45 protein-coding genes (2 of these 45 only partly in view) are annotated in these 57,671 nt (G+C 41.9%); 16 read left to right on the forward strand and 29 right to left on the reverse strand.

What is annotated here, in order from left to right:
- From QEP08_RS14740 to QEP08_RS14800, 13 genes are all read right to left on the reverse strand, one after another.
- Positions 1-42, reverse strand: partial view of an ORF6N domain-containing protein gene (locus tag QEP08_RS14740; protein WP_431844614.1) — the 5' portion only. It extends 372 nt beyond the left edge of the window; the window shows 42 of its 414 coding nt (coding positions 1-42); the start codon lies at positions 40-42; the stop codon falls past the left edge of the window.
- A gap of 122 nt (positions 43-164) precedes the next feature.
- Positions 165-416 (reverse strand): hypothetical protein, encoded by a 252-nt coding sequence (locus tag QEP08_RS14745; RefSeq protein WP_285059149.1) that lies wholly within the window; start codon positions 414-416, stop codon positions 165-167.
- 107 nt (positions 417-523) lie between these two features.
- Positions 524-886: a hypothetical protein gene (locus tag QEP08_RS14750; RefSeq protein WP_285059150.1), complete on the reverse strand. Its 363-nt coding sequence runs from the start codon at positions 884-886 to the stop codon at positions 524-526.
- 258 nt (positions 887-1,144) lie between these two features.
- The gene (locus tag QEP08_RS14755; protein ID WP_285059151.1) at positions 1,145-1,504 is read right to left on the reverse strand and encodes a hypothetical protein; all 360 of its coding nucleotides are present in this window, start codon (positions 1,502-1,504) and stop codon (positions 1,145-1,147) included.
- A 165-nt stretch (positions 1,505-1,669) separates the two neighbouring features.
- A complete protein-coding gene (locus QEP08_RS14760; RefSeq protein ID WP_285059152.1) occupies positions 1,670-2,818 on the reverse strand; it encodes a S1 family peptidase in 1,149 nt (382 codons plus the stop codon).
- A 342-nt stretch (positions 2,819-3,160) separates the two neighbouring features.
- Complete coding sequence (locus tag QEP08_RS14765) at positions 3,161-3,568, reverse strand: hypothetical protein (RefSeq protein WP_285059154.1); 408 nt, start codon at positions 3,566-3,568, stop codon at positions 3,161-3,163.
- A 114-nt stretch (positions 3,569-3,682) separates the two neighbouring features.
- On the reverse strand, positions 3,683-3,820 hold the full coding sequence (locus QEP08_RS14770) for a hypothetical protein (protein WP_285059155.1): 138 nt from the start codon (positions 3,818-3,820) through the stop codon (positions 3,683-3,685).
- Positions 3,821-3,827: 7 nt separating this feature from the next.
- Positions 3,828-5,063, reverse strand: a complete 1,236-nt coding sequence (locus tag QEP08_RS14775) for a TlpA disulfide reductase family protein (protein WP_285059157.1) — start codon at positions 5,061-5,063, stop codon at positions 3,828-3,830.
- 5 nt (positions 5,064-5,068) lie between these two features.
- A complete protein-coding gene (locus tag QEP08_RS14780; RefSeq protein WP_285059158.1) occupies positions 5,069-6,382 on the reverse strand; it encodes a TlpA family protein disulfide reductase in 1,314 nt (437 codons plus the stop codon).
- 23 nt (positions 6,383-6,405) lie between these two features.
- Positions 6,406-7,821 (reverse strand): RagB/SusD family nutrient uptake outer membrane protein, encoded by a 1,416-nt coding sequence (locus QEP08_RS14785; RefSeq protein ID WP_285059159.1) that lies wholly within the window; start codon positions 7,819-7,821, stop codon positions 6,406-6,408.
- A 10-nt stretch (positions 7,822-7,831) separates the two neighbouring features.
- Entirely contained in the window at positions 7,832-11,392 is a 3,561-nt protein-coding gene (locus QEP08_RS14790) for a SusC/RagA family TonB-linked outer membrane protein (RefSeq protein ID WP_285059161.1), read from the reverse strand.
- A 215-nt stretch (positions 11,393-11,607) separates the two neighbouring features.
- On the reverse strand, positions 11,608-12,792 hold the full coding sequence (locus QEP08_RS14795) for a FecR family protein (protein WP_285059162.1): 1,185 nt from the start codon (positions 12,790-12,792) through the stop codon (positions 11,608-11,610).
- A 645-nt stretch (positions 12,793-13,437) separates the two neighbouring features.
- Positions 13,438-14,007 (reverse strand): RNA polymerase sigma-70 factor, encoded by a 570-nt coding sequence (locus QEP08_RS14800; RefSeq protein ID WP_285059163.1) that lies wholly within the window; start codon positions 14,005-14,007, stop codon positions 13,438-13,440.
- A gap of 659 nt (positions 14,008-14,666) precedes the next feature.
- On the opposite strand from QEP08_RS14800, the gene QEP08_RS14805 reads away from it, so the two are divergent.
- Entirely contained in the window at positions 14,667-16,700 is a 2,034-nt protein-coding gene (locus QEP08_RS14805; RefSeq protein WP_285059165.1) for an AAA family ATPase, read from the forward strand.
- Positions 16,701-16,709: 9 nt separating this feature from the next.
- Here QEP08_RS14805 and QEP08_RS14810 read toward each other — a convergent pair whose 3' ends face one another.
- Positions 16,710-17,687 carry a lysozyme inhibitor LprI family protein gene (locus QEP08_RS14810; RefSeq protein ID WP_285059167.1) on the reverse strand — a complete coding sequence of 326 codons (978 nt, stop codon included), beginning with the start codon at positions 17,685-17,687 and terminating at the stop codon, positions 16,710-16,712.
- Between the two features lie 174 nt (positions 17,688-17,861).
- On the opposite strand from QEP08_RS14810, the gene QEP08_RS14815 reads away from it, so the two are divergent.
- Complete coding sequence (locus tag QEP08_RS14815) at positions 17,862-18,491, forward strand: hypothetical protein (RefSeq protein ID WP_285059169.1); 630 nt, start codon at positions 17,862-17,864, stop codon at positions 18,489-18,491.
- Between the two features lie 244 nt (positions 18,492-18,735).
- Here QEP08_RS14815 and QEP08_RS14820 read toward each other — a convergent pair whose 3' ends face one another.
- Both QEP08_RS14820 and QEP08_RS14825 read right to left on the reverse strand, forming a co-directional pair.
- Entirely contained in the window at positions 18,736-19,890 is a 1,155-nt protein-coding gene (locus tag QEP08_RS14820) for an AbiH family protein (protein ID WP_285059172.1), read from the reverse strand.
- Between the two features lie 12 nt (positions 19,891-19,902).
- Positions 19,903-21,819, reverse strand: a complete 1,917-nt coding sequence (locus tag QEP08_RS14825; RefSeq protein WP_285059174.1) for a hypothetical protein — start codon at positions 21,817-21,819, stop codon at positions 19,903-19,905.
- Positions 21,820-22,203: 384 nt separating this feature from the next.
- Here QEP08_RS14825 and QEP08_RS14830 point away from each other — a divergent pair, with 384 nt between their 5' ends.
- From QEP08_RS14830 to QEP08_RS14845, 4 genes are all read left to right on the forward strand, one after another.
- On the forward strand, positions 22,204-24,120 hold the full coding sequence (locus tag QEP08_RS14830) for an ATP-dependent nuclease (RefSeq protein ID WP_285059176.1): 1,917 nt from the start codon (positions 22,204-22,206) through the stop codon (positions 24,118-24,120).
- Entirely contained in the window at positions 24,117-26,018 is a 1,902-nt protein-coding gene (locus QEP08_RS14835; protein ID WP_285059177.1) for an ATP-dependent helicase, read from the forward strand. Before QEP08_RS14830 ends, QEP08_RS14835 begins: the two co-directional genes overlap by 4 nt.
- A gap of 890 nt (positions 26,019-26,908) precedes the next feature.
- Positions 26,909-28,102: a hypothetical protein gene (locus QEP08_RS14840; RefSeq protein WP_285059179.1), complete on the forward strand. Its 1,194-nt coding sequence runs from the start codon at positions 26,909-26,911 to the stop codon at positions 28,100-28,102.
- 37 nt (positions 28,103-28,139) lie between these two features.
- Positions 28,140-28,325: a DUF1016 N-terminal domain-containing protein gene (locus tag QEP08_RS14845; protein WP_285059871.1), complete on the forward strand. Its 186-nt coding sequence runs from the start codon at positions 28,140-28,142 to the stop codon at positions 28,323-28,325.
- Positions 28,326-28,509: 184 nt separating this feature from the next.
- On the opposite strand, the gene QEP08_RS14850 is transcribed toward QEP08_RS14845, so the two are convergent.
- The 5 genes from QEP08_RS14850 to QEP08_RS14870 form a co-directional block, all read right to left on the reverse strand.
- The gene (locus tag QEP08_RS14850; RefSeq protein WP_285059181.1) at positions 28,510-29,553 is read right to left on the reverse strand and encodes a PDDEXK nuclease domain-containing protein; all 1,044 of its coding nucleotides are present in this window, start codon (positions 29,551-29,553) and stop codon (positions 28,510-28,512) included.
- A 352-nt stretch (positions 29,554-29,905) separates the two neighbouring features.
- Positions 29,906-30,832 carry an Rpn family recombination-promoting nuclease/putative transposase gene (locus tag QEP08_RS14855; protein WP_285059183.1) on the reverse strand — a complete coding sequence of 309 codons (927 nt, stop codon included), beginning with the start codon at positions 30,830-30,832 and terminating at the stop codon, positions 29,906-29,908.
- A gap of 498 nt (positions 30,833-31,330) precedes the next feature.
- A complete protein-coding gene (locus tag QEP08_RS14860; protein WP_285059185.1) occupies positions 31,331-31,579 on the reverse strand; it encodes a hypothetical protein in 249 nt (82 codons plus the stop codon).
- Between the two features lie 23 nt (positions 31,580-31,602).
- Positions 31,603-31,848, reverse strand: a complete 246-nt coding sequence (locus tag QEP08_RS14865) for a hypothetical protein (protein ID WP_285059187.1) — start codon at positions 31,846-31,848, stop codon at positions 31,603-31,605.
- A 554-nt stretch (positions 31,849-32,402) separates the two neighbouring features.
- Positions 32,403-33,365 carry an Abi family protein gene (locus QEP08_RS14870; protein ID WP_285059188.1) on the reverse strand — a complete coding sequence of 321 codons (963 nt, stop codon included), beginning with the start codon at positions 33,363-33,365 and terminating at the stop codon, positions 32,403-32,405.
- Between the two features lie 718 nt (positions 33,366-34,083).
- Between QEP08_RS14870 and ribH the strand changes: the two genes are divergently transcribed.
- The 4 genes from ribH to QEP08_RS14890 all read left to right on the forward strand — a co-directional run bounded on the left by ribH (position 34,084) and on the right by QEP08_RS14890 (position 37,117).
- Positions 34,084-34,575: a 6,7-dimethyl-8-ribityllumazine synthase gene (gene ribH / locus QEP08_RS14875; RefSeq protein WP_285059189.1), complete on the forward strand. Its 492-nt coding sequence runs from the start codon at positions 34,084-34,086 to the stop codon at positions 34,573-34,575.
- A gap of 214 nt (positions 34,576-34,789) precedes the next feature.
- Entirely contained in the window at positions 34,790-35,128 is a 339-nt protein-coding gene (gene ytxJ / locus QEP08_RS14880; protein ID WP_285059191.1) for a bacillithiol system redox-active protein YtxJ, read from the forward strand.
- Positions 35,129-35,158: 30 nt separating this feature from the next.
- Positions 35,159-35,344: a YtxH domain-containing protein gene (locus QEP08_RS14885; protein ID WP_285059193.1), complete on the forward strand. Its 186-nt coding sequence runs from the start codon at positions 35,159-35,161 to the stop codon at positions 35,342-35,344.
- A 75-nt stretch (positions 35,345-35,419) separates the two neighbouring features.
- Positions 35,420-37,117 carry a GH39 family glycosyl hydrolase gene (locus QEP08_RS14890; protein ID WP_285059194.1) on the forward strand — a complete coding sequence of 566 codons (1,698 nt, stop codon included), beginning with the start codon at positions 35,420-35,422 and terminating at the stop codon, positions 37,115-37,117.
- Positions 37,118-37,154: 37 nt separating this feature from the next.
- Here the strand turns inward: QEP08_RS14890 and QEP08_RS14895 are convergent, their stop codons facing one another.
- From QEP08_RS14895 to QEP08_RS14905, 3 genes are read right to left on the reverse strand one after another with little or no spacing between them, the layout of a single operon-like run.
- Complete coding sequence (locus tag QEP08_RS14895; protein ID WP_285059195.1) at positions 37,155-38,216, reverse strand: IPT/TIG domain-containing protein; 1,062 nt, start codon at positions 38,214-38,216, stop codon at positions 37,155-37,157.
- Between the two features lie 2 nt (positions 38,217-38,218).
- A complete protein-coding gene (locus tag QEP08_RS14900) occupies positions 38,219-39,820 on the reverse strand; it encodes a RagB/SusD family nutrient uptake outer membrane protein (protein ID WP_285059196.1) in 1,602 nt (533 codons plus the stop codon).
- Positions 39,821-39,838: 18 nt separating this feature from the next.
- Entirely contained in the window at positions 39,839-43,021 is a 3,183-nt protein-coding gene (locus QEP08_RS14905; RefSeq protein WP_285059197.1) for a SusC/RagA family TonB-linked outer membrane protein, read from the reverse strand.
- A 228-nt stretch (positions 43,022-43,249) separates the two neighbouring features.
- Here QEP08_RS14905 and modA point away from each other — a divergent pair, with 228 nt between their 5' ends.
- Genes modA through QEP08_RS14920 form a run of 3 tightly spaced genes read left to right on the forward strand, consistent with a single transcriptional unit; the run spans position 43,250 to position 45,293 of the window.
- Positions 43,250-43,996: a molybdate ABC transporter substrate-binding protein gene (gene modA, locus QEP08_RS14910; protein WP_285059198.1), complete on the forward strand. Its 747-nt coding sequence runs from the start codon at positions 43,250-43,252 to the stop codon at positions 43,994-43,996.
- A gap of 11 nt (positions 43,997-44,007) precedes the next feature.
- Positions 44,008-44,679: a molybdate ABC transporter permease subunit gene (gene modB / locus QEP08_RS14915; protein WP_285059199.1), complete on the forward strand. Its 672-nt coding sequence runs from the start codon at positions 44,008-44,010 to the stop codon at positions 44,677-44,679.
- Entirely contained in the window at positions 44,676-45,293 is a 618-nt protein-coding gene (locus tag QEP08_RS14920) for an ATP-binding cassette domain-containing protein (RefSeq protein WP_285059201.1), read from the forward strand. The genes modB and QEP08_RS14920 overlap by 4 nt, the downstream gene beginning before the upstream one ends.
- Positions 45,294-45,305: 12 nt before the next feature.
- Here the strand turns inward: QEP08_RS14920 and QEP08_RS14925 are convergent, their stop codons facing one another.
- Genes QEP08_RS14925 through QEP08_RS14935 form a run of 3 tightly spaced genes read right to left on the reverse strand, consistent with a single transcriptional unit; the run spans position 45,306 to position 51,884 of the window.
- Positions 45,306-46,520: a carboxypeptidase-like regulatory domain-containing protein gene (locus tag QEP08_RS14925; protein WP_285059203.1), complete on the reverse strand. Its 1,215-nt coding sequence runs from the start codon at positions 46,518-46,520 to the stop codon at positions 45,306-45,308.
- Between the two features lie 47 nt (positions 46,521-46,567).
- Positions 46,568-50,719 (reverse strand): hybrid sensor histidine kinase/response regulator transcription factor, encoded by a 4,152-nt coding sequence (locus tag QEP08_RS14930; protein WP_285059204.1) that lies wholly within the window; start codon positions 50,717-50,719, stop codon positions 46,568-46,570.
- Positions 50,720-50,768: 49 nt separating this feature from the next.
- A complete protein-coding gene (locus tag QEP08_RS14935) occupies positions 50,769-51,884 on the reverse strand; it encodes a glycoside hydrolase family 26 protein (protein WP_285059205.1) in 1,116 nt (371 codons plus the stop codon).
- A gap of 202 nt (positions 51,885-52,086) precedes the next feature.
- Here QEP08_RS14935 and lipA point away from each other — a divergent pair, with 202 nt between their 5' ends.
- The 3 genes from lipA (at position 52,087) to QEP08_RS14950 (ending at position 54,496) form a co-directional block, all read left to right on the forward strand.
- Positions 52,087-52,965, forward strand: coding sequence for a lipoyl synthase (gene lipA, locus QEP08_RS14940; protein ID WP_285059206.1), 879 nt, complete (start codon positions 52,087-52,089; stop codon positions 52,963-52,965).
- Positions 52,966-53,064: 99 nt separating this feature from the next.
- Positions 53,065-53,616: an RNA polymerase sigma factor gene (locus QEP08_RS14945; RefSeq protein WP_285059208.1), complete on the forward strand. Its 552-nt coding sequence runs from the start codon at positions 53,065-53,067 to the stop codon at positions 53,614-53,616.
- A 1-nt stretch (position 53,617) separates the two neighbouring features.
- A complete protein-coding gene (locus QEP08_RS14950; protein ID WP_285059210.1) occupies positions 53,618-54,496 on the forward strand; it encodes an anti-sigma factor in 879 nt (292 codons plus the stop codon).
- Here QEP08_RS14950 and QEP08_RS14955 read toward each other — a convergent pair.
- Entirely contained in the window at positions 54,493-55,416 is a 924-nt protein-coding gene (locus QEP08_RS14955; protein ID WP_285059211.1) for an NAD(P)H-hydrate dehydratase, read from the reverse strand. The genes QEP08_RS14950 and QEP08_RS14955 overlap by 4 nt on opposite strands.
- 21 nt (positions 55,417-55,437) lie before the next feature.
- Positions 55,438-57,671 carry the 3' portion of an excinuclease ABC subunit UvrA gene (gene uvrA, locus QEP08_RS14960; protein WP_285059213.1) on the reverse strand. 610 nt of this gene lie beyond the right edge of the window, so 2,234 of the gene's 2,844 nt are visible here — the last part of the coding sequence; the start codon falls outside the window, past its right edge — the gene reads right to left on this strand; it ends in the stop codon at positions 55,438-55,440.

Consider the following 57,671-nt stretch of genomic DNA (forward strand, 5'->3'; position numbering starts at 1 on the left):
CTTTGGAAACCTATCTAAATTTCGACGAACTTGTTCATTCATCCTTTTCGTTTCAATACCATAAAGTTCAGCAAGATCACTATCAACATTGCCGAAGGTAACGTCTTGAAGAATTTTTTGTTATATCGACTCGCTCCCATTTACATTTATATTTGCAAACATTTTCAAATAACTGACCTCTTCAAATAATACCATTCCCTGCCGTTCCTTTTCCTGACCCAGTTACACTCCGCCAACCGGCGATAAAAAGTACTTTCCGTAATACACAGCAGATCCATCACCGCATCCTTATTCAGCCATACATCAGGCACTGCCGGGGCCAATTTCTGTCGCGTACCGGCACTACTGTGCATACTGCCCATTTCTTCCAATACCGCAACAAGCAGCTTTTCAATCCTTAACAAGATTGCTTTCATAAAAATAAAAATTTAAATGTGAATACCGCTGAGAGGCGGACATCAGGCCCGATAAGAACAGGCAAGCAAAACATCCCTCAGAGAGGAGGAAGATGTTTAGATAAAAATCAGCGGACCATTTTAAGCAGGTTCGCCACCGCTTTTTGAAAAGTTGTTACTGTGCCGCTCCAGGAAAATACTGGCTTCTTAGCGTCAGGATCAATCGCTTTGTTCCAAAGCCGGACAGTGCCCTCCATATCGGTAAAACTACAGACCATCGCCCAGTCACCCGACCGTTTGTCACAAAGATCCAGGCAGTGGACATAATATAAACCTTTGCCGATCTTTGTACAGACCAGTTCCAGCTGATCGACAAACTCAGGGAAATTCCACATGTGGTTGATCCGGTAAAGCTGCCTGTCATTTTTCATCACCAGGCACGCCGTCCTGTTGTGCTTTGGGTAGAGCAAGAGAATTAATTTTTCATTCATCTAATAAGTTTTTAATTAATTGTAATTCATATTTATGTTGCAGGGAAAACTGATTTACTTAAGGCGCTCTTACTTTCATATCTGGTTTAATTTACAGGACAAAATTATGTAAAAAATAGCCTAAAACACTAAATAATTTCCAATATTTTAAAATATAATTTATTCATTATCAAATAGTTAACCATAAAAAAGACCATAGCAAATCCGCTACAGTCCTAAGGATGTATCCAGTAAATTTAAACCGGTTTTAAAGCCTTTTTACAGTTCCTTCATCGTCAGGTCACCATAGTCCTTAAAAAACACGAACAGGTCTTCCAGCACATGGGTCATCGTCATGATCACCATATTTTTCATTACCCTTTTGCCATATTCCTTACTGTCCTGTGTTTTTATCCGCAACGAAGTACCGTACAACCGCAGCAGCAGCTCAAGGCAGCTCTTCTTCAGGTCATTCTGTTCATTCAGTACCGTGTCAGGATCGACGATCAAACGCATCTTGATGCTGCTTTTGATCGCCTCCATGTCGGCCCGCATGTGCTCACATTCCAGTCCCGGATCATAAAACTGGTCCTGCTCCACTATGTTGAGCAACATATTATAATATTCTAGTTCCTGCATTTTATATTGTTTTATTTCTATTATTCGTTATTGAGAGTTCCTCTTGTCATCCACAGCGAATGACGAGGATGCAAATGAAGCCAGGGGAGAAAAAGTACAAACTCCCCCGGTCTTCGACATTTGCAATTCATCACCGGATTACAGCGCTAATATTTTTTAATCTCTTTATTCAATCAACTTCCTTAGTTCGCTAACCGGTATCCCCATTTTCATTCCATTACCATCATTCCTTCTGCTTACAGTTCCTACCACATTGCCATACCCATCTACAATAGGCCCACCGCTGCTCCCCACATTAAACTCCGCGGTAATGTTCATCAGCTTACAGGGCCTGCCAAAAAGGGTACTACTGTAGTTTTCTGTAACCTGCCCCGTGGTAAACTGGTAAAAGTCCTGCTTCGGGTGTCCCAGTACATATACCGGCCTCATTTTCTCAGCTTCTTCGCCCAATGGCAAAGCGATAAACCGCTCACCACGGGTATCCACTTTAAACACAGCAAGGTCATCACTTTCTGAGCAGCTCAGCAGTTCAGTAACAGGGTAAACCTTGCCCTTAGGGTCGGTTACCGATAAGGAAGTATAGATCCCCTTCCTGCTATACTCGCGCATCACATGGTAGTTGGTCACGCAAATACCCGAAGCAGCAATTACATAAGCCGTAGCTGTATTTACTTTCAGCGTATTGTCTTTCTGGTAGGCCATGTTTACGATCAATACCGAAGGCTTTATCTTGTTCATCAATGCACTGTCGGTATCAAAGAACGTAGAGGCAGGGCCAAGCGGGTTGACCGCTATGCGTTTCCCTATTTTTTCTTTCAGTTGTTCCGCTACCGCATTACCCGAAATTCCCTTTAAAACACTGGCATCGTTAAGCTGTTTTTTAATCCTGTTCAGCCAGTTTAGTGAAGCGAGTTTGGCGGCATAAGCCCTGCCCTCCGCATTGTTTCTCAGTTCAGGGGCCAGTGAATTAAACAACCGTTCCAGGTCAACCAGTTGAACGGGGGAGCTGTCCCCACCTTCACCCAGCATGGTCAATGCAGCGATACAAAATGGAGAAGCCGGGTTTTTGACAACAAAATCTTGTGGCACCTGGAAACAAGCGTATACGGTTTCCTTTCTCTTGCCTTGCAAGGCAATGGTGTCTGCACTGTTACTGGCTTTGGCCAGTTTCAATGCTTCGCCTAGTTTTCCGATCTCCGCGTTATAATCCATAACCACTTTGATTACGTGCTGTTCAAAATAGCTTTGATCAGACTGTTGTGCCCTTGCATAAAGGACGTTAAAAAGCACGATAAGTACCAATATTTTTTTCATGATGCTTAATATTTGATCGCCTCCAAGTCAGCCCGCGTATGCCCGCATTCCGTATTGTCACGAGTTTTACTATATACATAATGTCTAGTTTAGGTAGGTTAGGGATTGGTTTTAATTATCAGTTTTTTCTCAACCATGAACTCCTCCAAAAGTTCCTGAGGTACTCTTCTGAAACCGGTTGGTACAGGCGGATTACTGTTTCGTTGCGACTTTCTATAACCATTGTTGGATGTTCTGTTTCGTGGTCATAGCTTGTTTTTTAATTAGCGAAGGGTATTGGCTCCCTTCGCTCGTTTTATGGATGATGAGAGTGTTAATTCTTTAACCCAATCTATTTTAATTTTATAACCCTTTTAAAATAACCGTATTAGTAGCTGGAATACCGCTAATAAAAAAATTATATAGGCCCCAGTACGCACTTCCATAACCAGAATTATATTGAAAATCTGGTTTCCACTCAAATCCATTCCAAAATCGTTCGACCAATACCATGCAAACTTCATCCAATCCAGATTCACACTGTTCATAGGGACTTTGACCACCGGGTAATAATACATAGTTGTCGGCGTCAGTATACTCACTAAAGTCACTCACAGGAGATGGGCCTATATAAATAAAATAGTAAGAAAATACAGGGTCAACTACTTTTGTGTTTTTTACTGTATTAAACTCATCGGGCAATGTAAATGCCATTGCAGTAAATATGACTGCAAAAAGAAAAATGGGCAATAGGAATCTTTTAAACTTCATAGTTTTAGCCTCCTTTTTCAGAAAAAGGAGAAAATTTAAATGAATAATATAGATTAGTTAGATTGGGTTCTATTTCAATGCGATATTAAATTCAACTTCCTCTGGCGGCAGACATTATGTTACATAGCAGACCATGAAACTTACTTTGCCTTTTAATTTTCTCGCCCCTTTCCATTTTACGGATTTTACGATCTGGGCTTGCACCACCATGCCAAGCAGCACAAAACCCATTAGAGTTAATAATCTTTTCATTATTTACCTATTTTCCTCTTCCCAAAATTTCTTCAACTTTCCTATACAAATCATTGCCATGTAGTTTTCCCCCTGCTGATAAATTACTAGACGCAGGTAAGTCTATTGCGACGATCTTTCCCTTTTCATCGATTAACAAATAAGCCGGTACAGCATTCAGGTCATAAATCACATAAGCATCTTCATTTCTCCCTTTTAATTGTGAAACTTGATACCATGGCATTTGCTCTTCTTCGAGGGCCTTTTTCCATGCCCCGGCAGAATATTCTGCTGCAACACCAAGAATGTTAAATCCTTTGTCATGAAATTCGTTATAAACCTTTTTGATGTTAGGTATTGCTGCACGACACGGCTTACACCAGCTTCCCCAAAAATCTACCAATGTCAGTTTACTTTCTGCAATAACTTCTTTTAAAGACAGAGATTTGCCTTCAGGAGTTATAGAAACAAAATCGGGTGCAGACATGCCAACCGATATATTTTTAGCTCTTTTTTTATTTTCAAAAGATTTCTTCAGCTTTACTCCATAAAAGCTAGCTTTGACCCTTTCAGTTAATTTATCATACGACTCCTGCCGTTCTTTTAAGGTTGTTAAGAAGTCTCCTCCCTTTAAAATGGAGTAGGCTGTATATAATGAATTTGGATTTGCGTTAATAAAATCAATCCATTTATTTTTGTAATGCTGAACCACTAATTTCATTTCCATATCTAAATTATTAAGTTTAGATATGTCGTTTGCAGTATCGCTATTCCTATTTAATGTTTTGCTGTGTAGGTCTGTTTTTAGCCTATTATACATTTTTTCTAATGAATCTATTTTTTTCGATATAGGGCGTAGTGTTTGCGTCAGTTGGTTATATTGCTGGGTTGCATCTGAGCCCTTTATCGTAACATCATTTGGCCATTTTTTCTCAGAAGCTAATAAAGACATTTTGGAGTTATCCATAAAAATGGGGCCGGATGATTTCTTTGATCCAATTGAATCAATGGTAATAAAGTAATAATCACCCACTAATTTTAGATTACCTTTAAATTGGAATCTTTCATTTTTTGCTTCTGTAATTGCTAATGTATCGATTCCTCCTCCCGTCTCTGCATTTCGTTTTAGAAATACTTTAGTCCCATCCTTTATACCGATAACTTTGCCGTTGATTTCATACCCCTTTTCATTTTGGGCCTTCGCCAGTGGATGGCAAAGTAAAATGCATAGAGAACTAAATATTATATAATTTAAATTTTTCATAAGATTTATTTTAATAACTTTTTGACTATTTGTTCTAAATCAGAGTGTAACGTACCGTTATATGCCACCAGCTTTCCTTCTTTATCTAATAGAAATAATTGTGGCACAGACTGAAAATTATAGGTATTCCAAATTTTATAACCTAGGCTTTCCTTATCCTTCCAGGATTCCCCTCCTATTAAGAACGTAGGCCATTTTGCACCAATTTTATTATGTATTTTTTCAACATCTTTTTTGTCTCCTTTTGGATTAATAGAAATAGAAAAAACCTCAAATCCGTCATCCTTGTATTTTTCATAAACTTCCTTCAATCGTGGCATTGCTTTTATGCAAGCTCCACAGGATGTAGACCAAAAATCCAATAAAATGACCTTGCCTTTTCCTTCACTTAAACTATATGATTCTCCATTCATGGATACTGCTTGAAAGTCAAAAAACTTATTTTTCAAACTTAATAGTTTGGTTTTTTCACTTGCCCAATTTTGGATATGAGGATTAGATGAGTCAAGAAAAGGTTTGAGAAAGTATATGATCTCCTTCGTAGTCAAGCCATAAATTTCATATTTTGAAATTAATGTACCATCGATGATTCTAAAGGGGTCACTGATGCCACCGGCATTTTCAAAGTTTATATTCCTTGATCTTCCAGTCACAATTTCAAAACCATCTCCATAAAACATTTCAGCAACCGATTTAAATATTCGTTGTACATGTTTTAAATCGAGTTTAGCAGAGGCTTGATAAGAGGGATTAATTCTATGATATAGATAAGAATACAGTTGTATTGATTTAATGGTGTTTTTTTTCTTAATAGAAATATCGGAAACCATAAATTCCTTTAAAAGCTTAGGATATATTAATTCCCACCTTCTTATTGCATTGTGATTTACAGGAATTATCTGTCCATAATACCATGCTTTTTCACTTGACAATGTTGCACCTGTTTCTATATTGCTCCAGTACTTTGGGCCTGCAGAATCTGATGGAAAACCCGACGTAAAGTAAAACCAATCATACCTCCTGGGGTCATTAGGATATTTGTACCAAAATTCTAATCCTTTATTTCTATATTCCAATCCAAGACTTTCATCTAGGTAGAGTTTCTGCTTCCCTGATTTGTTTGCGGGCTTTAATAATTCTTCCAAGACTTTCCAATCGCGGTCAGCATTTGAGTATTGCATTTGATAATTGACTGTGTCATTAGCGTTCGAATAATGTCCAAATATTATTAGGGAAATTATTAATAAGCATTTCATTTTCATATGTGCGTTTTTGTTCAATAGAATGATAATAGGTAGCAGAGTAGCTCTTTTCTCCATGTTACTCTAGTTGATTTAGTTGGTTAATTATTCCACCCGGGATTTTGAGACATATTGCTCATTTCTATGACATCAATTGGAAGTGGGAATACATATCTGAAGCTATTTGGTTCAAGTGTATATATTTTCCCTTGAACCGTTCGGGATAAACTTACAGCAAATCGCGGATCTTTATTCAATCTACGCATATCACTCCACCTTAGTCCTCTTAGCAACAATTCTTTCTTCCGCTCTTGTAAAACGATCTCCAATGCTTGACTTTGATTTGTTGCACTTTGATCCACGTATGTACTTATTCCTCCTACTTTCTTCCAACGATTTTTCAACAATGTGTTTACATCTGCCATGGCTTCATTGAAACTTCCTGCACGTGCCCTACTCTCAGCTCTAATCAAATACATTTCATCATTTGCCAATCCATTAAAGCACTGTCTTGAGCCTGTATAACTACCTTTAAAGGAGTATTGCCCAGCAGAAAGCGAGAAAAAGACAGGAATTCTCAAATCGTTGGATTGATAAAGACTAATTAATTGAGGGTCAATACGCAACCCAGTTCCATTTTCGCCATAATTGACCAGGGAAGAATGGAATATAACTTCAGTGTTTAACTGCTTTACAGGAAAAGGATCAGATATTATAAGTGTATTATAATCTAAAAGAACACTATTAATTTCCAATGCCCCATTAGCACAAATACCCGCATTTGTATAATCTTCCATACTTAAATAAACTCTTGCTAATAAAGCAAATGCCCCTGGCTTAGAGGCTCGAGTTTTATAACTAGGTGTAATAGGTAAGAGCTCTTGGGCCAATTTTAAGTCATTTATGACCAATTCATAAGTTTCTTTTACTGTTGATCTAACAGATAAAATATTTATATCACTTGTTAAACGTAATGGAATGCAAAGGCTATTATTTTCGCTGTTTAATTGATAAGGTGGAGCATATAATTGGGCTAATTCATAAAACGAACGGGCCCTTTGAAATAAAGCTTGGCCTTTGATATTATTCCACAAGGATTGATTTAAATTATTTAATGTTATTTTTTCTAATGTTTCTAAGATAAGATTACAAGTAAAAATTCTTGTATAGGATCCCAGATTCGGTTGACTAATCCAATCAGAAACATTTCTGTAAGGCAACTCGTTCGACCAAGTATATGCATTTCGTGAGTTATCGGCCATCGTTAAAATTCTGGATTCAATTACAAAATGGCCGTCTGAAGCAATCTCCCCAAGACCAGGACTATCTCCATTAAAGAGAGTATTGTAATCTAATAGTGCCTGACAATCCTGTAAGGAAGCAGGTATTGTTGTCTTAATATCTGGCTTTTTATCAAGCCATTCCTTTGTACATGAAGTCAGATTCAAGATCACAATACAGCAGAACAAAAAACAGAATTGAAAAATATTCTTATAATATTTATATCTAGTTTTCATCAGAATTCAATTAAAAGTTAACATTTAAACCAATTGATAGTGAACGTGAGGAGGGGATTACTGAATCTCCGTACTCTGGATCTATACCTAGGTCATTCGCACTCCACAAAATTCCAAGGTTATTTGCATAAATAAATAATGAGACATTTTGAATAGGTAGCCTTCCGAGCTTCTTCTTTGAAAAGGTATAATCCAATCGTATATCTTGTAAGCGAATGTGATCTCCCTTTTCGACTAAAATATTTGATTGGGAGTATATAAAATCTCTACCTCCCGCGACAGAAGCGGACATAGAAGGAACATTAGTTACTAATTCGTCTCCTGGTTTCTTCCAACGTTTAGAAAAATCACTATGTCCTGAAAGCCCTTCTATTCCTCCATATTGAATTGAGTTCCTTTTAAAGAAATAATCAAATTTGTAAAGTATGTTAAATGACAAAGATAAATTCCGATAGGTAAGTGTATTTCTTAAAGAGCCAAAATATCTGGGAACTGCAGTACCATTATAAACCAAATCTTCTGGTTTAGCGTTAGTATTTACAAGATTAAATGAAGCTATAGTATCACTCAAATAAGCTCTTGGATTTCCATTCTTAGGATCTAATCCAGCCCACCTATAACTCCATATCGAATATAAAGGCTTTCCTATATAAGGTTGGCCTGTAACGAAACTACTAGCCGTTTGCGATTTGGATTCATAGGAGACTACCCGGTCAGTATTAAAACTCAGCAAAAAGTTGCTTCTCCATGAAACCGTTCCGGTTGTATTGAGTGTGTTAAGTACCACATCGATCCCATAACCTTTTATTGAGGCCCTATTTCCTGTTAATTCTGAAAATCCTGTCGTTGGGTCTAATTGGATAGGACCAATTAAATCAAATCCTTTTTTATTATAATACTCTATTGACCCGCCAATTCTGCTGTTTGACGTTGCAAAATCAACTGCTATGTTAATCATTCTTACACGTTCCCAACGTAATTCAGGATTTCCAGAGCTTGTAACCCTTGCATAAGTATTTTGCGAAATAAAATTAGTACTACCGCTACTATAAAGTATCGTAGGATAGGCCGTTACAGAATTAAATAAGTTGGCGTTATATCCATAGGTAGCTCGAATTTTCAAGACAGATAACAAATTTGTTTTGTAGAAATTCTCTTTCGTTACGTCCCATAAACCCCCAACAGACCATAAAGGTGTTATTCTTTGATTTGCTTTAATGCCAAAGAAATTTGAACCATCCATTCGCCCGCTGACTGAAAGAGTGTAGCGGTTTTTATACGTATAAGCAGCATTTCCAAAATAGCTGATATACCTGTTTATTGTTCCTCCAATACTACTAGCACTAGGAATGGCACTCATGTTTCCTTCAGGACGTACAGGATACCGGTTCAAAAAATCAATATTACTAGAAAAAACTCCATTTATAGGATCATATCCGTATTTTCTGTCACTAAAGCTAGTTGAAGTGACTTCACGTCCATCAACGCCTAAGATTGCATCTAGTGCATGATTAACACCTAAAACTTTATTGTAATTTAGCTGTCCCCTTACATTATTTGATACTAATTCGACGATGCTTTGTTGCAAAATATCTCCATTTGGAATTAGGTAATTAATAGTCCCGTTGGATAAACGCTGCATATATTGGTTAACCAAGTTCCGCACAAAGTAGCTTTCTTTTGAATAATTATTTATTGTACTAGAAGTGCTTTTCTGATATTGATATTTTAACTCAGCATGCAATCCGGGGAAAAACTGATACTTTCCACCAAAGCCGAAGCGATTATCTACTTGTTTAGTTTGGTTGTCGTTGAATGTCAGTTCATCCAAAGGGCGGTATCTCCATTCTAATAAAGCTGGATAACTAGCTGTATCGATATAAGCTTTTCTTAATGGTCCGAATGGTATTGATAGAGAATTACCATTTTCATCTGTCAGCTTCGAGTACGGTTCGCCAAAGACAGCCCCAATGCCATTATTAATATTCTTGTTTTGAACATAGTTGATGTATCCGTTTAATTCTAGGTCTTTCGTCAATTTGTAACTGTTTTCATACCTAATAGTTAATCGACTAAGCTTATCACCTACATTTGTGCTTCTGTTTCTATCGTATCCAATAGATCCATAATAATTAAAATTATTACTCCCCCCAGATAAATTTAAGGCGTACTGTTGGTTGACACTTTCCTGTCGAAGATATTTGTCTATATCGTCTCTTACATCAATTTTCTCGAGTTCGGCTAATTTCAATTCAAGTTGATCTTTGCTTATTTTTCCTTTCCTCGCTGCAAGTAATAACTCAATACCGGAACTAACACTTGGAAAATATTTAATTGATGGATAAGAATCATCGTAAATATTATATATACTATCGGCAAATTTTATCCTGTTTATTTCGACAGCTTCAGCAGACGAAATCCTTTTAACATAAAATAGGTTAGGTTTATTTCCAATTGTAAAATTACTATTAAATGAAGCTCTAGATTTCTGTCCATACTTACCCTTTTTTGTTGTAATAACAATAACACCATTACCTGATCGTGCTCCCCATATAGAAGCTGCAGCCGCATCCTTCAAAATTGTAACTGACTCGATGTCATTAGGATTGATATTATTAATTACATTACTCAATACAATTGATTCGTCATAAGGAAATCCGTCTATGACAACTAACGGATTTGAGTTGGCTTGGATCGTGCTATTACCACGAATAGATATATTACTCCTATTATTTTGTCCAGCACCACTTTTTGGATTCGGCTCAAAATTTAAACCACTTGAAACACCAATAATTCTGTCTAATATATTTGTTGAAACTGAACGGTTGATTAGGTTATTATCTATTTGAACAAATGACCCAGTCGCTCGTTCCTTATTCAGGGTTTGATATCCTGTAGAATAGGTTACCTTCACCTCCTCCAATTCACCAGTTGCCACATTTAGCTTAATTTCCAAAGGCATGACCGCATCTTTCAAAGGCAGTTCCAGTGTCCTAAATCCAACATAACTCACCAACAACACCGCATCATCTGCTACATTCTTAATCTCAAATTCGCCCTCAGCATTAGTATTCGTAACAACACTTTTCCCTTTTACCCGGATACTTGCGTTTGGGAGTGGTTTCCCATCCTGGTCTACCACACGGCCTTTAACATTAAGATCTCTCACCATGTTCGAGATGACGGTGGAGAGTTTGTCCAGTAGAGAAGGGGCTTTTTTAGAGATAACAATGGTATTGTCGCTCAGTTCATAGGATAAAGACTGGTTCTCCAGCAGCTTATCCAGAACCTCTTTTAAGGGAGCATTAGATAGTTTAATATTTACCTTTTTCGCCTGATCAAAAATATCATCCGAAAAAAGGATGTTCATTTTGCTCTGGGCTTTGATCTTATTTAAAACTTGTTCAAGGGGCGCGTTATTTTCAGACAAAGTAATCCTTTGTGCTAGCGTACTAGCACTAACCTGCATTAAACAGGTAAATAATATGACTACGATTAATTTCATAATCAGCAGTATTTTTGGCGGCAGCCACATGCGCGGCATACCCAGGTTAGAAATGTATATTTTCATTACCTTTGCTTTGGTTTGAGTTGATACTAAATGGTTCTAACAAATTGTTTATTCCGATCTTGCATCGGAAAAGGTTAACTCAAGCTTTGCCGGATAGTGGTTCCAACACTATTCGGCTTTCTTTCAAAGCTCACCTAAGCAGCTTAATTATTCCGTTCGTAAATATCTGTTCATGGTTTTTCTGGTTTGGTTTAATTGGTTAGTTGATGATATGGTTAATTAACGGAACGATTCGGGTTAGTTATAATAATGCTGTTGCCTACGATATCGAAGTGTATTTTCTTGGTTTTTTCAAGCAAACGGAGTAGTGTGGATGCCTTATCAAATCTGGAAACCGTTCCCGAGAAAGTAACAGGCTTCATATCGCCCTTATAAATTACTTTTACGTTATACCAACGTTCTACTCTTTTCATGATCTGTTGCAATGGTTCCTTCCGGAACACAAATTCTCCGTTTTTCCAGTCGATGGCATCAGCGGCGTTTATTTCTTTTACGGTTATAGGTTGGTTTACGGTAACAAGGGCTTGCTGGTTGGGTTTGAGGGTCACGGCATTGCCGTCATCTCGAACCACAGGGAGAGATCCCTTGTTTGTGCTATTCAAGAGATCTCTCGTCGATGCGCTTCCCTCGAGATGACGAACACGCACAGATCCCTCTACCAAAGTTGTTTTAATCCCTGTATCATCGCTATACGCATTAATATTAAAATGTGTACCCAATACCGTCACCTCTTGTTTATCCGTTTGTACGATAAAAGGCTTTGCTTTGTTTTTAGACACTTCAAAATACCCTTCTCCTTCTAACAATACTTTGCGTTGTTTTCCAGAAAACTGAGAGGGAAAACTAATTTTTGAGTCGGCGTTCAACCAGACCTTCGTTCCGTCAGGAAGAGTAAACTGGTACGTCTGGCCTTTAGCCGTGCTAGCGGTGATCTGTTGTTTACCCTCCCCGTCATTGCGAGGTATCGAAGCAATCTCATCATGCAGTGGAGATTGCTTCGTCGTTCCTCCTCGCAATGACGGGTAATAGGCTAATTTGCCACCTCCTACTACCACCCCGCTCTTCGCATCGCTCAACGCTATCACCTTACCATTTGCCAGTGTTATCGTCGCACCATTCTTGCCTGGAGCTATATCTTGAGGTCCTGAAACAAGTTCAGGATGACGAGGTGTGTTAGCATGACGGTTAGCATTAAAGAAATAAACGCCGAAAACAACCGCTGCTACCGCAGCGGCAGCGACCGCGATCCTCGGCCATAATTTTATTACAGGTTTTTCTATTGACTGTATGTTACCATATATTTGATTCCAGGATTTTTGCTCCAGAACCACAGGGTCCAGTTGGATCTGCGCCCAGGTTTCTTCATCTTTTTGAAAAGTGTTAAAGGATTCGTTATACAAAGCTATCTCTGCATCTGTTGCTGATCCATCAACAATCTTTCCAACTAATAGGATATATTCTTCTCTGGTCATTTATTGGGTCGTATATAGGTAAGTAACGCAAGCCCCTACCCATCCCCTAGTTCAGATCAAAATATTTTTATTTTATTTGTGATTTACATCTTTTGATGGCGGGGTTTCACATCGTTTAATGGCGGGCTTCTATCTTATTGTCTTTTCAGAAAAACGAAATATAGATCAAATAGAATGAAAATATAGCTCAACTTTTAAACTTATTGAGCTATATTTTCATTCTATTTGATCTATAACCAATATTATGAAAGAAGATATTTCGACATTAATCATAGATTACCTTAAAAGTTATCCGGCAGCATCTTCCTCCACTATATAAACGGACAGCCAGAATTATCAGTAATTCAATACTTATTGCACATCAATATTGCCCTATATCATTTCGTACGGTAGATTCCGTCTACTATAAAAAAGCGATGCTGATTTTTTACGAGCAAAATAACATAGACGCCTTTAAACAGATTTTTATCAACCAATTTGAATTTGCTGTTAAAACATACTTTTAATGCCAAGTGGGCGACCGCCATTAAACAATGTAAATTCCCGCCATCAAAAGATGTTACTTACATTATTTTACATCAGAAAGAAAAACCAACTGCTGGCATTACCTAAATGTGCCCGCAATCTCTTTAAAGCGGTGGTAATCTGTACTTCTACTGTTTTTTCTGAAATCCCCATCCTCGATGCAATTTCTTTATTGGTCAGGTGTTCCTGTCTGCTCAACCGGAAAACTTCAGCACAGCGATCAGGTAATTGCCCCGTAAATTTTTCTATAATGGCTTTCAATTCTTTGACTTCAAGGGTATCATCCTCAAAAGACTCACTCAGTTTCAAAGCAGCCATCCGTTCAAAGAAAGACGCCCTTACTTTTCCGCTCCGGATATAATTGGCCACCTGATATTTTATGGCCATCAGGAGGTATCCTTTAATACTGTTCATACTATGCCGGTCACGATGCTCCCAAAACCAGACAAAAACCTCCTGCACAATATCCATACAGGCATCTTCATCTTTAAGTACATTATGAGCCGCCTTAAATAAAACTTTAAATAACCGCTTATGAACTTCATTGAACGCGACATGATCACCCGCCCTTATTAAAGACAGCAATTCCTGATCGGTATATGCGGCGTAATCAGCCATTTTTATGAATTTTATCCCTCAGATTAAAGTTAACTATAAGTTGTGGTAAGTTTATATAAATTTTTCTTACCAAGTTTATATAAATTTTCTTACCAACTTTATATAATTTTTTTCTTACCCAACGTGAATCACCAAATAAAAAGGGGTTGAACTAGCACAACCCCTTCCGCATTTTAAAAAACCAAAGAGGTTGAACTACCTCCAGGCAAAGCTATAGAACTTTTGCCCTTCAACTAAACCTGTAAGGGAAATAAGTGTTTTCAACGTTAATCAGCAGAAAAAAACACTACCGGATTATATACGAATCCATCCAGTTATCAATTAAATAAGCACCATGCTCCTCTCTCCCTACGGGAGAGATGTCGGAACGACAGAGAGGGGAGGAAAATTATCAAAGTAAATTTTTCAAGCGGTCTCTTCCCGCAAGGGCGATTCTCCCTTTGGGATATCCCTTGCTTTTACGGAACGTCAGCGGCTATTTGGATAACGCCGACTTTCATTTTCCATAACTATACGATAGCAATCGGCGCCAGTATAAAATAAGTACCCTTAAGTTAAGGCAAACTTTATATCTCAAGATTATTGAAATATAGTTTAGGCAGATTAATAAAAAGGCTATATCATAATAAATATATAAATTCGTCACCTAGCCAAATCTAATGAAAATTAAATCTCTTCAAATCTCCAACGTCCTTAGCTTCAAGCACTATCCGAACATCGATGACGCCCCCGTCATAAAGTTTGATCCTAACCTTAATATCCTTATCGGTCAGAACGGCTCCGGAAAGTCCACTGCCTTGGAAGTAATCAACTTTATTTTCAAGAAAGTGTTATTCATACGATTTCTAACCAATCAAGACCTATATCCCAGAAGGGCTACTTTAAACGAAACGGACAAACGAAGTATTATTACTGTAAATAATCAAAATGTTTATTCTGAATTCAGGTTAGACCCCAATTGGACATTTGAGAATGACGCTCAAAAAATAAAAATTAACATTGAACTGGACGACATAGACAAAAAAAATATCAGGCTTCTTAAAAAGGAGGAGGTTAAAATTCAGGCGATAGCGACTGCTTATTCAAATAGCATCACGGTTCTTGATTTCAACGTGACGAACTATTCCTTTAGCATTGAGGTGACCCTCGATAAAAATGGCAAAGTCTTTACCACCACTTCGACTCCAGGAGACACTGACCCTGGAATGCTTTATTTGATAAACTATAACTACTATAAAGCACTGATAAATTTCCATAACGCGGAACAACCAGGCGATTTATTACCAAATCTCTACGAGTCTTTTTCCCTGATTAGCAGTTTCCGCAACTACAATACCTTTATCCAAAATGTCTCGCTTCAGGATTCACTCGCATCTTCCCAAATTGATAACCTCAAAATCCAGGAATATACTAAAAGCTTAAACACAGCAGACCAGTCCGAGCCTGCTATCTTCAACTTGGTCAGGCTGCGTATCGCGGAAAAGCACTTTGAACTATTCGGCTCTTTAAGTAATGTTGATGCCGAAACACAAGCAAACGACCAGAAATTTCTTCTATCGATTAATAAAAAGCTGAAATTGCTTGACTTGAAAGTAGAAATCAAGTTAACGGAGCAACGAACCTGGTTCTATTCCTTTGAATTTTGGGATATCAAAAGAAAAAGGCCAATTGCCAATATCAACAGCCTTAGCGCCGGGCAAAAATCAATTGTGCATTTGGTATTTGAGGCGTTCGGCAGGGGTGATTTGCACGGTGGGCTTGTCATCATCGACGAGCCTGAAATCCACCTGCATCATCAGTATCAGGACGAATATATGCGAATAATTACGGAGATAAACAAGGAACAGAAATGCCAGTATATTCTAGTAACGCATTCCGAGTCATTGATAAATTCCGATACCATAGACAAGGTTCAACGATTCTCGCTTGACCCTGACAACTTCACTCTTACTAAGTCCCCTACCATTAGGGCGCCTTATAAAACTCTCATAAAAATACTGGACAATACAAGGGCTGTCTACGCCTTTTTTGCTTCAAAAATCATATTCGTCGAGGGTGACACAGATAGGTATTTTTTTAAAGCAGCGCTCCAAGAGCTGAAGCCTGAGTTAAATCAATCGGTTGCGGTCTTGTACATGGGCGGAAAAGGCAACTACAAAAACTGGAAAAGGTTTTTCGAGGACTTTGGTCTTCAAGTGTATTTCATCGGAGACTTTGACAATGTTTTTTCAAATACATTTTCCGGTGCGACATTAGTAAGCAAGGCAGACAGGGTGAAATTTGAAGACGAATTAAAGCAGGCAAAATTATCAAGCCTAAGTACTGTCCAGAAAGGAACACTTGCAAAGCTTCATAAAGCAATGACTTCCAAACCGGACTTTCTGAAAAAACCTGATCGGAAGGCCTGGAAGCCTCTATTAGATTATTTTATCCAGCTTGTTCAAACTGATAATCAGGAGTTTGTACTGAAGACCAAGTCCGCATATCCAACCATTGATGCCCAAATAGAAAGCAAATATCCAGAAAAGACATATTTCTTAAAACGTGGAGCTGTTGAAGCCTATACTGGCACACCCCATGGCAACATCGACGCGATGGTTAAATTTTGTAATACGGACTTAAGCACATGGCTAAAAGGCGGCACTGTTGAAGCCACAGAAATAATCAATATCGTCGAAGAGATTGCTAGATAAAAGCAGTCATTAACTCGCGAAAAGGCTTAAGATTTCATCGAGCTCTAACGTTCTTTCTCTTACTTTACCCATAAAACTAGACGCTATGGCAAGGAGCCCGCCTGTGCCAACCTTCATACGCAGGTCGTCAAAAGATTGAATGAATTCCCTTTCAAGTCGAAGTTGTTCAGTCCAGTGCTCTTGGCTTTCAATCAACTTTTCCAAATGAGGGGACTTTAGTTTCTTAAGCAACGCCAAATAAATATTTGCAAGTTCAATCTCCCATAATGCGGTGTGCTCATTAATATTGCCTATCATTTCCTTCGTTGTACTGCCGCCACGGTTAGCATACGAAATGTCTATCCAATGTTGCCTTTCGTCTGACTTACCCACAGAAAAACGCCCTCCTCTGTCCTCTAACTTATTGTCCAAACTCTCCAAAATGGCCGGTCCAGTTTTTATTATCCAATCGACATTTCTTATATCAAATTCAATTCCGTGTGCCGCCTGATTGAGAGCACCCACCATGTCCCGCAAGGCTGAATCTTCCTCAGCATTTATAATCCCGTTTACGGATAAATTTTGCATTAGACTCGAGATTGAATACCCTTTTATTTCCAAACCGAATTTTTCAGCAAGCCTTCTTAATCGCTTTTCAATCTCTATTCTCAATCCAGTCAAAGCAAGTGCTGGATTGTCAATTGCGAGGTCAATGAATGAATAGGCTTTTGTTAAAGCTTCAAGATTGGGTTGTTCTATCTCATCTTCGATAATAAGGCCTGCCTTAATGGCCTTGTCAGTGGCTTTTTCCAAATCCTGAAATTCCATCTTTACGCCGCCAGGCAATTCGATAGATTTAAAAAGGGTTTCTAGCCAGGGAACAATAGCTATAGCTATCAAAGTAATAGTTATCGCATCTATGCTCAATTTTGGGAACAAAATATGAGTTAACCCGACGAGAACGCTTCCTACAGATACTAGAATCTTGACAACTACTTTATTGGACATTTTCATTGCAGTAAATATAGCTCAAATCATTTGTTAAGCAAGCTATGAGACTTAAGGATCGTGCTTATGAGAATACTGTTCCTTACTGTTGTCTTTCTTTACGAATCTCAATTTATAGATTCATGATAAACTAACTTCCAGAATGTATTTCTGATTTTTTTGTTAATTTAAAGAATGGAAGATTTACAACCTATATTCAATTTGCCACCCTCGTCAACCAGAGCGAAAGTCATCGATGATGCCGTAAAAATCGAGTATATTATAGATGGAATTGTTGCATCTATACTGGGTATTGGATTTGGCACCCCTCTCTCTGTAGGAAACAAGAGCTCAGCACTCTCTTTCTTGCAGAAGATAAATTTGCTTTTCGACCTGAATATAGTAAAGGAAGAACATAAACCGAAATTTGTTTGTCTCGCAGAAATACGGAATCAATTCGCCCATGATCTTTATACGCGCAATATGAGTGAATGCAAGATTGACTATATTAAAAAGCTAAATAAATTTTATCCTACTCTTGCAAAACTATCTACACCTCAATATGACCAACTGTATGAAAGCCTGATAACTGACGTGACAAATTATTCGATAACTCTTTTTGAACTGCTCAAAAATAAAGCAGAGGATAAAGGGGCCATGCTCGGGAAAGTCAAATTCTATGAGATATTTATGGGTATCGCATCGGAGCAGGCCAAGGTAAATCCAGCGTTCGAAATTCAATTCGAGCAAATTTGGCAGAAAACTCAACATATCTTTGAAAGTCAGGACTTAGAGGAAGGCGAGGCCAATATTCCTATTTTATAGATCAGAATTAAGCTTTACATTTTTTCAAGAATTGATTCAACCTGTGATTTTTAGGATTAGATGATTCAGATTTCAGTTACTTCTGCAGTCAAACAAGCAGTTCTATGCAGCAGGGTCCTATTGGTCATCTGGCATTGAAAGAGACGGCGAGCCATTTTTGAAGTATTTCACGGAGAGTGGTGAGAATAAAATGTTCTACCAGGAACTAGTGAAAGACAATTTTGGTGTATCACAATGATGAGTATCACTGATCAAGAAGTACTTGCGGCATCGGTGAGGATTTGTCAAAAGGAACAATCTTTCTCCGCATATCCTGCTTATCTTTAAAATGCCTGGCAATTTCCTGAGTGAGTGGAGTATAGTTGTTAAAGTGCTCATTCTGGTGGTAAAAGATTTTGATGGATTTGCAGTTATTGTTTTCAAAGACCATGTTCAGCATCGTACGATCTGACAGTCCGCACGAATGTCCCAAAATGTAAATCTGATAGGGAGCTGAATCAATGAACCGGATCAGATTATGGTAATTAGACGTCTTGAAATACCAAAAAGATTTTATGTATTCAAAAATACCTTTAGTTTTAGCCAACTCAAAACTTGCGTAATCCTGATCCAGTTCATCTCCGAAGCCAAAAATCGGCCTGTTTTTCTCATCTCCAAGTTTGCCATGAATGTAGTTTAAAGTGATGCGAGATTGATCATTCGTTTGGTCATCAACATAATTCCTAATAGTAGAAGTGTAATTGAAATTTAGGATCATCGTCTGGTCGATAGTTCCATTCACATCCTCATTTGTCAATCCAACAAATTCATCGGGTTCGAAGCAGCTATTGATGATTGTCTCATATCCGGCAACATTAGTTGAACCATCCAAGGTGGAAAGATATGCTTCTAGCATATAGATGATTATTTGGAAAGATTGATTTAAATCAGCGATTTCTTTTTCCTTTTGCTGCGGATTCTCATGCTTTAATACATCTTTAAGCTTATCGTAGAATGTATTTTCTATATCAACCCAGTTTGCGTTACTGCAACTTGTCAACAAGGTGCTGAGCAAATCAGAGCGCAGGTTGAATTTGAAGGGATTTTGATAGATATTCTGCCAGCCTTGAAATTTTAGTCCGGCTTCACTTATCATATGAGAAAAACCATGATGATAAAAATAATTTACAAAATCGGGGACTTTGTCAAGCCCTTGATTATACAGGCTATTGATCGCATAGAAATGCGGACAGTTGATGGTCATCAGCCCATCCTTGTATTCAAGATGCATACTCGCTTTTTCCATTGCTTGCACCAGGTACCAGATGATGAAATCATTGTATGTGGTTTTGAGCCCATGGGCAAGGTCAAATCCGTTTCCAAGCAGGATTAGTCGGTTGATAGGTATTTTTTGATTCATTTTGTTTGCCCATTATGCTATGGCGTCATTTATTGATTTAAGTTCCAGGTCGTCTTGCAGCTTTAATAAGATGATGATAAGCACTCTCAGAAAATAACTGTAATCCTGTTGTTGAAGGTCGATTGACCTGTTGTTTGATCCGTGCATATATTTATTTCTTAGATCCAGGCTGTTGCTAAATTCTTTCTTATTAAGATAGTAGTTGATATAACTGATCTCCTTGGGAGTAAAGAGTTTGTTGGAAGTTTGCAGAATGCCGTCTGCTTTTGACTTGTCGATCTCTTCCTGAACGGATGCCGAATAGTGCCAGTAACTCATACATCCATATTCATGGATTTCACCAGCAATGAAAATGAGAACCGGATTGGCCATTTGCAATTCACCCGTTTCAGAGATAATCAGAAAACCATCCCTTACAATCTCATCAATATAGGCTTGCTGATAATCCTCGAGTTCAGATTTTAATACCCGTTCGGTCATTAATATTTCAAAAAGATTCCTTTCGCCTTTTTCATTTTTCCACCCGGATAATATGCCATGCGGGTCAAAAAAATAATTTTGGATTCGTGCAATCGAATGGTGACTTGAAGTAACGTATTTCTTTTCAATCGCACTTGGAATATCACTTAAATACATTTGTGTTGAATCGATTTGAAGTAAATCGTGGTCGATTTCACCATCAGTCACGTAATTTTTATACTGTTTAAGCAGATATTCCATTTCAGGTGCAAAGAGCCGGAGCTTGTCTCCTGGATCTAGATCATTACCAGGTATTTTAAAAGCGAGGTTTTTTAGTTCATATTTCTCAATTAGACACTCTTTAATATATCCTTCAATAAGACCTTCTATAGTTCGATGTCGATTTTTCAGGTACAAACGCAGGATTTGCAGTTGAATGTGCGATTCTAGCGCCTTATGTCGAAAAGTAAAGCCTATACGGTACTCACTTTTGGAATGCACCAAAACCGACTCAAAGCCAACGATGTCTGTCTCTTTACTAATCAGTGTGGCTAGTCCCTGCTGATTGGTATAACCAAACAAAAAGTTGAATGCACTGAAAAGTTTAGTGTTTGTATTGAGTGAATCAAGATAAAGCGCTCCGTAAACAGTTGTAAGTTCAGTGCCGTTTTTCTCCAATTTAAGCGGCTCCAATTGTATAGTCCCAAGTGCGGCGCTGACGCCGAAGCTTTTCGAATTTTCTTTATTGAAGTAGTGGCGGCTTAAAGCCTCTGCTTTTTGTTTTGCTTTTAATAGTATTTTAGCAGGAAGTCTTAAATGTCTGGAATTTTTAATCAGTTCTATGTAATTCAAATTTGGCAATTCTGTATTTAAGTATTCTGTTATGATATTGTGCTTGTCTGTCTCTGATAAGCTTTTAGGAAAAATGTAGTTACTTGCGCGGCCTGTACTTTCTTCAAAATGTGAAAGCAATAATTCAGCACTCTTTTCGTAATTCAACAGAAATGCCCGAATTTCCATATTGAAATGTTCAACTATCTGTTTGAACTCAAGAATATATGTAATGTGATTCGGATAGACATTCAATAACTCAGTAAATGTATTTGAATCTGTTTTTTTATACACTTCATACAATCTGAACAGTTCCCAGAAATTCTTGCGGTTATCAAACTCAAGTTTACTGATTTGATTTATTAAGTCTTCCTGTTTTAAGATCAGAAAGAATGTTTTGAGTTGGTTCATGGCTAACTTTACTTTTTCTGTGTAGCCAGCTTTCTGTTGGTCAGTCCACCTACGAAGGTAAAGCTTGTTCTCAAAATACTGATGTACATGATGGAATTCAAATAGATCGCTCATATTCATCACAGAGTAATCATTAGACTTTTCCAATAATGTTTCAATCTTTTCAAGCATGTTGCCTACTATGCCATCATATACAGAAAAAAATATCACCTTGTTAAGTCTTCTCATAAAAATGCAACTCATGTTTTTTATTTGTTAGCACAAGCAGGCTAAAGTTAGAAAAATGCTTTTGGGTTGAGAGTAATAATAGGTGGTTTTCCCTTGACTGTTGCTCGGCATCAAATCAGCATTTCGCCTCCAAAGGAATAAAACCTGTCTCTGGTAACGCTCAAATGATCTATAAGAAATTTACGGGCTTCAATCAGCAACTCGGATATTATGAGACGTTTAAGCAATAAACACCATTAATCTGTACTTTTAATTTTTTGTCAGCCAGTTACAGTCGGCCTTAATAAACTATTTATCAATTATTTAACTTCAATCGACTTTTTTATCTAGATTGGTCATAAGGTTATTATTTAAACCGCTTTAAATAATTTATAATTCTTTTACATGCGCATCTCAAAACTACACATAGAAAACTTCAGATCTATCAATGCGATAGATCTAGAACTCGATGAGACCACGGTGTTCATCGGCGCAAACAATTCTGGAAAGTCGGCGATAATTGAAGCTGTCAGAATTGCTCTCTCTAGGCGATGGGGCCAGCGAGGAACAGGCTTTACAGAAAATGATGTACATCTTGTTGATGAGAATACTGATCCCCGAACGGCTCCTCCGGTTAAAATTTCATTCGAATTTATTGAACCAGTAGTGAATTCGTGGCCCGCAGACATGGTTGCTGATTTAGAGGAAATTATGATCATAAATGAGGTAGGACTTAATAAGGTTGCTTTTTCTATAACTTACACCTGGAATATAGACAAGGAAACTTTTGAGCCCGCTTGGGAGTTCTTAAATCAAAATGGCGTACCTCTTCCCCCAAAAAGGCGATCCATAAATCTATCCGGTTTTTATGATTATATACTTTTCTTGTGGTTAGGAGCGCTTCGAGATGTGGATAGTGAATTTAACTCTCGTTCCAGAAATTGGGGTGGCTTGCTCAAATCAGTAAAAGTTCCTCAAGACCTTGAAGCATCAATAAAGGAAACCTTAGATTTGCTTGATGCGCAGCTTTTAGAAGTTGACCCCAAATTAACGGATATTGCAAAAACTATTGGCTTAGCTACAGAGATTGCAATGGAAGACACTCCAGGTGCAGCGAAACTTAGAATGTTGCCGCTTGATGTGTGGGATATGCTTTCAAGAGCAGGCGTGATACTTAGAAACGAAGAAATCCGTCCTTGGTTACCATTGGGTCATCACGGACAAGGTTTACAGAGCCTATCTGTAATGTTTTTATTTCAAGCTGCGGCGGCCCAACAATTGGCAGAAGAACTACACGAAGGTACCGAGCCAATTTTTGCAATTGAAGAACCCGAAGCCCATCTACATCCCCAAGCCGCGAGAACACTCTGGTCAAGAATATCGGCCCTGCCGGGTCAAAAACTTGTTACAACTCATTCACCCTACTTTGTTCAAAACGTTCCATTGCATAATCTGAGGATTGTCAGATTTAAGAATGGAGAGACTCGAGTTTCTGCAATCCCACGATTAATTCCTTCTAGGCTACCGTGGACAGAGAAGGTAAATAATCTCGTTGCCGGAAGAGGCATCAAGGAGTTCGTTAAGAATCAAACAACGGAGACAATCGATATTTTGTGCCACTTTAATAAAGCACTTTCAGACGACCTGGCAGCATGCTGGTCGACTGAAGCCGATGCCGATGCAGTAAAAGGAGAAATCGAAACACTTCGTCGTATTGGAAGAGTATTAATTTCCAAAGACGACGAAAATGATCTCTCATTTTTAGGTCGGAGAATCCGTGGGGAAATCTTTTTTGCCCGAAGATGGATATTAGTGGAAGGCATTTCAGAATACTTACTTCTGAATGCATTAGGACAAGTCTTGGGCTACGATCTAGACCAGCACGGCATCGCTATAATTGATTTCCAAAATAACGGCAATGCGGGAATTTACGCTGCTCTAGCTGAATCGTTCGAAATTCCATGGCACATGATTACAGATGGGGATGCAGAGAGCGAGCAGTTCAAAAAGCAACTTCTAAATCGCGGCTTTAATGATCAAGATCTAGCTGATCATTTCTCAACCTTAACACTGCCAAACAGTTTAGAAGATCAACTTTTAGCCGATGGACACGAAATGTTGTTGCGAGAAATCCTACGAGATATTGGAGTAAACCAGGCTATGACCTGTACAATTGAAGAGTTCTCAAAAAAGCTCAAGGGTAAAAAGACCGCATATATGAGCCGATTGGCTCATATAATCGCGAAGGACACAGGTCTTGCTGCTCAGATGCCAGTGCAGTTTGTTTCATTAATCGAAGATTTAAAGGCTAAAAGAATATGACTGAGCCTATTGAAAGCGCCTTAAATAGTTTAAGCCCCATTCAAAGAACAACAGCCGAATGGGGCGATGGCGCTGCTTTAGTGTTGGCCGGTCCTGGGGCGGGCAAAACCCGTGTGCTTACGACAAGGATCGCCAAGCTGTTGGACGATACGCCTGATAAAAAGTTCAGAGTATTGGCATTGACTTTTACCACGAAAGCGGCTAACGAGATGAGAGAACGAGTCGAATTTCTAATTCCAGGGGTTAGCGAAAGAAGAACGTTCATAGGAACATTTCATGCTTTCTGCACCCAAATTTTACGACAACATGGTTCCCACATCGGTATAAGTCCCGACTTCGGAATTTTTGGACAGAAAGAAGATCAAGAGGCCCTTCTTAGAGACGCTTTGCAAAGCGAAATTGAGGATGGAAAAGACTTTTCACTAACTGATATTTGCTTGTTGCCTTCCATAAGAGAGCTTCGGTCAAGGCTTGTGACACCCGAGAAAGCATATTTAAAAAATGGTAACCAGCACCAAAAGGCTGTTTATGAACTATATGAACAAACCTTAAAAACACAGAATGCATTAGATTTCGAAGGTCTTATTTTGGAAAGTTGCAGATTATTACATCAGGTTCCTGCAGTTGCAGCTAGACTTCGGCAAACATACCCCTTCTGGATGATCGATGAATTTCAGGATACAACTCCAGCCCAGTACTTTTTACTACACTATTTGTCTGGAGGTACTTTTAAGAACGTCTTTGTGGTCGCGGATGACGATCAAATAATATACCAATGGGCAGGTGCTAGTTACCAACAAATCTTAAAATTCAAGAAAGATTATGATCCAGAATTTATTCAGCTAGTAGAAAATCATCGTTGTCCGCCTGAGATTGTCACAATGGCAAATCAATTGGTTGGTAACAATAAACAAAGATCGCCGGAACGGAAACCCACTTTGGCTAGCCGTACAACTCCCCTAAATGCTGCGATATTTACCCAGTTTGAAACGGATGATTTGGAGAAGGCATCTATTGCTCAATCTATTGCTGACCTGGGTGAAGAAAATTGGGGTAAGGTTGCTATACTTGGAAGGACGAGGCATCTCTTGGAGCCATATCTCGAGGCTTTAAAAGCCTGCTCTGTCAAGGCATCGATGTCTCAACGGCGAGATAACTTTGTCTCCCCACATTTCGTGTGGCTGCATGCACTTTTGGATCAAGCAATACGACCTACTAATCGGCGTCTCTTTGAAATACTTACCAATGCAGCAAATAGAATTTGTAAGCTAGAGCTAGATCCAGCGCTGTTGGCCGTTGAAGCAGACGCTTTAGGAATGAACCACTACGAACATTGGGCTAATATTGCAATTACTAGTTCTAGTGTCTTAGCTCAAAAATTGGGAGAAATGGCTAATAAGCTTGCTAGATCCAGGATTACTTGGAAGAAGATAGTTGATGAAGCTATACCGCTATTAATTGAGAACGCTAATGGAGATGAAGGGCTTAGTGATGCTGATGAGGATTTGATTGCATGGAACATGATTTTGAAAGAAATAAGATCAGAAACTGGCGGACTACCCGATTTGCCTGACGTTGTTCAGGGTATTGCTCTACGATCAAAAGAACCTCCACGCGAACCTAATACGGTTGTCTTGATGACTATACATACTGCCAAAGGACTTGAATTCGAGTATGTATACTTTATCGGCCTTGTCGAGGGAGAAATGCCTTCTTGGCAAAGTTGTCGGACGGGAGACGACTCCAGGGAAATGGAGGAAGAAAGAAGAAATTGTTTTGTCGCAATAACTCGGACACAAGAAAAGCTTCATCTCTCTGCAGCTAAAAGCTACAAAAATAGAAACAAAGAATTGTCTAGATTTTTGAAAGAAATGAGCATTGGAGACGGGGATTGCTGAATTACCCTGAAACGTTCGAACGCACGAAGGCATTTCTTGAAAGTTATATTCAAAGGAGGCAGTTATCACCAATGTTTATAAAGTGGGCAAAGACACATTTGAAGTATAATTACGCATTACAACTCTTTCATGTGCAGACCAACTAGCACCAACTGATTTCAGATCCTGCCTTTTTCAAGCAGTTTCCAATGGATGCATCTGAATGTCTGATAGCGTCCAGCTATCTTAACAATCTGTGCGTTGTCCGTTCCAGTGCCGCATTGGAGTCCGGAAGTCAACACTTTTATAGTTTATGATGATAGCCCTGTAGGGACGCGGTTTAACCTGCTGAACATAATTCCTTCAGGTTTCTTAAAAGACCTAATAAGCTACAGGGGTAAAGGTCCATAGCTACCAAGAAAGTATAGGAGGCAGGAATATATGGTTGAAGAAATTTACTTCGAGGACGATAAAGCAGATGAAACATTAAGTTTGTGAAGGACAAAGTTATACCCAATAAGTTCTTATATACGTATCCTCATCATCATACTGCTATTCTCTTTACTAATAAGTGATTCGCTGCACACCATAGATGCACATAAGCTTGTTTATGCGTTAGTCTATTAAAGGGTTGGCGCGGGAATTATTTAGATATAATATCCTTCAATCGACCCTTCTAACACTATATCATTTCGTTATTTAAACGGGCATAGAGTTTTTGGTTCATTTCAATTAGTCCCATTCAATATCAATTTTTGTCATTTAAAGATTACTCGGAGTTCTGAATTAATTACCAAAGTTAAAAAATAGATCAGAGCATCTATGGCATCCCCAAGTGATTACTTATGGAATCAATCTGTCTGGAGTATCCTAACAAATGGTAACTTTAAGTAACCTGAACCAAACCAGATATGAATTACACCTTAACGCTGCTCAGTTTAATATTTTTGCTGAATACCACAGCGGCTCGCCAGATTACACCGGCCGGTAAAGCTATAAAAACGCAATTTCTGGTGATCGGTACAACCGCAGCGGGGATAGGTGCCGGACTTCAAGCTGCTAAATCCGGAGTAAAGACATTAATCATAGATTCCACGACGGTGTTGGGGACGGATGTTGAAGAAGTCGACAGCACATTTACTTTGGGATTGGATGGCCGGTATTTACATGAACGGAAATCAGGCAAAACAAGCCAGGAAATTTTAAAACAATGGCTGAAAGCGCGTAAAGAATTGAATCTATTAACCGGGCTGCGGGTTAGTTCTGCGGTTAAAAGACACGATGGCTGGGATTTAAAATTGTCCAATGGACAACATATCCTGGCAGACTGGATTTTTGAAGATATAGGCCCCCAACGAGTAGAGTTTGCACCTGGTAAATTCATCATGAATTATGATGTGTCCAATACAACCGACAACTGGCCTGGTGCCCTGTACCGGACTCAGGTAGGTACTTCCCGGGGAAATAATATGATGAATGCCTATCCCCTGGCGCGCTTTATAAGAACAAAAAAAGAAAATTGGATGGTCATCCCGGCTGTAGGCAAAAGTTTTTCGATTGGACAAGTCGTAGGCGCTATGGTGGCAAATACGGTGACAAACAGCGCGAAAGACTTTGATGTAAGGGCTGTACAAAAAATCCTTTTAATGGAAGGCCTGTATTTCGACAGTTTCAATGACCTAAAACTGGACGACCCGGATTTTATGATGTTTCAACGTATTTTCGCTACAGGATTACTAAGGCCTGGTCATTATTCCCCGGGTGGAACGAAAGCTGATCCTGAAAAAACTGTAAACATCAAGAATATCGTGAATGCTTTTACTGACTATTATAAAAGCAGCGTACTCTGGTTTGAAAAACATCCTATGGGGACTATGAACGTAGCCGAGGCTTTGGAACTGCTGTTTATAATCAGTCACAAAAGTTTCGATGCCCAGATTCAATCGGAATGGAACCACGAACTGAAATTTACATCAACATTCAATTCTGAAAGCGCCATTACCAGACGGGAATTTGCTATGCTGCTGGATACTTATCTGCACCCATTTGACATGAAAGTCGATATCACGGGCAAACTGAATATTCCTGGAAGAACAAGAAGGTAAAGACAGAGCTGACTACGGGAAGTTTCTTGTAAAGCACATTGCGGATTCTTTAGAACCAGAATTTGGTGCGGGATATTCAAGAAGGCAAATAGAACTATTCAGACAATTCTATCGAATGTTTCCAATTGCGAACGCACTGCGTTCGCAATTGAGTTGGAGCCCATTTCGTCATTGCGAGGAACTCTTCAGTGACGAAGCAATCTCATTTGGTTGGACACATTGAGATTGCTTCTTAACCTCATAACGACGACCGATCCAACATCTCTTCAAATAACAATACTGTTAGCTGCAATAATTAACTTATGGACAAAGGCGGATGGGTTTATATACTAACAAATAGATATCACACGGTACTTTATACCGGGGTTACCAATTTAAAAGATGAAACCAAATTTTAATCAAAGATTTCAGCTACACCTAACTTCATTTTCCATTTTACTTCTCGCTACTTCAACTGCCTTATGCAATTTCTGTTGCAGCAATTCTTGTGAAGGCAACGCAGTTAAATACTCAGCTATTTTTATTCCGGACTTATCAAGTTGCAGCAATTCAACCTGCTCTCTATTCCCTTCTGCACACAGAATAAGCCCAATAGGCATTTCCTCCCCTTCCTGCATTTCATATTTTTCAAGCCACCTTAAATATAGCTCCATTTGACCCTTATAAGCTGCTTTAAACTTTCCCAACTTTAATTCTATTGCGACCAGCCGTCTCAATTTTCGATGGTAGAAAAGCATGTCAAGTTTAAAATCTTCCCCATCAATAACCATGCTTTTCTGCCGCTCTATAAAACTAAAGCCCTGGCCGAGTTCGAGAATAAAGTATTCAAGCTCACTCAGTACAGCATCCTCCAGATTTTTCTCATTATACTTATCTTTTAATCCTAAAAAATCTAAAAACAATGGACTTCTAAAAACCAAATCAGGTGTAACTTTATTCTCATCCCTCAGTTCTCTTAGCTCCTTCTCGATAAGTTCATCCGGCTTCTTGCTTATCGCAGTGCGTTCAAACAGCATTCCGTCAATTTTCTCTCTTAGTGTTTTTACATTCCACCGTTCAACTTTACACATTTCAATATAGAACTCCCGTTGCAGTGCATCTTTTAACGGAATTAATGCAATGAAATGAGTCCAGCTCAATTGTCGTATCGCTGATACGACAATTTGAAAATCTGTAAAGACGGAAGCAAACTGCATCATTCTACGTAAGTTTTTGTCTGAAAATGAAGTCCCGTACTCAATTTCTAATTGTTGTGCCAGCACCACTACCACCTGCTTCCCATACTCTGCCCGTTCATTCCCAAGAACCTCTTCATTAATACGTTTCCCGATCTTCCAGTACAACAGCGTGATCTCACTGTTTACAGCAATGGCAACATTTTGCCTGCTGGTGTCAATCATTTGCTTGATATCTGAGGCAATTGGATTGAGGGCATTTAGTGTTTTACTCATAGCTTATTCAAGCATCATTTGAGATGCGGGATAAACTATACATTTTCAAGCGTAAAGACCAAACAGGAATCAAACATATCTCACTCTGGTTTCCACCTTGAGGTCATTTTTAAATCCGGCATTATCAAAAACGACGTGGTGATGGATGAATATAATGTACGCTGGTGGAAGGAATATATCCAGGTTCAAACAAAACCCAATGAATATCATTAATGAGGTTTTTAAGCAAGGATACGGCAATTGGCCGAGTATATACTTCACGTCCAGTATTCTTCCGGCAAAGTAGCGGGATTTGGTTTTCTATGCTGGGAGAAACAACACAGCTGCCATCCGCATATTTTGTTAAATTGGGTTATAAAGCCTCAATTTGTTCCTTTGAAAGCAAGGTGTATTTTATAATCCTATCGACATTAATCCCATCTTGCTTCATTTCGAGGGCAATCGCCTTTTTCTCAGCCAAAGCCCCCTGCTCAATCCCCTCTTCTCTGGCAAAATCAAAAGCGTTTTGATTGTCCCATCTTACTTGTTGTTTAGTTCTGTACATATTTCTTTCCTCCGGTGTTAGATTAGAAAATTTAGCCAATTCAAAAAAGTAGTCAAGCCCAGGCGTTTTAAGAAAATCAGGCACCTCATTCATTTCAGGTGCATACTTAAGGGCATACAACCACTCATCCAAAGTCGACTCCAATTCCCCTTTACTTTTATTAAACTTTTTGATCTCCAAATAGATAAACTCCAGCTTATCATAAAACTGTACTCCAGTCGCCAAGTCACAAAACCCTACATTATGGCAATACTTTTCAGAAGTGTTATCAGGCAGATCAAATTTGACCAGCAAACAAACCACATAAACAGCCGGCAAATCGTATTTCCAGTTTGGATCTCCCTTGGGCGCCTGATCGCTGATTAACCGGCCCGCATAAAAAACCGATCTCTCCTTAAAATACTTTTGCTTCTCCTGCTGGACCTCAACAAGAAATTTGACCCCATTAGTGTCGGTACAAATCACATCAAACGCAGCACTGCCCTCAGCATCAATTTCACCAGGATATTCATTCTTACCATAAGTAAGCGTTTGAATATGCCTCTTCCCCTCCAATACTCCATTTAAAAAAAACCTAAGTAATTCCTTACTGGTCTCAGAAGCGAAGATCTTTTTAAAAAATTTATCCCGAAAAGGATTAATATAGGTCACAAGACCATCCCTGCTTCCCAGCGCATACTCCGCCCCAGGTTCACTGATCATATTGTTCAACAGAACATCATCGTTTTCAGTCATTTTTAAAATAATAAGCTGAGTCAAAGATACCAACACCAATCAAAACAAACAATAATTTCTCAAAAATTAATATTTTGTAATAATAACCAGAATTTTTAAAATTAATACAAAATTATATTTGAGCAGATAATTAAAAATCACGGGAGCACGTTATGGGCGGAAAGCTAACTGTGTCCCATTCCGTGGTTCCATTGCTCATGGTACTGAATGCTGTCCCCCTCCACGAAAAGTATTCAAGCTCACTCAGTACGGCATCCTCCAGATTTTTCTCATTATACTTATCTTTTAATCCTAAAAAATCTAAAAACAATGGACTTCTAAAAACCAAATCAGGTGTAACTTTATTTTCTTCCTCAGTTCTCTTAGCTCCTTCTCGATAAGTTCGTCTGGTTTCTTGCTTATCGCAGTGCGTTCAAACAGCATGGATCAAGCTTACACATCTCAGTATAGAAATGTGTCCAACTCAATTGTCGCCGCAGTGCGGCGACAATTTGCTCACTATTTGTTGCCCCTGGACTTATCTGCCTTCTGGCCTACGCCATCACTGGAGTTTACCCCGCTGTTGTTACTGCCATTCATGCTGCCAGTGGCTTTAAGAGTACCGGCCGCTGTACTGTCCGTTTTTATAGTGTCATTGACTGCCGTATTTTGCGTGGTATCGGTTACAGTTTCGGCCCGTTTTTCAGGTGAGGAACAGGATGCCATCACTACTGTTGCTACTGTTATCATAAATATTCTGCTTTTCATACCTTTATATCTAATTCGTTAAGCTAACTGTGCCCCATTCCGTGGTTCCATTGCTCATGGTACTGAATGCTCTCCCTGATAGATTGCAAAACGGGCATATCCAGCTCACATCCCTGGCTTTCGCAGTGCGCGTGATCTTTTTCATCCAGTTGAATGGTTCCGATGGTTTCCCCCTCCACGAAAATCTCGTAACGTACATTCCCAAGTGGTTTGATGTCAAAAAATTTGCCCTGATTGCCGTCCGCAACTTCTATTCTGAATTGTTCCATATTCCATAATCTCTTGCTGATATAACAACTGAATTTGCAATTGGTTCGATAATGTAGTTTGAATATTTCTTTACAGAACTCCATCCTTCATTACTAAATTATGGATAGGTTTCAATGCCAATCATAACCACAATGTCGACATTGTTTTGCCAACGGTGTTCTAGCTAATGAGAGGCATTTTTCACAAAGATTTAAGTATATCACATCACCATGCTCATTTAACAATCTTTCCGCGACTTTAAAGTTAAAATCATCAACACTTAAGCCAACTAATTCAAGCATATCCTCATCATCCGATAACCCATTAGGGAAAAGCTTCTTATAATTCTCAACATCCTCCGGGGTAGCCAACGACATCATAATTATTTCCTGCTATATGGCCTGCTTCTCTATCGCGTTGTAAAGAAAGGAGTAATACTTGACTATATAATTTACCGTTTCTTGATTCATACTCATATTAATTTACAGTAAGCGCTTTATCTCTGAATGTAGGACTTCTCCTAGTCTCTTTCCACTAAGATAGCTGTTTGCTTCAATGATTAGATATCCAATTTTTATACTTCATTATCAACTGGCTTGTCCCAAGCCGGATTCTTTTCCCAATCAGCAGGAAACCCCATATAAGAAATATTAATTTGGGGATATTCTGCCATCAAATTCTGAAATTTCTTTAATAAGTTATTATGAGGATTGAAAGCACCTAACAATCGGATCATTATCGACAATATACCATACATAGATGTATTGAAGTCATCAGGTAATGTCCCATTAAATTGAAGTGCTTTTCTGTTTGGTATTACAAAACGATCAGCGGTAATTTTCCTGTTCCATAACCTCGAATGATGTGCACATACATTTCTAACATTTGTGAGATAAGTAAACCATGATGAAAATACGTGTATAGGAAGATGGAATGCCAGAGCTACATTTTGTGTTTCAGGTTCTTTTTTTAGTTGTGCATACAACCTGGAAAGCTTGCCCATTGTCAAAATTTCCATCGCCATATTTGATGGAGGGAAAGCTTCTGCAGTATAAGTATTCTTGAATTTTTTCAAAAACAACTCAGAAGGAGCAGAAAAGTAGTGTTTAACATAATCGCAAATGTATTGATGAATATCCATAGACATCCTGTCTGCTCCGTCTGGATACGCTCCAATCTTAATCGGTTTGATATACCGGTCCGGATCGGCATACCAATAAAAACCATGCGTTATGGAAAATTCATTTGTCAATAACGTCCTGGTTGCGACTTCAATACGCTCTAGATATTCAGAAATGAGATAACGCAATTTCTTATCAAACTGATAAGTGGCTATTACATCGTCAAAGCTGACATCAGTCTTAAATCTATGAGATCCATCAGCAAGTTGCAAGTGATACATGTAACCAGACAGTCTATAATATCCTATTGACCTCAAGTATTTTTCTACTCTTAAGTGATCATCAATTATTAACCCTCTTGATTTTAGTAATTCTATCTGCTCAGGTATACTGAGCGCCGGCTTAGTATACCTCATGAAAAATAAAGCGCAAAAAAAAGCCCTGCAAGTTGCGCATGTTTCCAGAGGCGTGCAGGGAATTGTTGATACAAATATACATCTATTTAATTTATTTAAAAAAATATAAGCTAGCTATTTTCTTCAATCAACAGGGCGACGATACAAAAGTCCAGAAAAATCAGCATTAATATATATGACGGAGTATATTATTTTCTCTAACCGAATAATTCTTTCCTAATTTAGACTCTATGTAATTATGGGGTTCTGGTATCTTCAAAAAATCCAGTATATATGGATCACGAATGATATTAGTCGGATGAACTATCGTCTTACCTTGTTTGGCAAGCTCAAGAACCTGGTGTTTGTTTTTTGGAGGTTGCGAGCCTCAGGAACAGTGAGGCGCTAATTTGCCTTTTTAATTCTCTGACTCTCCAATTCTCACGTATACTTTGCTTTTCATAAAATGATCTTTCAAGCAAAATAAAACTGCCTCATCATTGTCAAATCCGGCATTATCAAAAATGATGTAGTCATGAATGAGTACTTGTATAGTATACTGTCAGACACACCTCCTCCACACCTTTTCAATACCTGGTTCGGAAAAAGGTACCCGGTTTCCGAACCAGGTGCGCCGGAGATGCGCTTATGCTATTGATTTGCGAAGAACATGCCCCCCACAAAATATCATCTGCTGCTGACATTACGTTTATACTTTTTCGCTAGATTTGCATCCGACATGGCAACACAATTAAAAAACCTATCCGATTTCTCTCATACCACTGTACCAAACGGCAATCCTTACAAAATAGCGATAGCCGTTGCGGAATGGAATGCAGAAATCACAGGAAGCCTTTACAATGGCGCATTCCAAACATTGATCAAACACGGAGTAGCAGAAAGCAACATTCTTTCTGTAGCCGTGGCCGGCAGTTTTGAACTGACTTCCGCAGCAGATATCCTGCTTAGGAAACATCCGGACCTGGATGCCGTGATCTGCCTGGGCTGCGTGATCCAGGGAGACACCAAACACTTTGATTTCATTTGCGATGCGGTCGCTCAGGGCATTACCAACGTAAGCATCAAGCACAGCAAACCGGTGATATTCGGTGTGCTGACTACAAACGATCAACAGCAGGCGATAGACCGCGCCGGAGGCAAACATGGCAACAAAGGTGATGAAGCCGCCATAACCGCGTTAAAAATGGCAGAGCTGGCAGCAACCATTTAAAATACTTTGATACTTTCTTCAAAAAACTGTAGCTTAGTAATATATATCAAAACTCCAGACAAATGAAGAAAGTAGCTATCTTGTTAATTGGCGTATTTTTTGCCATAACTATTTTAGAAGCATGCTCCAGTCGTCTTTGCCCGGCATACAGTTCGTATCCAGAGGGTAAAAGAAGAAGGGGTTAATTCAAAAATAACCTTTAGAAAGATATCAGATGCAGTGGAAAGACATTACCGATCCAACCCAGATCGGTGAAATAAAACAACAACCAGGTTACAGTTTAATCTTTAAGCACAGTACCCGCTGTTCAGTAAGCGCCATGGCCAAAAGACGGTTTGAAATGGACTGGGAGGCCATCCCCGCCGATACCTCACTATACTTTTTGGATCTGATCAGCTACCGCAACATTTCTTCGCAAATCGCAGAAACCTTCCAGGTACACCACGAATCCCCTCAGATCCTGCTGATCAAGGATGGGGATTGTATCCTTGACGCCTCGCACAGTGACATATCGGCAGATGAAGTTGCCGAAGTTGTTAAAACAAATTCCTGATTACGGGGTTTTATTAAAAAAACACGAACCATGGGATTATTTAAAACTTCTTTGATCGGTGCCGCAGTATATGGCGCAATCAAATACATTACCAAGAAAGACGAAACTGGAAGGTCTATAATGGACAATATCAAAGATAAAGCTCCTGAATGGATGGAAAAAGCAAAGGATGTCAAAGATAAATTCAGGACAGAGCTGGAACGTCAGCGTTACTGATAGCTTTGTTACAATAAAATTCTCCAAATAAAAGTATCTTAACAGGGCTTATTGTTAATCAGATAAGCCCCTGTTATGTTAAAAACTTCAAAATTTCTGATCTTAAGCTGGCTGTCTGTTACAGCATTGTATACGTACGCCCAAAACCCGGCGGCAGACCCCGCAGAGATCAGCATTGATCTGGCGAAAGAAAAAGCTCCAATGAAACCTGTGTGGGCGTGGTTTGGATATGACGAACCCAACTACACCTACATGAAGGACGGCAAAAAACTGCTGTCCGAAATCGCAGCCCTGAGCCCTGTTCCTGTGTATGTGCGGGCGCACAGTTTATTGGTAACAGGCGACGGAGAGGCCGCGTTAAAGTGGGGATCTACCAATGCCTATACAGAAGATGCCAATGGCAACCCCATTTACAGCTGGAAGATCATCGACAGTATTTTTGACACCTATGTAAAACGTGGCATGAAGCCGTTTGCCCAGATCGGCTTTATGCCACAGGCACTATCAACTCACCCTGAGCCCTACAGACACCACTGGAAACCCGGCGACAATTACTCCGATATATTTACAGGATGGGCCTACCCACCCAAAGATTATAAAAAATGGGGTGACCTGGTCTACAACTGGGTCAAACACAGTGTAGAGCGTTATGGCAAAAAGGAAGTAGAAAGCTGGTACTGGGAAGTCTGGAATGAACCAAACGGTTATTGGAAAGGCACACAACAGGAATTCTTCAAGCTGTATGACTATGCCGCTGACGGCGTAAAAAGAGCCTTGCCAACTGCAAAGATCGGCGGACTAAATATTGCGGGGACAGGAAGCAAAGGCGCACAGCAATGGCTCAACGCCTTTATCAAACATTGTACTGTAGATACCAATTATGCGACAGGAAAAATCGGCTCACCGCTGGATCTCCTGAGCTTTCATGCCAAGGGCTCGCCGAAACTGCTCAAAGGAATGGTACAAATGAACATGGCACCGCAGTTAAACGACATTGCCACCGGGTTCCGCATCGCGGCTTCCTATCCCCGGACAAAAAATATCCCGCTGATCATCGGAGAATCTGACCCCGAAGGCTGTGCGGCATGCGGCATGGCAACCAACCCATCCAACGCCTACCGCAACGGCACGATGTATTCTAGTTATACCGCAGCGACATTTGCCCGCAAGTATGAACTGGAAGACGAATACGGTATCAACTTCAAAGGCGCCGTATCCTGGTCGTTTGAGTTTGAAAACCAGCCCTGGTTCTTTGGTTTCCGCGACCTGGCTACCAATGGTGTAGATAAGCCTGTACTCAACGTTTTCCGGATGTTTGGTAAAATGAGCGGCAGCCGTGTCCTGGCCCTCAGCAACCGGATGTACCCGCTCAAAAAGGTACTGGATTCCAGCATCCGGGGAGCCCGGACCGACATCGGAGTACTGGCATCAAAAGACAAGAAGGCAGCCGCTGTGATGGTCTGGAGTTATCATGACAATGACCTCCAGGGGCCTGCAGAACCAGTCAATATAAAGATCAATAACCTTGCGGTAAAGACGGTCATAGTCACACACTACCGGATTGACGATAAACACAGCAACTCCTATGAAGTATGGAAGAAAATGGGCTCCCCGCAAAACCCGACCGCAGCCCAGATCAGTGAACTGGAGCAGGCAGGGCAGTTGCAGACCCTGGGCAAACCCCGGCAAATGCAGGTAAAATCAGGCAGTATCCTGCTGAACATTGAACTGCCCAGACAAGCGGTCTCCTTACTGAAACTGGACTGGAAATAAAAAAAGGGGCCTGAGCCCCTTAAATCTATCTTTAAATCTATTTCACCAGGATCACGTCATCAAAATAAAACGCTTCATCCTGTTTCTCAGGCCCTTCAATCCAAAACCCAAGCTGCTTCATCGGTCCCTTTTTCCAAAGCTCCAGTGTTGTCATCGGGATCTTGAAGTAAGTCCAAACTTTTGCAGGAACAGTGATCGGAACACTTCTGTCCGAATTCCCATAACCCCCGGCCCGGGCATCGCCGGTCACGTACAGGGTATAGTCCTGGGAGGCCCCCTTCACCCAAAATGAAAGGAAATTATACGCAGGCATAGCGGCGATCCCGTTCCAGTTGGCAAACCCATCAGCACTCCAGTTGCCTTTATTATATCCTGCTTTGAAAGATTTAGTGCCTGACTTTGCGAACTCTGTGGAAACAGAGGCCGGTCCCCAGGATCCATTCTCAAAGCCATTGCCGTATTCGTCCGTAAAGATCTTATATGCATTGTCCAGGTTCACAAACACCTGTGAAGTCGTTACCGGACCCGTAGAGTTCGTGATCACCAGTTTGGCGCTATTGACGGTGGTTGCCGGCATTTTAATCACCATTTGCTTTTTGGTCTGCGATACAATAGTAGCCGAAACAGTAGTTCCATCAAGGGTTACACTGGTCACGTCCGCCAGGTTATTTCCATCGAGCGTGATCTCCGTATCCGCCGTAAAATTATAGTTGGAGGCCGTATTGACCAATGGAAGGGCAACCACATTAAACGGCACTTTGACCTGTGCCCCAAGCCTGTTGGTGAGTATAATGTTCTGCAGACCGCCATTTGCGGTATCAGGTACCCTGAATATAATGGCATTATCGGTGTTCAGTACCGGATTGAAAGAAGCAGGCACATCACCCTTCTCAAAAACAATACTCGTCATGTCACCCAAACCGCTTCCGGTAATGGTCAGTACGGTATTGCCGCTTGCCTTTTCAGGGTCAAGCTTATTCGCCACAGGGTTATTTGAGGCCTTGCTTTGCGACTGTTCTTCCTTGGTACAGCCAGCCAGCATGACTATTCCCGCCAGGCATGCCAGCAGAAATACATTTAAACTTTTAATCGTTTTCATAACTATTTATAATAAGCTACTGCTGGTTCCAGCAATAAAGGATTAATCACTGTTTCAGGTTGCGGTACCGGCAGGTACAATTGCTTTGCCGACGTGAGCGTGGCCTTAAAGCTGGTCAGCTGACCATTTCCGCCTAATGTCCCACGCTCCTGTGCGGCTATCATCTGTTGTGCTTTAGCAAATCCTTGTCTCTGGATGTCAAACCAGTAATCTCCCTCAAAGGCAAATTCCACCTTACGCTCATGAAGAATGCCATCCAGCGTAAGGTTGGTCACCGCCACCAGGCCTGCACGCTGATGCACTTCGTTAAAGGCCGCAAGCGCAGTCGCGTCACTGGTCGAACCGCCACCCGCCAGCACTGCTTCCGCATAGATCAGCAATACATCCGCATAGCGGAGAATATATGTGGAAATGCTGTTATGACTATCTGAAGTAACCACCTCCGTTGCCCTGTTTGGTCCCACTACATATTTCTGAATGCTGGACCGTGTACCGGTCTGGATTTTAAAATCGCTCGTCGCACCTGTAGTGTCGTAAGTAAATCCATTGGGAAAATTGTCATTGATCCAGTCGTCCCTGTGAAAGCCCTGCTGCATTACAGACCAGTTCCTTCTTAAATCCCCCGTGGCATATCCTGTTGCAGCGTTGAGCATATCAAACGATGGTACTACAGCAGAGTATCCGTTTCCGCCCGTTGGTTTTGGTTTCAGCAATGGCTGAGGCCCAACATACAACATGTACCTGTTTCCCCCGTTCCAGCCCATAGAGGCCAGCCACCTCAAAGAAAACAACATTTCTTTGTTGTTCTTATTGGCTATGTCCGAGGAAGTGAACATTCCCTGGTAATCAGGATGGAGGCCAATTCTCTTGGTGGTATTGGCATAATCGATCACCTCTTTTGCTTTCAATTTTGCGTTTTCATAGTCTTTCAGGTACAAGTAAACCTTTGCCATCATTCCTTTTGCGGCATATTTGTTCACCCGTCCGTCCTGAGTAGCGATCTCCGGAAGGTGTTCTTCCGCAAACTTCAAATCCTCCAGGGCAAATCGCAGGACATCCTTCTGAATGTAGCGCGGTGTTTTGGGCGCTCCGGCCTTTGTCAATTCTACAGGATTCTCTACGATCGGTGCGTCTCCGAATACACGACCGATGTAGAAGTAGGCAAATCCGCGGATAAACCTGGCTTCGGCAATGCCGACATCAAGAAATGCCGGGTTTGATACCTGTGATTTTTTGGCCTCGAAGGTATGGATCAATACAGAGGCCTGCCCTGCTGCCTTATAGCAGGATTTCCAGGTATCCATGATCAATCCATCTGTACTTTGAATGTTAAAATTATAGAACGAATTGTATTGTGCATTTCCCTGTACACCAGTCACGGTACCGCCCAGCACGTCCCCAACAGAAATAAAGGCTTTATCAGACCAGTCGTTCCATACAGAATTGTATAAAAGCCCGGTGGCACCGTTGACTTCGGCTGCCGTTGTATAATAATTTTCGGTGGTAGGCCCTGTTTCAGAAGGGTTGTCCAAAAAGCTCTTTTTACAGGCAACTCCGGTTAAAGCTGCGGCAAAAAATATGATGATGAGATTATTTCTTTTCATTATTTTAATTTTTAGGCGTTAAAACTCAATGTTAGTCCCAATAGTAAAGGTTCTTGGTACCGGATAATGGCCATTGTCAATATTCATCAGCCTGATGTTGTTGTTGATCGCACCCAGTTCCGGATCGTAACCTGAGTAATCGGTAAACGTGTAAAGGTTCTGTACAGAAAGATAGAATCTCGCATTATTGAGTTTAATCTTGCTGATCAGCGATTTCGGCAGATTATAGCCCAGCGCTACATTCTGAATCCTCAAATAGGATGCGTCTTCAATGTACCGGTCAGAGATCCTCGTATTATTGGAATGCCATTGATTGTATCTTGGCAGGTTACCGTTTGGATTAGTTGCGCTGTACCGGTTGAGCACCGTGGTCAGCTGGTTGGCATACGCAGAATTCATGGCCTCCGTCTGGCGGCGGGAATAATTAAAAATATCCCCTCCCTGGCTGCCATACAGGAATATCAACAAGTCGATCCCTTTCCAGCTGAAGGTATTGGTGAAGCCAAAAGTAAAATCCGGATTGGGATTGCCGATTACAGTGACATCCTGATCATTAACGATGTTGTCGCCATTCAGGTCCTTAAACCTGATGTCGCCCAGCCACAAGCTTCCCGGTGCCCTTGACAACCCATAATCCACCCCGTTGTTAAGTTCTGCTTCTGACCGGAACAAACCATCCGTCACATAGCCATAGAAAGCACCCAATGCACGGCCTTGCTGTGACAAAGTAACCAATGATTTGGTTCCATACTCATCAAACGTACCCTGCAGTGTCGCATCGGGCTCGTTCATCCGGTTCAGGATATTTTTGTACCTGCTGAACACAATATTGGTCTTCCAGGTAAATTTGTCACTTTGAATGTTGTAAGAAGTCAACCCGATATCAAAACCCGTATTGGTCATCCGGCCGTCATTGGTGGTCGGGGTTTTAATGTCATTCCAGGCAGTACCCAGACCAGAGAAAGCACCAAGCTGAGTCGGTAAAAGCATATCTGATGTGACCTTTTTGTACACATCCAGACTAAATTCCAGTTTTTTCTTCCAGGTAGTCAGGTCTATTCCGGCATTATAAGTATTTACAGACTGCCAGGTGATCAGCGCATTGGCTACATTAGCAGGTAATCCCCCGGCGCCGAAAGGTGCAGTAGGGAAAAGTGTAATGTTTGCGGAATATAAATTCCCTGCACCCGCGTCCTGACCACCCACCTCTCCATATCCAAATCTGAATTTCAGGTAATCGATGTATTTGTTTTCTTTCAGGAAAGCCTCATTACTTGCCGTCCACGAAGCAGATACCGCAGGAAAAGTTCCCCATTTATGGCCTTCACCAAAATTTGAAGAGCCGTCCCGTCTCAGCGTTCCGCTGATGGCATATCGGTTGTCAAACGTATAGTTTAACCTGGCAAATACAGACTCCATGCTCCATGTTGATGCATTGGCGGTAATGTCCTGCGTATCACCGGCATCGCCGGCATTCAGGTTTGGAATATTAAGTTTCAGGTTATCCCTCTTGCCCGCTATCGCATCATATTTAGATTGCTGAGCTTCATGTCCCACAGTAGCGGCAAGATTGTGCCGGCCAAAGTTCTTATTATAATTTGCGTAATTCTTGAGCGCCCAGTACAAGCTGTTCGCACGCTGGTCCCTTAACCTGGCGGGACTCAGGATCACATTCTTACTGACTTCATTATATACATATGGCTGGAAGGCCCGGTCTTTACTCAGGTTGAAATCAAAGTTCCCTTCAGATCTGATGGTCAGCCCATCGATGATCTGCAGATCTGCATAGACAGTTCCAAAAGCTTTGGAAGACTGGTTGGTCACATCTCTTAAACTGGCGAGTGCAACAGGATTGTTCGGATTCCCGAAAGTGCCGCCGCCAATCACATTTTGTGAAATGAAATTGCCATTGACATCCTTAACAGGCGTTGCAGGGCTATTGTACAACACTGTACTTGTGACGGCATCAAATCCATCAGACAAACCAATCTGTTGATTTGTACGTGATAAATTTGCAGTGATACCGGTTTTCAGCCACTTGGTCGCCTGGTGATCTATATTTGCACGCAATGTGACCCTTTTAAAGCCGGTCTTGATCAAGGTTCCATTCTGGTCCAGGTAGCCTCCTGAAAAATAAAACTGAGTTTTTTCTGTTCCGCCCGAAAAGGCCAGCTGGTGACTTTGGGTAAAGCCCCGGCGGTAGATCTCATCCTGCCAGTCAGTACCATTTCCAAGCACTGAAGGATTTCTAAATTCAGCGATGCTGTCCAGCCCGCTTCCCGGTACCGAACGGATCTCCTGAACCAGTGAATTCATGTATTCCGCATTCTGGCGCAGGTTCATTACGGAAAGTTTTTTTGGAATTTCGGCAAGGCCGACATAAGAATCATAAGTGATCTTGCCCTGATTGGCCTTGCCCCGCTTGGTATTGATCAATACCACCCCATTGGCACCACGCGCACCATAAATGGCTTGCGCCGATGCATCTTTCAGGATGTCTATGGTCTCAATGTCGGCCGGGTTTAAAGTAGCCAGCACACTCTGGCCTATCTGCCCTGATCCGCCGCCCAGCACATTTTGTTCAAGTGTGGTACTCCTGGCGTTCATGGGTACCCCGTCTATTACATACAAAGGTTCATTGTTCTCACCTGTTGAAGTCAGGCCCCTGATCCGCACAGAAACACCGCCACCAGGCTGGCCGCCGTTGTTATTGATGGTCACCCCGGCTACCTTACCCTGCAGGGCCTGGTCTATACCCGCAACCGGTAAATTCTTAATGTCCTTTTGTGAAACAGAAGATATGGACGAAGTGACTTCTGATTTGCGCAATGTACCGTAGCCGATCACCACTACATCCGCCAGAGTAGAGGTAGAAGTCTGAAGGTTTACATTTATTACGCTGCTGGTCCCAACCGCAACTTCCTTTGGTTCCATTCCTACATAGGAAACCACCAGCACACTTGCATTAGAAGGAACCAGGATAGAATATTTTCCTTCAGCATTGGTTAAAGCCGTGGTTTTGGTTCCTTTCACCAATATCGCTGCTCCGGGCAGTGTTGTTCCGCTTTCGTCAGATACTACACCGGAAACTATTCGGCTGGCATTGGTCTGGGCATGCACGGAATTTGCAATGCCACTTAGCGTAAAGATGATGAACAGGAGATAAATCCATTCACTACAACTCGTTCTTGTCGTTTTCATTTTTGGTTGTCATATTTGGTTTAGTAAAAGCGATCCCTGGGAAGGATTTCTGAATGCTAAACTAGAGACAACCAAATGCCGTATTGCTAAAAAAGGGGGACTCAAATGTTAATATCCGTCTGCCGGGCAATCCAGTGAACTTATTCCACAGGAAGGCAAGGTGTCCCCATCCGTTCTTTTTATTACATTTAGCTTCCGTACGTTTGATTAAATTTGCCAGGCAATAAGATGAAAAAGATATTTCCCTTCCTGTTTCTGATGTGGTCCCTGGCTACGCAGGCACAACCTTTACGGGTTGCGGTTGCAGCAAATGCGCAGTTTGTCATGAAGGCACTGCAGGCAGATTTTAAAAAGAAAACAGGAATTGAAACCGAGGTGATTGTGGGTTCCTCAGGAAAACTGACCGCTCAGATAAAAAACGGGGCTCCATACGACGTCTTTCTTTCCGCTGATATGGAATTTCCCAAAACCCTTTATAACGAAGGTTTCGGAATTAACCGGCCGAAAGTCTATGCCCTGGGAAGTTTAATTGTATGCAGTACTTCCGGCCTTGATATAAAAAACTGGAGAAGCTTATCAGTTACCGGCAAAGTAAACAAGATCGCTATAGCTAACCCGGCGCTCGCGCCGTATGGAAAAGCGGCCCGACAGGTCCTGCGTAATTATGGACTATGGGACAAGATCAATACCAAAATGGTATTTGGAGAGAGCATCTCCCAGGTGAATACTTATATAGCTGCCGGAGCAGTTAGTTTAGGCTTTACTACTGAAGCACTGATCTGCGAAAGCCCTGACGCGGCAAAACTCAAATGGCTGAAGGTCGACCATAAAGCTTACGATGAAATAAAACAAGGGATGCTCATACTGGCTCACGCTAAAAGAGGCAATTACAACAAAGCAATAAAATTTTTCAACTACCTTCAATCTCCGGCAGCCAGGCAACTATTTGTAAAAAATGGCTATAGAATTCCGTAGTTTTATCGAGAATGGATTTAACACCTATATTCCTGAGCCTGAAACTTGCCTGTATCACCACACTGATACTTTTTGTGATCGGCCTGCCCATAGCCTGGTGGTTGTCAGGCCGGGATTCCATTCCCAAACTATTCATTGAGGCGATCATCACCATGCCTTTGGTATTGCCGCCTTCTGTACTCGGATTTTATCTGTTACTGGCATTCAGTCCCCAAAATGCTTTGGGAAAATGGTTGCAGGAACACTGTGACATTCGGCTGGTATTTTCTTTTGAAGGCCTGATCCTGGCTTCGGTAATTTACAGTCTGCCATTTATGGTGAGTCCCGTCAAATCTGCTTTTATACATCTGCCGGGTTCGATCAAAGAGGCGTCTTATACCATGGGGAAATCAAAATTTGAAACCTTGTGGTATATACTGCTGCCCAATATCAAATCTTCGTTGCTAACAGCCGCCGTCCTTACATTTGCGCATACTTTAGGCGAATTTGGTGTCGTTCTGATGATTGGCGGAAATATTCCCGGCGTAACCAAAGTGGCCTCGATCGCCATTTATGACTCAGTAGAGAGCATGCAATATGCCAATGCCAATTATTACTCGCTGATTTTGTTCTCGATCACATTTATCATTGTGCTGGCTGTTTTTGTTTTTAACAGAAAGTCCGCAAAAAGCCCGCTCGAATGATAGAGATCAATATAAAAAAAAGCGTTAAGACCTACGCAGGAACAGACCTTATTGAGGTCAGTGCTTCATTTCATGACCTGCGTATTACTCAAATTACCGGCCCTTCCGGCGCAGGGAAAACGACACTTTTGAAAATTATTGCCGGTCTGATCAAGCCGGAGTATGGAAAGATAACGGTAAACAAAAACGTATGGCTGGACACCAGTACCAGTATCAATCTGGAACCTCAGAAACGGAGTGTGGGTTTTGTATTTCAGGATTATGCCTTGTTTCCAAATATGACGGTCACCGAGCACCTTCATTACGGTTCCGGCGATACGCAATATATTGACCGTTTGATCAGAATGGGCAGGCTCGACGCATTCAGGACACACAAGCCCAAACACCTGTCAGGGGGTCAGCAGCAGCGTCTGGCTATTTTGAGGGCCTTGGCCACAAAACCTAAACTTTTGCTGATGGACGAACCTTTTTCGGCCCTGGATCATGTGCTTAAAAATAACATCATGAGCGAACTGAAAGTATTATTTGAGGAGTTAAAAATTACCTGTCTGGTTGTCACTCATCATCCGCTCGAAGCAGCTGGTTTTGCTGAACATTCCTTTGAGTTGATTTAACGACCAGCTATCCTAATAATCTGTTACCAGGTAATCTCTCGGTACCATATCCGCAATCCGCTCATAGGCCATATGACCTTCGATGATCACAGAAGCAGGATCAAAAATTCTTCCGTCTGCATAAAAGCTCAATTCCCCGTTAGTATGATTGATTACCGATACCTGGTAGTCTGCATACTCCTCGGGCCGCTCAATGCGAAATCCGGAGTCACGGTAAGCACTCCTTTCCCGTTCAGGAGTGTAAACAACATACAGCGCCCCGTCAAAACGGATGGTTTTCAGGTTTTCGGATTTTTGCCGGACTAATCCGCTGATGTAGAACTCTCCGGCTCTAAGTACCTCAACGGAATCCATTTCCCGTCTTTTATTCTTCAAAATCACCAGCACATCATTTAGAATATAGCCCTTCGGGCCTTCCATTTTTTCAGACAGCCGAACCAGGGTTTCGTCTAACTTCTTCTCCGGAATGAATCTCGGGTTTTTCTTTTTGACCAGGTTCCTCACCATAAACCCCTCAGGTTCCAGGGTGTCTTTATATAGCGCGCTGAAAAAATGCTCAGGTGATCCCATATAAGCTTCTGCTCTTTTTTTCGCATATTGCTGCATTTGTTTGGGTGTGCCTTTCAGCTCTTCAAAGGTGGGAAACCCATAAAAGAAGACCAGACCGGTCCCCTCATCCTTTTGAAAGTATTTAAGCAAATATTTGATGCGGTACCCAAGTGCTTTATTTTCGACGACCAGCAAATCATTCGTGCTGGCAGTCAAAATTTTCTTTTCTGCATTGTATTCAAACCTCAGCACTTCGGGGTTAAGTATCTTGCATGCTTTCGCGTTTGGCGTAATTCCTATAAAGCTTTCCCTGAAACTTTTCTCCCATTTTTTATTACGCCGCTCCGGTCTGATGACCACTTCACTGAGCCGGGTTATACTTTCCTTCAGCTTTATATTGAATATTACCGGCTTATTGTCCATTATCAGATTGGCTGTTGCCGTCATATAGCCCAGCATTTGAAAAATGAGATTATAATTTCCGGGGCCGACTTTTAACTGATAATGTCCGGTGCTGTCGGCTACTGTTCCCAGCCGGAAACCGCCAATGGAAACACCGGCACCGGGAAGAGGTTGTCCGGTTTCATCTGTAATTTGTCCGGAGATCAGCAATTTGTTCTGAGCGGACGCTGTCGTTAAGCCCTGGATGACCAGGATAAAGAGCAGGATTTTTTTCATAATTGAGCGTTAATGCTTACTAATATAAGCAGAATGTTCCTGAAAATCTACTGATTGGAATGTTCCGCATATTTTGAAGGCAAAACACCAAACTCCTCTTTAAACGATTTGACAAAGTTCTTCGTGGTCTTAAACCCAACCTTGTAGCAAATCTGGGATACCGTCAGCTTGCCCTGCTCCAAAAGCTGCGCTGCCCTTTTCAGCCGGTATGATTTGATAAATTCCAGTGGTGTTTTACCAGTAAGTGCAACTATTCTCTTATACAGTGTTACCCTGCTCACCAGCAGGAGATTACTGAGCATGTCTACTGAAAAATTACTGTTGTCGATGTTCCTTTCTATCTCCTGCAGTACCTGCTGGAGAAATTGCTCATCGGGACTTTCGATCTCCACAGTCAGGGGCTGCACTTCCACCTGTTTTTGATAAAGCTTTCTAAAAGAATCCTGCTGAACCAGGATGTTCCTGATCTTGGAATTGAGGATCTCAAAGCTGAAAGGCTTGGTCATGTAGTCTGTGGCGCCGGTCTCCAGTCCGGTAAGCTCTTGCTCCTCCCCGGTTAACGCCGTCAGCAATATGACCGGGATCTGCATGGTCCTGGAGTCTGACCTGATCTTTTTACAGAGCTCAATACCGGTCATTTCCGGCATCGATATGTCGCTGACGATAATGCTTGGGTGATAGAACAGCGCCTTCTGCCAGCCTTCCTTTCCATTTCCCGCCTCTATTACATTAAAATCTTCTTTTAAATTGTCCTTCAGGTAAAACCGCAGATCGGCATCATCTTCCACCAGCATCACGGTGGCCTTTTTGGAAGAAATGGTGACCTGCACGGTTTGGGAACCGTCCAAACTTTCTTCGGCAATGAGGTTGTCGACAAAATTCTCCGGGCCGCTCTTTTGTTCGCGGAGCTCTTCAAAGGGCAGCAGGATGGTGAAACAGCTGCCCACACCCTCATCACTTTCCAGAAAGATCTCCCCGCCATGCAGTTTTACAAATTCTTTGGTAATGGCCAGGCCGATACCACTGCCCTGGTTGATGATCGAATCGGGAATGTCATTCTGAAAAAAGCTCTCAAAAATCTTGTCCTGTTTTTCCTTGGCGATGCCAATCCCGCTATCCCGCACCCTGATCTCGACCATGTACTGGTCTTCCATGATACAATCAACCGAAACATTTATTTTACCATTGTCCAGGGTAAATTTAAAACTGTTGGACAGCAGGTTGAACAGGATGCGCTCTATTTTATCGTGGTCAAAATTAACCTTCAGCATTTCGTAAGCCGCATTGAAGCTGAGCTGGATATTTTTTTGTTCGGCAATGTCCTTAAACGAGTAAGTGATGTCGCGGATAAAAGAAATGATGTCGCCCGGTCGCTTTTGCAGCTTGATCTCTTTAAGCTCCATTTTTCTGAAATCCAGTAACTGGTTGACCAGGTTGAGCAGCCTTTTCGCATTTTTCTGGATCAGCGAGACCTGCTCTTTCAGCTGATGATCATAAGACCCTTTGAGCAATTTGTCTATCGGAGCAAGTATCAGGGAAAGCGGCGTCCTGAATTCATGGCTTACATTGGTCAGGAACTTGATCTTCATTGCGTCCAGTTCCCTGTACCTTTGGGACTCTACCTTTTCCTGCTCGATCAGCCGCTGTATTTCTTTTTTTTCCTGTTCTGCTGCAAACTGCAATTTGAGCTTCCGGATACCCCGGTGCCTGAAATAATACAAGGCAGCGGCGCCAAGCAGAAAATATAAGATATAAGCCAGCGTAGAAGTATACCAGGGATGCAATATCCTGATATTAAGGGTCACAGGTATGGCTTTAGAAAGATCTTCGGTACTGGAAGCCCGTACTTTAAATACATAGTCGCCTGGATCCAGATTGGTATAAGTAGCCTTACGCAGGTTGTTGTCTGCGAGGATCCAGGTCTTGTCAAAGCCCTCCAGCATGTACTGGTGCTTTACCTTATGCGGACCGATATAGTTTAAAGAAGCAAATTCTATGGAAAACACGTTTTGATCGTGACTCAGGGTAATGTTCCTGGTATCAAAAATGGATTGCTTGAGGATCACCCGGCCATCTATGGCCGCATTGGCAGTGACGCTTTTGTTGAACAGCTGAAAATCTGTGATGAACAGTTTAAATGCGTGGCTGTAAGTCTTTATATCGGCAGGATGAAAAATATTGATACCGTCAGCACCGCCGAAAGCGAGCTCGCCGGTCTTCAGTTTTACCGAAGCGATGCGGTTAAACTCCTTACCCTGCAAACCATCATTTTCATCAAAATTCTTAAATATGATCCCCAGTTTTTTTTTATAATCGACAGAGATCCGCGACAGGCCATTGGAAGTACTCACCCAAAAGTCGCCACTGTCATCTTCCTGGATGTCCATAATGTTATTATCCGGCAGCCCGCTTTCCACGGTATAATTGTAAAAGGTCCGGGTGTCCGGATTGTAAATACTCAGTCCGTCCCGGGTACCAATCCACAGATAACCCTTGCTGTCTTCAATAAAGCTGTTGATGTTGTCATTGACCAGGCTGTTGTCGTTATTGGCATTGTTGATCATCCGCACGAACTTTGTACCACCCTTAGGCAATACATTCATGCCATAGGAAGTACCGATCCAGATGTTGTGCTTTGAATCTTCAATGACCTTAAAAACATAGTCTGAACTGATCTGCTGATCGTGCTGACCATAACGTTTAAATTTCTTTGACCTGCGGTCAAACAAGTTCAGCCCCCCGCCCATTGTCGCGATCCAGAACCTGCCGCTGGAATCTTCGAGAAAATCTGATACTTTATTGTCGCTCAGGCTCTGCGGATCGGCGGCGTTGTATTTGTAATGAATGAATTTGCCATTGTCCATATAATCGAATCCGCCGGTGTAGGTCCCGATCCACAGCTTTTCAAAACGGTCAATGTAGATGGCCACTATAGCGTCATGCGACAGACTGTTCGGGTTGTCCGGGTCATGCCTGTAGGACCTGAACTTATTGGTTTTCCGGTTGTAATAAACCAGTCCCCTTCCATTGGTGCCAATCCAGATATTTCCCAGTTTGTCTTCAACCATTCTGTTAACGTCGCTGTAAATCAGGCTATTCGGGTCTGAAGAATGTTTGATCAGGTTGAACTTGATGACATTTGGGTGGTAAAAGTTGACGCCCTTTCTAAAAGTACCGATCCACACCATACCCAGATTATCATAGTAAATACTTGAAATGCTGTTCTGGCTCAGGCTCTTGCTGTCGTCCTCATTGTTCAGCAGGTACCGGATACTGAAATCCTTCTTGTCAATCAGGTTGATGCCGCCATGGTCTGTACCGATCCATATCTTACCGGTATTGTCCTGGATAATACCAGTTACAATATCCGAATTGAGTTTTACGTCAGCAGAGTTTTTGCTGATCTTCTTCAGCAGGTTTTTAGCAGGATCAAAATAGTAAACACCTGTTGATGTGGAGATGTCATAGATCCATACCAGCCCCTGCTGGTCTATAAAAAGACGATAAGTATCACTTTCCCGGTTAGAAAATTTACTGGAAAGGTCTATCCGCTGGGTAACCGTCCCTGTGCCCTTTTTGAGCAGTTCAAGTGTACCCTCCGCATGGATCAGCCATGCATTGCCGGCCTTGTCTTCAGCAAGGTCTACTACCGGGCTTGCGGAAATGGAATTTTCTCCGCGGATCTCATGTGAAATTCGCAGTGTCTTTTTTGTGGCAGGATTGTACCGGTACAATCCTGTGGTTTCAGAAATGAACCAGAAACAACCTGATTGCCCCTTTTTCAGCGTGAGTACCGAACTTTCCGGGATGCCATATTTTTCCAGCTCCGGTTGGATATTGTGGTCAAACAGCTCTGTCACCGGGTCATAAATATCCAGTCCGGCGCGGGTTTCAATCCAGAGCTTTTGATCCGGCCCCTCAGCAATATTGCGGACATCGCTGTCGCTAATGGTGGACTTGCTCCTGACGCGGTGCCGGTACACCTTAAAGCTATAGCCATCATAGCGTGCCAGACCTGCCATTGTACCCAGCCAGAGGAATCCTTTTGCGTCCTTATAAAAACAGTTGACGTCGTTGTGCGGAAGCCCGTTGTTGATGTCCAGGTGGGAAAACTGATATTGATTGTACTGAGCCGTTGCTGTGATGCCTAAAAGCATGCCCAGCCAGATACATACACCTATTTTTAGTTTCCGTTGCATTCCCCTTTTGTCTTTCGCCCCCTAAGGGTCAATCGTTAATATACAAATACTATTTATAAATTCCTTTCAGGTCTTTCTCAAAAAGTGTATACGGATCATCATAAAATTTTTTAAAATCAGGGTTGTTTGGATGGCCCGGATAAGGGGCGTAGAAATGAGTAGGGCTGTGGGTATCATTGCGCCACACGAGCACATAGCACAGTCTGACCCTATCGCTTTTCATCACCTTTAGCAGCACATCGTTCCACCAGACAGGGTTGGTCAGCGATTCCAGCCCGGTTTCAGTGAATGCGGCAAGTTTTCCGTTCTTTTCAGCGAGCGCTGACACGATCTGCAGTTTTTTTATGGCAGCGTCAAGATTATATTTCCCATCCCGGCCCATGTCACCATAATTGTCCATGCCCAGCAGATCTACCCATTCATTGCCCGGATAACGCTCCAGGTACTGTTCCTCAGTTTTGAAAGTATTGTCCGGCGAAAAGGCATAAATAAAATTGTGAACCTCTGCCGTGTCCCGCAGGTAAGATACCGTGAATTTCCACAAAGCCCTGAACTCGTCCGGGGTACAGTGCGATTTGCCCCACCAGAACCAGTCCCCGTCAAACTCATGATAAGGACGGAAAATTACAGGTATTGCTTCACCGTTTTTACCTTTCAGGCTTTTGGCCCAGTCCGCTATGGTCTTTAGTATAGCAGTGTATTGCTGATGCGCCTTTCCGCCCGGGATGATGTATTTTACCGCAGGCAATGACACAGAATCCTTCCAGTAGAACCCGCCTTCAGACACCGGGTTGGAAAAATGCCAGGCAATAGTGGTCACCCCGCCCCTGTTATAGGTATCCGTCACGAGTTTTTTTAGTTTTGACTTTGTTTTTTCGATCTCCGCAGCAGACCTGCCCGACAAGTCCGAAAGGTCAACACCGATCACAGCCGGATGAGTACCGACAACGGACTTCACGTCAGAACGGTCAGCATCCCCTGACCAGCCATGACCATACTCTGTAGCATGCTGATGACCGAACAAAGTGTGTTTTTCGGAAAGCTTATACAAGTTATTGAACAAGGCGATGGTCTCTTTGGTAGCCATCGGGTCTATAGGCATTCGCTGTTGTGCGGGCAGCATATTGCAGTACAGCAAACCCAAAAGGATAAAAAGACATTTCATATTCATAATAGCTAAACTTACTGTTTTTTAAAAAAGGCTTAACCTGCCCGGTGTATGAATCCGTAAAAGTATCGCCACAGCTAATCCTGAATGCTAAAAAATGGGGTTCCAAATGTTAAGTCCGGATCAGAACTCCGAACATTTACATCCTGCTAACATTTCATATTTATAAAATTCAAACCCTATTGTGTAACTTTGCAGCATGATCGCACTTCCGGTTGTTTCAGAAAACCCAGTACAACGTAAACCAGATTGGCTAAGAGTAAAGCTTCCTGTAGGTAAAGAATATGCGCAGGTACGCAGTTTGGTGGACACGCATAAGCTCCATACCATTTGTGAAAGCGGCAACTGCCCTAATATGGGAGAATGCTGGGGAGCCGGCACGGCTACCTTTATGATCCTGGGCAATATCTGTACCCGGTCATGTTCGTTTTGTGCTGTGGCCACCGGCAGACCGCTGGCTGTAGATACTGATGAACCTAACAGGGTGGCCAATTCAGTAAAACTGATGCAGGTAAAACACTGTGTGATCACTTCGGTAGACCGGGATGACCTGAAAGACGGCGGATCCATCATCTGGGCGGAAACCTTACAGGCCATCAGAAGAGAAAGTCCGGAAACCACACTGGAAACCCTGATCCCTGATTTCAGGGGAATATGGGACAACCTCTACCGCGTACTCGAGGAAAGACCGGAAGTGATGTCCCACAATGTGGAAACTGTAAAACGCCTCACTAAACAGGTGCGCATCCAGGCCAAATATGACAGGAGCCTCGAGGCCTTAAAACGCATCTCTGAGTTTGGGCTGAGAACCAAAACCGGAATCATGCTGGGCTTAGGTGAAACTGAAGACGACGTACTGGAAGCCATGGACGATCTGGTAGCCAATGGTGTCCACATCCTGACCCTGGGCCAATACCTGCAGCCAACAAGAAACCATCACCCGGTAGTAGACTGGATCCACCCGGACCAGTTTGCCAGGTACAAAGAAATTGGTTTATCAAAAGGGCTGAAGTATGTAGAAAGCGGCCCGCTGGTCCGTTCTTCATACCATGCAGAGAAGCACCTTTTTGACATGTAGTCCATTTTTCTTAGCACTTCTGTGTTATTTTTCGTCTAATTGCTTAAAAAAACAAATGCGCCTTTGTTCTTGTTCTAGTTTCTGTATATTCGTAATCGATTGGCAGCAACTAAAAAGATATCACTCTCCGAAGAAGAGCTGGTGCGTAGACTGAAAGCTCAGGATACCATCGCTGTTCAAGCCCTGTACGACATGTATTCGGGCGCGCTGCTTGGGGTTATTTCAAGGATCATTCCCCAAACGGAACTTGCTGAAGACCTTTTACAGGAGACTTTCATTAAGATTTGGAATTCGGCAAACAGTTACGACAGCAACAAAGGCCGCTTATTTACATGGATGATGAACATTGCGCGCAATTTATCCATAGACAAAGTACGTTCCAGGGATTTCAGAAACTCGGGGAAAAACCAGGACATAGAAAACAACGTAGATTTCATTGACTCGCAAAAAGAGATTACTTTTAATGCGGATCTTCTGGGACTTAAGGATATGGTGACTGCCTTAAAGCCGGAATTTAACAGTGTACTCAATATGGTGTATTTTAAAGGATATACCCACGTGGAGGCAGCAGAAGAATTGAATTTACCACTGGGTACGGTTAAAACACGTATCCGGATGGCTATTATGGAGTTAAGAAAGCATTTTAATTAAAGTGGAAGAAGGAAAAGCATATATTGAATCGGGCATACTTGAACTTTACGTTCTGGGGCAGTTGACTGCACAGGAACAAGCTGAAGTTGAAGCAATGGCGGTACAATATCCTGAAGTGAAGCAGGAGATTGACGCAATTGAACGTGCTATGGAACAATATGCCCTGGCACAAGCGGTGCATCCTGCGGAAGGACTGGATCAAAAAATCCTGGCCAGGATCAACAGCGAAAAACAAAGTACAGCAGAAACTTTTGAAGTACCAGCCAGCGTACCTGCTAAAGCCAGTGACGCAATTGTCGTGCAGCTAAACAGAGACGATAACTATGAAACTAAGGTCCGGAGGTTGCGCATTGCGCTGGCGGCATGTGTCGCCCTGCTCGTAGTGAGTGCAGTCGCCTTATTTTCAGCACGTACAGAACTGGACAGCGCCAAAGATCAGATCGCTGAACTGAGCCTTGACAAAGAGAAATTTACAGCTACCGTGAATTACATGAAGCAGACCAATGCCGCTTTGCAGAAGATTGCCGACATGACCGCTGATCCGAACTGGAAGTTTGTGAAACTGGCGGGCACCCCTATGGATCCAAAAGCCAGCATGATGGTTTACTGGCATACTACAGGCAAACATGTGATGATGGACAACAGGAAGATGAAGCTTCCTGCAACAGATAAAGAGCATCAGTACCAGCTTTGGGCTTTGGTAAACGGCAAACCTGTTGATCTTGGTGTGTTTGATGTCAACGCTGACAGCGCACAAATATTGGTCAGCATGAAAGACATTGCAGCTGCCCAGACCTTTGCTGTGACCCTGGAGAAACGCGGCGGAAGTCCAAGCCCTACGATGACCCAAATGATCGTAGCAGGCAATGTTTCTATTTAACCGAAAAATGCTTTTACTGTCTTTGGAAGCTGTAGGGCAAGCCTGGATGCACTAACATTAAAACTACCCTCTGCCAGCTGATCTCCTGCTAAACCGTGAAAATAACAGCCCAGTACCGCCGCATCCCTGGCAATATATTTCTGAGCGGTGTAAGCGGTAATGATCCCGGTCAATACATCGCCCATTCCACCCTGCGCCATCGCCGGGTTACCTGTAGGGTTGATGTAAACCGTCCCCCCGGTATCAATCACAAAAGTATACCTGTTCTTCAGGACGATCGTTATTTTGCGCTTTCTGGCCTGTATTACCGCGGTTTGAATACGCGCCCACCAATTCTCCTGCATACCAAACAGCCGGTCAAATTCCTTCATATGCGGTGTCAGGATACTATCTTTGGCCAGGTGCCTGAAATGCTGCTTACTTTTCGCCAGAAGAGTCAGCATATCGGCATCTGCGACAACAGGCATCTTTGATGCCTGTACCGCTTCTACAAGTACTAAATCCGTCAAACTGCTGCCAATATCCGGAAACAACCCTGGGCCGATAGCGATGGCATCGTAGTGTTTGAAGGCCTTTCCCTGACCGAGGTCTTTTTTATCAATATACATCACTTCCGGAAGCAAGGTATTCAATGCTGTCAATCCGCTTTCGGGAATAGCAGCAGTAGTCAGTCCGGCGCCGGCATGCAGGCATGCCATGGCACATAACAGCGCAGCGCCCATAGTCTGCGGCGCTCCGGCAATGATCAGCGCATGGCCATAGGTACCCTTATGGCTAAACTGTTCCCTGGGTTTGAATAAAAGTCTAATGTCTTCAGGTCTTATCATGCGAAAATCACCCTCAGCTTGCATGCCCGCTACAACAGTTGCAGAATCAGGCGCGGAGGCATCAGGCAAAAAATCATTGAGTTTGGCTTTCATCACACCAGGTATTTATAACAGCTACAATCCCATTTCTTTTTTCAAAAACTTGCCGGTTAAACTGATCGGGTTCTGGATCAGTCCTTCAGGCGTGCCTTCAAAAATGATCCTGCCCCCACCGGCACCGCCTTCTTCACCCAGGTCAATAACCCAGTCGGCCACCTTCACCACATCCAGGTTATGCTCGATCACCAGCACTGTATTTCCCTTGTCTACCAGCTCGTTCAGTACACCCAGCAGCACATTGATGTCTTCAAAATGCAGGCCGGTAGTCGGCTCATCTAAAATATAAAACGTACTGCCGGTATCTTTTTTAGAAAGCTCGGTAGCGAGTTTCACCCGCTGCGCCTCCCCTCCGGAGAGGGTGATGGACGACTGCCCGAGCGTGATGTATCCCAGGCCCACGTCTTTCAGTGTTTTGATCTTACGGTAAATGACCGGCATATTTTCAAAGAATTCGCAGGCGTCTTCAATGCTCATGTCCAGCACATCACTGATTGATTTGCCCCTGTAGCGTACCTCAAGGGTTTCCCGGTTGTACCTTTTACCCTGGCATTCCTCACAAGGCACCTGCACATCAGGCAGGAAATTCATTTCTATCACCTTCATACCACCGCCCTGACAGGTCTCGCAGCGGCCGCCCTTTACGTTAAAAGAGAAACGGCCGGGCTTATAGCCCCTGATCTTTGCCTCGGGCAATTGCACGTATAAATTCCTGATGTCTGAAAATACGCCGGTATAAGTAGATGGATTTGACCTCGGTGTACGCCCGATAGGCGCCTGGTCTATTTCAATTACCTTATCAATTTCCTTCAGCCCGCTGATCTTTTCGTAAGGCAAAGGATGTTTTTTGGCCCTGAAAAAATGATGGTTCAGGATCGGATAAAGCGTTTCGGTGATCAGACTGGATTTACCGCTTCCTGATACACCGGTTACCGTAATGAATTTTCCCAGGGGAAAATCCACAGACACATCTTTTAAATTGTGACCGCTGGCCTTGATAATAGAAAGCTTACGGCCATTGCCTTTCCGGCGTTTTTTAGGTACTTCTATAGACTTTTGGCCATTGAGATAAGCAGCAGTGAGTGTTCCTGATTTAAGAATCTCGGCTGGCGTACCCTGCGCCACGATCTGCCCGCCATGCACTCCTGCTGCAGGCCCCACATCAATCACATGGTCAGCCTCCAGGATCATGTCCTTATCGTGTTCCACGACCAGTACGGTATTGCCCAGGTCTCTTAAATTCTTTAAAGCGCTGATCAGCCGTTCATTGTCACGCTGATGCAGGCCAATGCTCGGCTCGTCGAGAATGTACATGACATTCATCAGCTGCGAGCCGATCTGTGTAGCCAGCCTGATCCGCTGTGCCTCCCCGCCGGACAAAGTACGTGCAGTACGGTCCAGGGACAAATAATTCAATCCTACATCGCTCAGAAAACCCAGCCTGGCCCTGATCTCTTTCAGAATCTCTTTGGCAATGGTATTCTGTCTTTCACTCAGCCTGTTTTCCAGATCCACATACCAGTGCTTCAAACTGCTGATGTCCATTTCAGACAGCTCAAAAATATTCTTGCCGTCTATTTTAAAATGCAGGCTTTCTTTTTTCAGCCTGGCGCCATTGCAAACCGGACAAGTCTTCAGTTTACGGAAAGCCTCCATATCATCGGATGCCCCTTCACTTTTACGCTCCTGCTGTTCCTCAAGCAATTTGATGATGCCGTCAAAAGTAATCTGGTAATTCTGTACATTCCATTTGTTGTATTCTACCGCTACACTGAGCAGCTCGTGTGTACCATTCAGAATGATGTTGATATTTTCCTCCCCCAGCTTTTCAATCGGAGTGGATAAAGAGAAGTTATATTTTTTGGCCAGTGCCTTCAGCACCTGGAACATCCATACATCCCGGTATTCGCCTAAGGGAGCAAGCCCGCCGTTGAGGATGCTGAGCTTGGGGTTCGGAATTACAGAATCCCGGTCGATCACAAAGATATAGCCCAGACCATCACAATTCTCGCATGCCCCGTAAGGCGAGTTGAACGAGAAACTATTGGGCTGAGGCTCATCATAAGAAATCCCCGTAGTCGGGCACATCAGGAACTTGCTGAAATGGGAAACATTGTTTTCTTTATCACTGATCTTGATGATCCCTTTACCCAGGCGCATGGCCGTTTGCAAAGAATCCTGCATGCGCTTCACATCCTTACGGTCTGCCAGCAGACGGTCTACCACGATCTCAATGTCGTGGATCTTGTACC

Origin of the sequence: Pedobacter ginsengisoli (genome assembly GCF_030244015.1) — a bacterium.
GTDB lineage: Bacteria > Bacteroidota > Bacteroidia > Sphingobacteriales > Sphingobacteriaceae > Pedobacter > Pedobacter ginsengisoli.

What these genes read in the sequence shown, in the direction of transcription:
- QEP08_RS14925 (WP_285059203.1), bottom strand. Translation starts at nt 46,520, where the DNA reads ATGAAAAAAATCCTGCTCTTTATCCTGGTCATCCAGGGCTTAACGACA.
- QEP08_RS14800 (WP_285059163.1), bottom strand. Translation starts at nt 14,007, where the DNA reads ATGGCTGATTACGCCGCATATACCGATCAGGAATTGCTGTCTTTAATA.
- QEP08_RS14905 (WP_285059197.1), bottom strand. Translation starts at nt 43,021, where the DNA reads ATGAAAACGACAAGAACGAGTTGTAGTGAATGGATTTATCTCCTGTTC.
- modB (WP_285059199.1), top strand. Translation starts at nt 44,008, where the DNA reads ATGGATTTAACACCTATATTCCTGAGCCTGAAACTTGCCTGTATCACC.
- QEP08_RS14900 (WP_285059196.1), bottom strand. Translation starts at nt 39,820, where the DNA reads ATGAAAAGAAATAATCTCATCATCATATTTTTTGCCGCAGCTTTAACC.
- modA (WP_285059198.1), top strand. Translation starts at nt 43,250, where the DNA reads ATGAAAAAGATATTTCCCTTCCTGTTTCTGATGTGGTCCCTGGCTACG.
- QEP08_RS14750 (WP_285059150.1), bottom strand. Translation starts at nt 886, where the DNA reads ATGAATGAAAAATTAATTCTCTTGCTCTACCCAAAGCACAACAGGACG.
- QEP08_RS14885 (WP_285059193.1), top strand. Translation starts at nt 35,159, where the DNA reads ATGGGATTATTTAAAACTTCTTTGATCGGTGCCGCAGTATATGGCGCA.
- QEP08_RS14865 (WP_285059187.1), bottom strand. Translation starts at nt 31,848, where the DNA reads ATGGAACAATTCAGAATAGAAGTTGCGGACGGCAATCAGGGCAAATTT.
- ribH (WP_285059189.1), top strand. Translation starts at nt 34,084, where the DNA reads ATGGCAACACAATTAAAAAACCTATCCGATTTCTCTCATACCACTGTA.
- QEP08_RS14830 (WP_285059176.1), top strand. Translation starts at nt 22,204, where the DNA reads ATGCGCATCTCAAAACTACACATAGAAAACTTCAGATCTATCAATGCG.
- QEP08_RS14780 (WP_285059158.1), bottom strand. Translation starts at nt 6,382, where the DNA reads ATGGAGAAAAGAGCTACTCTGCTACCTATTATCATTCTATTGAACAAA.
- QEP08_RS14850 (WP_285059181.1), bottom strand. Translation starts at nt 29,553, where the DNA reads ATGAGTAAAACACTAAATGCCCTCAATCCAATTGCCTCAGATATCAAG.
- QEP08_RS14790 (WP_285059161.1), bottom strand. Translation starts at nt 11,392, where the DNA reads ATGAAAATATACATTTCTAACCTGGGTATGCCGCGCATGTGGCTGCCG.
- QEP08_RS14805 (WP_285059165.1), top strand. Translation starts at nt 14,667, where the DNA reads ATGAAAATTAAATCTCTTCAAATCTCCAACGTCCTTAGCTTCAAGCAC.
- QEP08_RS14860 (WP_285059185.1), bottom strand. Translation starts at nt 31,579, where the DNA reads ATGAAAAGCAGAATATTTATGATAACAGTAGCAACAGTAGTGATGGCA.
- QEP08_RS14760 (WP_285059152.1), bottom strand. Translation starts at nt 2,818, where the DNA reads ATGAAAAAAATATTGGTACTTATCGTGCTTTTTAACGTCCTTTATGCA.
- QEP08_RS14775 (WP_285059157.1), bottom strand. Translation starts at nt 5,063, where the DNA reads ATGAAAAATTTAAATTATATAATATTTAGTTCTCTATGCATTTTACTT.
- QEP08_RS14920 (WP_285059201.1), top strand. Translation starts at nt 44,676, where the DNA reads ATGATAGAGATCAATATAAAAAAAAGCGTTAAGACCTACGCAGGAACA.
- QEP08_RS14935 (WP_285059205.1), bottom strand. Translation starts at nt 51,884, where the DNA reads ATGAAATGTCTTTTTATCCTTTTGGGTTTGCTGTACTGCAATATGCTG.
- QEP08_RS14890 (WP_285059194.1), top strand. Translation starts at nt 35,420, where the DNA reads ATGTTAAAAACTTCAAAATTTCTGATCTTAAGCTGGCTGTCTGTTACA.
- QEP08_RS14770 (WP_285059155.1), bottom strand. Translation starts at nt 3,820, where the DNA reads ATGAAAAGATTATTAACTCTAATGGGTTTTGTGCTGCTTGGCATGGTG.
- QEP08_RS14930 (WP_285059204.1), bottom strand. Translation starts at nt 50,719, where the DNA reads ATGCAACGGAAACTAAAAATAGGTGTATGTATCTGGCTGGGCATGCTT.
- lipA (WP_285059206.1), top strand. Translation starts at nt 52,087, where the DNA reads ATGATCGCACTTCCGGTTGTTTCAGAAAACCCAGTACAACGTAAACCA.
- QEP08_RS14840 (WP_285059179.1), top strand. Translation starts at nt 26,909, where the DNA reads ATGAATTACACCTTAACGCTGCTCAGTTTAATATTTTTGCTGAATACC.
- QEP08_RS14815 (WP_285059169.1), top strand. Translation starts at nt 17,862, where the DNA reads ATGGAAGATTTACAACCTATATTCAATTTGCCACCCTCGTCAACCAGA.
- QEP08_RS14785 (WP_285059159.1), bottom strand. Translation starts at nt 7,821, where the DNA reads ATGAAAACTAGATATAAATATTATAAGAATATTTTTCAATTCTGTTTT.
- QEP08_RS14810 (WP_285059167.1), bottom strand. Translation starts at nt 17,687, where the DNA reads ATGTCCAATAAAGTAGTTGTCAAGATTCTAGTATCTGTAGGAAGCGTT.
- QEP08_RS14855 (WP_285059183.1), bottom strand. Translation starts at nt 30,832, where the DNA reads ATGACTGAAAACGATGATGTTCTGTTGAACAATATGATCAGTGAACCT.
- QEP08_RS14825 (WP_285059174.1), bottom strand. Translation starts at nt 21,819, where the DNA reads ATGAGAAGACTTAACAAGGTGATATTTTTTTCTGTATATGATGGCATA.
- QEP08_RS14955 (WP_285059211.1), bottom strand. Translation starts at nt 55,416, where the DNA reads ATGAAAGCCAAACTCAATGATTTTTTGCCTGATGCCTCCGCGCCTGAT.
- QEP08_RS14895 (WP_285059195.1), bottom strand. Translation starts at nt 38,216, where the DNA reads ATGAAAACGATTAAAAGTTTAAATGTATTTCTGCTGGCATGCCTGGCG.
- QEP08_RS14820 (WP_285059172.1), bottom strand. Translation starts at nt 19,890, where the DNA reads ATGAATCAAAAAATACCTATCAACCGACTAATCCTGCTTGGAAACGGA.
- QEP08_RS14755 (WP_285059151.1), bottom strand. Translation starts at nt 1,504, where the DNA reads ATGCAGGAACTAGAATATTATAATATGTTGCTCAACATAGTGGAGCAG.
- QEP08_RS14745 (WP_285059149.1), bottom strand. Translation starts at nt 416, where the DNA reads ATGAAAGCAATCTTGTTAAGGATTGAAAAGCTGCTTGTTGCGGTATTG.
- QEP08_RS14835 (WP_285059177.1), top strand. Translation starts at nt 24,117, where the DNA reads ATGACTGAGCCTATTGAAAGCGCCTTAAATAGTTTAAGCCCCATTCAA.
- ytxJ (WP_285059191.1), top strand. Translation starts at nt 34,790, where the DNA reads ATGCAGTGGAAAGACATTACCGATCCAACCCAGATCGGTGAAATAAAA.
- QEP08_RS14765 (WP_285059154.1), bottom strand. Translation starts at nt 3,568, where the DNA reads ATGAAGTTTAAAAGATTCCTATTGCCCATTTTTCTTTTTGCAGTCATA.
- QEP08_RS14870 (WP_285059188.1), bottom strand. Translation starts at nt 33,365, where the DNA reads ATGAGGTATACTAAGCCGGCGCTCAGTATACCTGAGCAGATAGAATTA.